Raw genomic sequence first — 57671 nt, forward strand, 5'->3', positions numbered from 1 at the left:
GCTGTTTCTGGCAGGTTATTATTTGAAAAAAGAACATTTTTATTCACTTTTTACAGTGCCAAAGCGGATCTTTGCTCTAGTTGCTTTTATTGCATTGTTTGCAGGATTCTACATGTACCCAGACATGCAGTATCAATGGCTGCTAGGTTCGAAGCCATACGAAGCCATGGGAGCTGCATCGCTATTGGCTATGTTTAAAAGGCTTGGCATTTACATCTTAAGTTTTATCATGGTCATGAGCTTCTTTGCCTTCGTGCCAAGGAAACAGTACTTTTTTACAACCCTCGGAAAACGCACATTGTACGTTTACCTTCTGCACGGATTTTTCGTCAAGCTATTGCGGGAAACGGAGTTCATTTCTTACTTTGATAAGACAGAACGGATCATCCTGCTTGCCGGGGTTTCGCTAATTATTGTCCTTGCCCTTTCAAGTAAGCTGATAACAACATTCACCCAGCCATTAATTGAACTGAATGTAAGCCGGGCGAAGAAGCTGCTCGAAAGATTGTCAGGAGAATACAGGGTACCGCAGGAAAGGAACTAAGTATTCAAAGAAAATCCCCGCCAAGCAGCGGGGATTTTTTCTCCTATAAATCTTCAACCACAATATAGGCAGCCCGTACAGGCCCATGTACACCGACAACCAAATTTAGTTCAATATCAGCCGAATTGCTTGGCCCAGTAATGAAGTTGATGCAGGAAGGCACATCCTTCCCTTCAAGATGCTGTTTTCGAATCCACTCCGCTGCCTGTGTAAATCGCGGCACAATTGAACTCTTTGGGACAAGCGCGATAAAATTCTCAGGAAGAAAAGAGACTGAACGTCCTCTGTCCCGGTTTGTAAAATGAGTAACGGTTCCCGATTCTGCCAGGGTAACTTCACTGATGGTTATTGCAACCTTTGCGCTTTCAGCCAACGAAATGTTTTCATCCCCTTTAGTATGGTCCCAAACACGAACCTCTACATTTTCCGAAGGCCACTCGTTCTCCAGCAATTCTCCAAGTCCCCATTTTCCGTACCGCTCGTCATTCCAGGTCATAACTGGACCGCCGCCATAGCTTTCAACAATCTCCTTAACCTTCTCCGGGAGCTGATCTAGCTTTGTTTCATGCAAGGCAGTATGGATTTTCAGGCATTGGGTTTTCAAAACTTCAAGCAGCTCATCCTGGGATGCCCCTTTATAGATCTCGTGCTGGGGCTGGAATTTGTATGCAGGACGCTCTACACTTGTTGTATTCCGTGGCCTGCCAAGGCTGGAAGCCACTTTATCGAGAAACCTTTTTCGATTGTGAATCGTGCCATGCATTGTTATTTGCCTCCTTTTTCACGGTTCTTGAACCAATCACGGAATCGCTCCTTGCTTGGTGCAGGAAAATCTCGGATATCAGTCCAGGCTTTTAGCGGTCCTGGTCCTTTTGTTATTTTGTCGCCAACCATAAACGGATTCATGGCAGCGGGGGCCATCTTTGTTCCTATTTTATAAAGGCTTGGGGAGGCGGCACCCAGACCATAGGCTTTCATAAGCAGCTTTTCTGAAACCGGAGCTTTGCCTTCATTTTCAACAATAACCTGCCTGTGCTTATGGAGAAGCTGATGGAGCGGAATTTTTACTGGGCATACTTCTGTACATGCCCCGCAAAGTGTTGAGGCATATGGCAATTCCTTATACTCATCATAGCCTCCCAATAACGGGGACAGAACCGCACCGATTGGCCCTGAATAAATCGAGCCGTAAGAATGGCCCCCGACATGGCGGTAAACCGGACATACATTGATGCATGCAGCACAGCGGATACATTGGAGTACGGAGCGGAACTCGCCTGCAAGGATATCCGATCTGCCATTATCAACAATGACCAGATGGAATTCCTCAGGTCCATCCGCTTCCGGCTCCTGGCGAGGCCCGGTAAGAACTGTGATATAGCTTGTCAGTTTCTGTCCGACAGCACTGCGTGTCAGCATACTGACCAGCACTTCCATTTCTTCAAATGTCGGGACAAGCCTCTCCATTCCCATAACCGTAATTTGTGTTTTCGGCAGGGCAGTGACAAGGTCGGCGTTGCCCTCGTTCGTTACCAGAGCGAAGGAACCTGTTTCTGCTACTGCAAAATTGCAGCCAGTTACCCCGATATCGGCGGCCAAGTATTCCTTGCGGAGCATTTCACGTGCATGTGCCGCCAGTTCCTCAGGCTTTGAGGTTTTATCATATCCAAGCTTTTCAGCGAACACATCCCTGATTTGCTCTTTATTTTTATGAAGGGCCGGCACGACGATGTGGGAAGGCGGATCATGGTCATCGACTTGGAGAATATATTCTCCGAGGTCTGTTTCAATGACTTCGCATCCCGCTGCCTCGAGTGCCTGGTTCATCGATATTTCTTCCGAGACCATCGACTTTGCTTTAACGACCTTTTTGGCATTTTTCTTTTTGGCAACTTCGGTAATATACGCACTTGCTTCCTCGGCTGTTTGGGCGAAAAAGACGTGGCCGCCGCGCTTGGCGACATTTTCACTCAGCTGGTTTAGATAGTAATCAAGATTGTCAAGTACATGCTGGCGGATTTCCTCCCCATGGTTACGCCATTCTTCCCAGTCACCAAGTTCGACTGTTACATCCCGCCTTCTCGTTCCCATTCTCTCCTGGGCACCTGCAACAGCACCGCGCATGAATGAATCGTTTATACCGTCCTGGACTCGTTCCTTGAATTGTTCCTGCCCTATTTTAATGGACATAGCGCTTATCTCCCTCCGTCCTAATTCAAAAAAACTCTGGTAACTTACCTGCTATTCAAAACTTCAGCAATATGCATGATTTGTATCGGTTTGCCGAGCCTATCAATCCGGCCGCCTATATTCATCAAGCAGGCAGCATCCGCACCGATTAAGTACTGTGCACCAGTCTCTTCGACGTGCTGGACCTTCTCATCCACCATCTGTTCGGAAATCTGTGCCATCTTGACCGCAAATGTTCCTCCAAAACCACAGCACTGTTCCTTTCCAGGAAGTTCCGTGAATTCAAGGCCTCTGACATGTTTCAAAAGTTTCATAGGAGCTTCGACAACACCGAGGAGTCTGGTCATATGGCAAGAGGTGAGATATGTAACTTTATGTTCGAACCGCGCTCCGACATCTTCAACTTTGAGAACATCGACAATAAATTGTGTAAGCTCATACGTTTTATTAGCCAGAGCTTTGGCTTTAGGGCCATAAGTTGGGTCATCCTTAAACAAGTACGGGTACTCTTTTAACATGGTGGCACATGAGCCTGATGGGGAAACGACTACTTCCGCGCGCTGAAACACATCAATCATTCTCATCATTGCTTCTTTTGATTCTTTTACATATCCGCTGTTATAGGCAGGCTGCCCACAGCAAACTTGTGATTCAGGAAAATCGATTTCACAGCCGAGCCGTTCCAGTAGCTCTACAGTGGCTTTTCCAACATCACTTTGAAAAAGGTCAACCAAACAAGTTGCAAAAAGGGTTACCCTCATTTTTCCTACTCTCCCTTATTTCGTTCATTTTCACTGAAGGTCAACAGGTCATCTGATGACTTATCAATAAATTTAGTAAGTTATTTAAATACTACTATAAAGCTATCAAACTTTGAAAGTGTTTTCATTTGATTTTTGTAAGAAAAACGAGAGCGCTTTTGTGATAGGCAAAAAAGCCTTTTTATTAAAAAAGGCAGAAAAGTTATAGTGATAGTGGAGACGACATATAATATTTTGTTAATATTTCTTCAACATTATCGAGGTGCTCTAGCATAAGCAATCTGGAAAGGTCAGGGTTTTGAGCAGCAATTGCTTTATAAATGGACAAATGTTCATCATATAGCTTTTCGGTGGTCGTTTGTTTGGAATAAAGCCAAACTTTACGTGTCTCTTTCATTGTTTCCCGCATGAGGCTTGAGACCTGCCCCATCAAATTAAGAAGCATTGGGTTGTCTGCAGCTTCTGCTACTGCAAAGTGGAAATGGAGATCGGCCTGTTCCCCAAGCTCTTCATTCCCATGAGCCCTTTCCATTTCCTCAAGTGCCCTCTCCATATTCAATAAGTGCACATGGCTGCGTTTTAAAGCTGCTGCCGACGCAGTTCCGGTCTCGATTATTTTTCGTAATTCAAGTAGATTTTCAATATCTTTTTTGTTCATCAATATTGAAGTCGATAATGGAAAGGAGATATCTTTTGATACAGATTCTCTTACAAAAGTCCCTTCCCCTTGCCTCAATTCAATTAACCCCATCGCTTTAAGTGCAGACAGCGCCTCTCGGACTGCTGACCGCCCTACCTGGAAGTTCGCAGCCAGCTGCTGGACAGAATCCAGTTTGTCCCCTGGCCTTACCTCCCCGCTTCGAATCATTTCATGAAGTGCTTCAGCAACTTCCTCATATATCTTTTTTGGTTTTATTTTTTTGTAGTTCAAATCATTCATCCCCTAAAAAGGTCGTTCTGTTGACTGCCTTTTATTATACAATGATTTTTACGAATGAAAACCCATATTCCTTAATTTTGAAGAAAGCGATTTATCGTAATTGGTTTAACTCTACCATTATGGTAATAAAGCCATAGTTTAGAAAATTTGCGTAAAAATGGTTGTTTTTTAATAGAATGACAAATATAATTTTGGCTAGGGAGTTGAAAGGTCCAGTCGTCAGATGACCGTACCACTCATTGAAAGCGCTTCAATAGAGTTGTAAGGAAGGAGGAAATGTCGCGAGGGACATCACATGTAGGATACTTATGCTATGCTGGGGGGATTACGCTTATGAGTTTTACGCAAAATTTTACTGCAGTCGGGGATAATCTTGCCTTATCGGCACTTGTTGCTGTCATTCCAATTCTCTATTTCTTCTGGGCTTTGGCTATTAAGAGAATGAAAGGCCATATTGCCGGTATAACGACACTATTAGTAGCAATTGTGCTCGCAATCATCGCTTATAAAATGCCTGCCGGTCTAGCTGTTATGTCCGCTACTCAAGGGGCGGTATATGGGGTATTGCCAATCGGCTGGATCATTATTACCTCTGTATTCCTTTACAAACTAACTGTTAAGACTGGCCAATTCAATATAATTAGGAGCTCTGTTCTATCGATTACAGAAGACCGGCGTCTACAGGCGCTTTTGGTGGCATTTTCGTTCGGAGCATTTCTTGAAGGAGCTGCCGGGTTTGGTGCACCTGTTGCGATTTCGGCTGCATTGCTAGTTGGCCTTGGTTTCAATCCTCTCTATGCCGCAGGCCTTTGCTTAATTGCAAACACGGCACCTGTTGCATTTGGAGCGATTGGTATCCCAATTATCGCGGTTGAGGGTCCGACTGGGATTCCTGCAATGGAAATATCCAAAATGGTTGGCCGCCAGCTTCCGTTCCTGTCCGTTTTCATTCCATTTTATCTTGTTATGATTATGGCTGGCTGGAAGCGGACAAAAGAAGTTATGCCTGCTATCCTTGTTTCTGGTATCTCCTTTGCTGTCAATATCTGTCCTCGAATTTCCTTGGACCTGAGCTGCCTGATATCCTGTCATCATTAGTATCGCTATTCGCGCTGGCAATTTTCCTTCGCTTTTGGAAACCAAAGACCATCTTCCGTTTCTCGGCTGAACAGGAACTTGCGGCCACTTCGGCAGCAACGAAAACGGCAGTGGGAAATGAACCAACCTATACAGCTGGACAAATTTTTAAAGCCTGGTCTCCTTTCCTTGTCTTGACTGCGATTATCTCCCTTTGGGGCATTCCAACCATCAAACAGGCACTAACAGGTATTTACGCTGGAGAAAACGTGATTTTAAGAGCAGTCAATTCTATTGGACAAGCCCTTACCTTACATCCGGCAGTTCCGTTCCTGGATGGGAATATCATTGATTCGGCAGGCAATCCAATTGCTGCGCTTTATAAACTAGATATTCTAGGAGCTGCGGGGACAGCAATCCTAATCGCTGCAATTATCTCTAAGTTCATTGTCAAAATTAGCTGGAGCGGTTTCTTAAAAACGTTTGTCGAAACCCTCAATGAATTGAAATTCCCGATTTTGACGATTGCATCTGTCGTTGCGTTTGCCTACGTTACAAACGCTTCCGGTATGAGTACGACTCTCGGTATGTCTCTTGCCAAAACAGGTTCCGTCCTATTCCCGTTCTTCTCGCCGTTCCTCGGCTGGCTCGGGGTATTCATCACCGGTTCCGATACATCAGCGAACCTATTGTTTGGTAACCTGCAAAAAATCACCGCAAACAATATTGGCATGAGCGAAGTCCTCGCGGTTGCAGCGAACTCGTCAGGCGGGGTAACCGGAAAAATGATCTCCCCGCAATCCATAGCAGTCGCCTGTGCAGCTGTCGGGCTGGCCGGCAAGGAATCCGACTTGTTCCGCTTTACAGTGAAGCATAGTCTTTTCCTAGTAACGCTGATTGGAATCATGACATGGCTGCAGCATACATTCTTTGGCTTTATGATTCCTTAAGCCATTTTTGAACAAAAGGAGCGCCTAAATCTTTATTTTCCTTAAAGTTAAAGACTTTGCCATCATTGGCAAGGTTTTTTCGTTCAGTGCTAGCATACAATCCAAATTCTCTGCCGAGGTTCCGGTTCGCAGGACGAAACTTTTTTTCAACAACATAGTTCGTACCTACCTTCCATTTCGTGAGCTTATGCCCCACCCCCTTCCTTTTACAACTTATCACTTGTATACTAAAATATTAGGTAAGAATTATCGTAAGGGAGTAAGCTCATGAAAATCATTTGTTCAACATTGAACGCCAAATATATTCATACCAATCTTGCAATCCGATACCTGAAAGCTTATGCACAGCCGGAGTTTACGGTTGAATTGGCTGAGTATACGATTAAAGACCCGGCGATGAATATTGTTTCAGATTTAATTTCCAGGAAACCGGATGTGATCGGATTCAGCTGTTATATTTGGAACATTGAAGAAACCATTAAAGTTGTTTCCATGATAAAAAAAATCAATCCTGGCATTGCGGTTGTTTTGGGTGGCCCTGAAGTTACCTATGACACAATCGAGTGGCTTGAGCGTATTCCAGAGGTGGATTATATAATCGCGGGCGAGGGAGAACTTGCATTCAAGGAACTGCTTACCCAGCTCCAGGGCCTTGAACCGGATTTCAGCAAGGTTTCTGGTCTTGCTTACCGGCTAAATGGAAAAATAAAACTAAACTTTCAGTCAGGTAAACTTGATTTGAAGCAAATCCCCTCGCCATACTGTTTCCCTGAGGATGCCCCTCAATTAGGCAAAAGGGTTACCTATATCGAAACGAGCCGGGGATGCCCATTCAGCTGTCAGTTCTGCCTCTCTTCAATAGAAGTAGGCGTCCGTTATTTTGATAGAGAAAAAATAAAGGAAGATATCCGCTATTTGATGGCAAATGGAGCAAAAACAATTAAATTTGTCGACAGAACCTTCAATATTAGTAGAAGTTATGCCATGGACATGTTCCGCTTTCTGATAGACGAGCATGTTCCCGGTACTGTGTTCCAGTTTGAAATAACAGCTGACATCATGAGGCCGGAAGTAATTGAATTCCTTAATACGGAGGCTCCTAAAGGCTTGTTCCGCTTCGAGATTGGGGTTCAGTCCACCAATGACTATACCAATGAACTCGTCAAACGAAAGCAGAACTTCGAAAAATTAAAGCGGACTGTAACAATGGTAAAAGAAGGCGGCAAGATTGACCAGCACCTGGATTTAATTGCGGGCTTACCGGAAGAAAATTACCAATCGTTCAGAAAAACATTTAATGACGTGTTTGAAATGAGGCCGGAGGAACTGCAGCTAGGGTTCCTTAAAATGTTGCGGGGAACAGGGCTCCGGATTCGCGCCGATGAGCATTCGTATATTTATATGGACCATGCTCCTTATGAAATTCTCGGAAACAATGTTCTTTCTTTTGAAGATATCATCCGTATCAAACAGGTTGAAGATGTTCTGGAGAAATATTGGAACAGCCACAGGATGGATGCAACAGTTGAATATTTAATTCAGCATGTATTCGATTCAGCTTTTGACTTTTTCCAGGAATTCGGAACATATTGGGATAGGAAAGGCTGGTCGAGGATAGGGCATCAGCTCGAGGACCTGTTCAAAAGGCTTTATTCATTTCTTAAAGACCGGAAAATCGGTGGGCTTGAAATTGTTGAAGGCCTGATGAAATATGATTATCTTTCAAGGCAGAGGTATAGCCCGCGCAAACCTTGGTGGGACAACCGTTATTCCAAAAAAGACTTAAGCAGCAAATATCAGCTTCTTTTACAGGATCCATCAATAGCAGGGATAGGTTTCAAGGACTTGGATTTATCGGAAAAAGAGCTGTACAAGCATACTCTTTTGGAACCCATTCCTTTTGATGTTGACTACTATCAGTCCTCAGGTAAAATTCATGCTGCTGATTCTGTTATGGTTGTTTATTATGACCCGGCCGGAACTGGGCCGCTCATCTCTTCGTTCGCATCATAAGCCGGCAGACGCCGGCTTATTTTTTCTTTTCTTCCTTTTCGTTTTTATCCTCGCGTTCGTTTTTATGCCAGCGCTCAGCAAAAAGTTCGTATAACTTAATCCCATTTACATCGCCAAATTCGATGCCGAACTCTTCATAAAACGCCCTGTCCCGCTGTCGGTGTTCCCTCATCAGCCTCGCCCTTTCCTTCCCTGCTTCGAATTACGGTTAGCACCTTTCATTGGATCTTCTTCATGGGCAAGCTCTGCGGAAAAATCAGATTCCATTGAATTTTTATGAGGGGTCTTACTGTATTTCTCGACGGCATTTCGTTCTGCTTTTCTTTTGGCCATTCTCTTCCCTCCTATAGTCCATATTCAAACCTTAGTTTTTCCACAGACACCCCTTTCATTCATTAAAAACGAACCAAGTAAATGCTGCAGGAATGATAAAGTGAACCTCAATCAGTAGAGGTTATCTTCACCCCCTGGTTGTTAGCCCCGTTCTACTTCGACTACTATCTCCACTTACGCACAGATGATACGGAGTACAAACCCGACTGGTTCAACTAAGCCGAGTAGAGGTCACAGCGGCGAGTTTCACTTTAACTCACGAATGGCTATACGGACAGTTGACCCCAACTGTATATGTAGAATCTTGAGGAGGGTCTTACTTCCCATTATTATCGGATAAAATTTCATCAGCTTCTAACAATAGTAATAAAAAGGAGGAAGGTATATGAAGGATGATAGAAACAAACTGACTCCCCCACAAATTGATGGGACAATGCCTCACCAAGTAAATGCCGCTGATTTCAAAGATACCGGAATTAAAATTCAGTCCCCATTTATAAACAAGCATGGTGTGGTTATAGGAGACAGCTTATACTCCTCACCCAACTCTCCATTGGAAAACTGGTCAGATGATACTGATCCCGAAATAATGGCTGGAGAGGAATGGATCCATCCGACAAATGATATAGGATGGAATACATTAGAAAACCGCGAATTAATTGAAAGCAAACAATTACCACAAGGTGTTTCCTTCATGCATCCTGTAAAAGATACAGGGAAAGGAACTGACTAAGATTTGCCTGAAAGTTATCGCCCGATCACCCAGTATTTCAGGAAAGCTTCTCGGATGGATCAGGCTGCCAAATTTCCGAAGGATTTTTTATTGGATCCTCAGGCAGGTGTAACGCCTGGGGATTCCCCCGAATTTCTTGATAACCTAGCAGTAGAAATGTTCAGCCGCTGGGACACATCCCATTAACCCATACTATTAGCACCAAGCCTATATAGATTAAAAATACTATAGCAGGCCCCCTCCCAGTTCTTTATAATAAGGGTAACACCGGCTTAAGCAGCCCGACTTTTGCCAAACCTAAGAGAACAGGAGGTAAATCCATGATCCTTCCGGAATTGGCTGAAAAAATTGTCAATGAAGTGAAAAAACTAATCGACGAAGATATCATTGTAGTAAATACCGATGGGAATATTATCGCAAGTACAGACCGTTCTAGAATTGGTTCCTTTCATGAAGGGGCAAAGATTGCGGCAATGGAAAAACGAAAGCTTGAAATTTCGAAAGAAGATCAGCAGAAATTAAAAGGTGTTAAGGCCGGGATTAATTTCCCTATATTTTTTCAACACGATGTTATCGGAATTATTGGAATAACCGGCGAACCTTCATCTGTTACACCATTTGGTGAGATTGTCAGAAAAATGACTGAACTTTTAATTAGTGAAAATTATTATTACGAACAATACGAATGGAAATCAAGGGCAATTGAGGCGTTAGTGATGGATTGGCTTCGATTGGCTGATTGGGATAGCTCCTTCCTCGACAGGGCCAGGCTTCTCTCTATTGACATGTCTATTGAAAGAATTGGCACTATTATTGAATTACATCAAATAGGCTCCCCACTTCCCCGGAGTACCTGGGCAGCCATATTAGGCTGGCGCGGCCTGTCCAAATCCGATGTCGCTGCACGCTGGGGAAATGACCGGATTATCCTGTTACTGGATGAGTCAAACTATAAAACGCGCCAGGAAGTTCACTTCAAGCTCACGCAATTTGCCGATTTTATCAAGTCAATAGCTGGAGTTGACGTATATACCGGCATAGGGCCACCCGTAACCCCAAGAGAAATCAGCCATTCCTATACTCATGCAGCAAGGGCTCTTAAAATCGCTTCCCCTTCAAAGCCAATAGTCTTTGATGAAGATTTAACGCTGGAAATGCTGTTGGATGGTCTCAGCTCAACTTTGAAAAAGGAATTTATTTATCGGACACTTGGCACAATTCTTCATGAAAAGGAACTTCTCCTTACAATCAGGGAATTATTTAACCAGAACCATGCCATGAAACAAACAGCAGCCACCTTGCATATCCATATCAATACACTACATTATAGGCTGAAGAAAATCCTCGACTTGACCGGCTTTGACCTCAGGAAAACCCACGATATGATCACAATTTATTTGGCAATCCTTATTTTAGATGAACAAACAAATAATTCTCATAAAAACCATTGATTTTTGTATGTATATACATAGCAGGCGATTGCCTGTTTTTTTATAATGGAAATATGGCCTTATGAAACCGCTTTATTTAATACGATAGGAGGAAAAGCAATGTTGGCACCGACAACAAAACGTGATATTAGTGAGGAAGCTAAGAAAAAATTCATTGCGGTAGTCACAGATGCGAATTTCGACGATAGCCAGACTGGAAGGCTTGTGTATTCTTTCGACGCGATGCCGAACCTTCAGTCGATGCCTGATGCCGTAATTAGTCCCCGAAACACACAGGAAATTTCTGAAATACTAAAAATATGCAATGAGTATAAGATTCCGGTTGTGCCCAGGGGTTCCGGAACCAATCTTTGCGGCGGGACATGCCCTGTTGAAGGCGGAGTCGTCCTTCTGTTTAAACATATGAACAAAATTCTTGAATTCGACGAGCAAAACCTTACTATTACTGTCCAGCCTGGTGTGATTACAAGCCAAATAAACAGCCTGGCAGAAGCGAATGGCCTCTTCTTCCCTCCTGATCCCGGCTCAATGAAGATTTCCACAATCGGCGGGAATATCCTTGAAAATGCCGGTGGTTTGCGCGGACTAAAATATGGAGTTACAAGGGATTATGTCATCGGGATGGAGGCAGTTCTCCCGAATGGTGCTGTCATCCGTACCGGGGGAAAATTAGCCAAGGATGTTGCAGGATATGACTTTACGCGCCTTTTTGTCGGTTCGGAAGGGACACTTGGCATTGTCACAGAAGCAATTTTAAAACTTGTCCCACTCCCTGAAACAAAAAAAACTGCTCTAGCCCTATATAGTGACCTTGAAGATGCTGCTAGATCGGTATCTAAAATCATAGCCAATAAAATCATCCCGACGACACTTGAGTTCCTTGATCAGGCAACCGTCAAGGTTATTGAAGATTATGTAAAAATAGGCCTGCCCACCCATGCAAAAGCTGTCTTACTCATAGAACAAGATGGGCCTCCGGAGGTTGTAGACCGGGATATGAAAAAAATCATCGAAATTTGTGAAGCTGAAAAGGCATTTTCTGTGCAAGTCGCGAAAACAGAACAAGAGGCTGAAGCCCTCAGGACTGCGAGAAGGGTGGCCCTTTCGGCACTAGCAAGGCTGAAACCAACGACTATCTTGGAAGACGCGACTGTTCCCCGTTCCGAAATTGCCAGAATGGTTGGCTATATTAATGAGATAGCCGCCAAGTATAACGTGGAAATCTGTACATTTGGGCATGCCGGAGATGGCAACCTTCACCCTACATGCCCGACCGATGTCCGCAATCATGATGAGATGGAACGGGTTGAAAAAGCTTTCGAAGAAATTTTTGAGCGTGCTGTTGAGCTCGGCGGAACGATAACTGGGGAACATGGCGTTGGTGTTGCAAAAGCACCTTATCTTGAACTGAAACTTGGGAAGGAAGGCGTCGAGGCAATGAAAGCTGTGAAAGCTGCCCTCGACCCGAACAATATTATGAACCCTGGCAAAATTTTTGCAAAAGCGAGCAGGAAACGTGTGGTGGTCTCAAAATGACAACAGTAAAAGAGAGGGAAACGATCCAGGCGCAGTTCAACGAAAGAATGAATGAAGATGAGTTATTGAATTGCATGAGATGCGGATTCTGTCTGCCAAGCTGCCCCACTTATATAGAATCGGGATTTCAGGAATCCCATTCACCGCGCGGGCGAATTGCCTTAATGAAGGCCGTCGTTGACGGATTAATTACCCCAGATGAGGATTTTGAACGTTCGTTGGACCTCTGCCTTGGCTGCAGGGCGTGTGAACCAGTTTGTCCATCCGGTGTAAAGTATGGATCGCTTCTTGAAGATGCACGAGATATTGTTGCCCAGAACAAAAAACATTCCCTCCCGGTAAGGGTTGCCCGAAAAGCGGTTTTTGAAGGGCTTTTTCCTCATCAAAACAGAATGCGTTCTATTGCAGGGCTGATTGGCTTTTACCAGCGTTCCGGCCTCCAGACAGTGGCACGGAAAATTGGTTTTATGAGCCTTCTTCCCGATACACTTGTAACGATGGAAAAAGTGCTTCCTAAAGTGCCGCCGATGAAAAAATTGAAAGACCGTCCCGATTTTGCGCCGGCTATTGGTGAGAAAACGAAAAAAGTTTCTTTCTTCAGCGGTTGCCTGATGGATACGATGTTTATTGAAACAAATAATGCTACAATCAAACTCCTTCAGCTTGCCGGCTGTGAAGTGGTCATCCCCAAAGACCAGGCATGTTGCGGTGCACTCCACGGCCATTATGGTGAAAAGGACCATGCAAAGGAAATGGCGAAAAGAAATATTAAAGCTTTCGAGGATGCCGGAGCCGATTATATTATTACCAATGCTGGGGGCTGCGGAGGGTTTATGATTGATTATAATCATTTACTGCACAATGAACCAGAATGGCATGAGCGGGCCAAGGAGTTTTCCCGGAAGCTGATGGATATATCCGAAATTCTTGTCGAGGTCGGTTTCCATGAAAAAGTAAGACTTGAATTGCCTTATCAGGTGATAACCTATCAGGATTCCTGCCACCTCCGCAATGTCATGAAAACAGCATCCGCACCAAGGACGTTGTTAAAGGCCATACAGGGGGCTGACTATCAGGAAATGCAGGAGGCTGACCGCTGCTGTGGATCGGCGGGTATCTATAATATCATTGAATCAGAAATGTCGATGAAATTGCTCGACTACAAAATGGAAAAAGCAAAAAACACGAGCGCTGCCACAATTGTTACCGCCAATCCTGGCTGCCTTCTTCAGATGAAGCTCGGAATCGAACGGGAAGGCCTAAACAAAACGATGCGCGGTATCCATATAGTTGACCTTCTCCTCGAGGCGGCAGAAAACAAAACAGATCGTTAAACCCGGAGCCGATGTGAATCGGCTCCTCTTCTCATTAAAAAGTATCTTCTTGTATTATCCTTCCTAATCTTCGTAAGAGTTACCATTCATATTTCTTTAACCACTTCAAATACTAGCTATACAGAGACTTGTCTCTGATGCTCAATAAAAGGAGTGGGAAACATGGCACGCAACAGCAACAAATTACTTGTTCCAGGTGTCGAGCAATTCCTTGATCAAGTTAAATATGAAATTGCCCAGGAATTTGGAGTCCAGTTGGGCTCAGATACAGTTTCAAGAGCAAACGGATCCGTTGGTGGAGAAATTACAAAACGCCTCGTCCGGCAAGCACAGGCACAAATGACTGGCCGTTCTGAATAATTCAAGCCGATGGCATCAGTTTGATTGGATTGATCATGCACGTTAACTGAATAAAATGGAAAAAGTCCGGCTAATTGCCGGACTTGCCTTTATTACTGTTTCCGTTCTGATTGCCTTTATTGGTCTTTTTATTTTTGTTCTCTTTGCCTTTGTTCCCATTTTGGTTTGCTTTACCATTATTTTTCTTTTCTTCATTAGCCTTAGGCTTGCCATTATTGCTATGTTGATTATTTTTTCCCGGATGCTCCATTTTTGCCTTTTCAGCCTTCTTTTCTTGTCCCGGCGGTACAGTCTTGTTTTCCTGACCAGGTGAAACATTCCTTTTTTCCTGACCCGGTGGAACAGTCTTATTTTCCTGTCCCGGTGTTTCAGTCCTCTGTACCTGTCCAGGTGGTATAGCTTTAGTTTCCTTTGAAGGGATGGTTCCCGGAACCGCTGGTGTTGCATGTTTTGGACTATTCCCTGTTTTCACCCCAGGCTGCTTTGCACTTTCGGATTCAGTTTTGTATTTGCCAGTTGTCTGGCCAAGTTTCCTTGCCTTTTTCAAGTCTTCCTCAGTAGCCTTTAACAGTTTGACTTTATGATTATCCTGCCGGGCCTCCTTGGAGATTTCCTTGATCGTATCCTCAAGTTTTTTCTCTACTCTTACCTTTTTCTCATCAGTATTTACGGATGAAATAACAACTTCATTGGATTTTGCAAAATATCCATGGCGTTTAATTTCAACCAGGATTTCCTTGGCAACCTTTGCTGCATCCTCTTTTTCCCAGCCTTTTAGTTTTGACGCAATTTTCTTTCCTTCAGCATTATAGGAATTCAATTTTATAACTTCCATATCATCATTGATTCCCAATTCTATGCTTGGATTTACGTCAATGGACATATAGGCATAAACCCTGTTATCGTTTGAAATAGTAATAGCAGTCGACGCCAGCAGCAATACTGCCGCTGCAGCAACAGCCATCCCCCGCCTAATGGACGTTAATTTTTTCAGGACAATTCCCTTTTTTCGAATCCCCAACATTTGCTCATCAAAAGAAATTTCTTCCCCTATTGTATAAACTCTTTTCTGCCTTCGAGCTTTTAGAAATTCACCCTCAGGGGTCAGTAAGGTAAGAAACGATTCATCCATTTCCAATATGATACCTGTCCTCATGACTCGAGCACCCCTTTTATATAATCCTTCATATATACATAATCTCCTGACATAATCAGGGCCATCGCAATAATATATTTTCGGTTCCGTTCAAGTGTCTTGCGGCTAACAGCCACCATTTCCTCAAGCTGCTTGATCGGAAGCCTTTTAGTCGAAAACAAACTTTCTCGGAGGTCTTCCCTGTCAGCAAGGAGCCTCGCAGCTTCTATTGCATTTTTCCTCGCATCCGCATGTTTTGGAGAATGTTCCACGAGATCATGAAAAGAAAGATCGAATTCTTTCAAATGTTTTTGAAACCTAAGAATCTCCTCTCTTCTAAGCTCCTCATCGGATTTTTTTCTATATTCATCAAGAGAAATTTCATTCTCGATAACCTTCCCGGTTGATTCCGAATCATCAGGATTTATCTGAAGCTCCAGGCTGACGGCAGAGTGCTTTGCCTGGCTTCGGATATAATCAATGACCCTCCGTTTAATGAGGACTTCAGCAAAGCTTAACAGCGAACTTCCCCGTTCTGGGGAGTACTTCTGAATTGCCTCGTTAAAAGCTATGAGGCCTATGCTAAACTCATCGTCTGATTGAACAATATACCGTTTGCAAACAACTGAAACAGTTTTTGCAATGAATGGTTTATAGTCTTCAATCAATTCATTGTTCAGCTTCTTGTCACCTTGCTGTATCAATAGTACTGACTCTTCTAGTGTCCGCTTCTTTTTCTTGGATATAAACAATAAGCTTAGCATAACCCTCACCTCTCTAGTCCCCAATTATATCATAGGAAGGTTATGAAATGGTTGGAAAAGTGTAGGTGCGGATATGAGTGACAGCAACTGAAATTTTTCTGCCTCCTTCTTTTCGTTCATTCTTGTCGCCTTTGCGATTTAAGCGATACTGTATTTCAATAAACTTTTCGCTTAGATTATTTCGGTTGTGTGGGTAGGAAATCCGAAAACCAAAAATTTTCCCAACCATGCCATTCGATCAGTTGGCTGGAAATAACAAAGCTTCAAACCGGAATTGGTTTGAAGCTTTACCCCAATTTCTGTTATTGAGAATGTGCATGCTCGTTTTTTTTTGAAAAGGCGAATCCGCCTGCCGCAAGAACGACCAGAATGCTCCAAAACACCAGCTTCCAGACAACTGTTTCGGGAAACTGTTGATCAAGAATGGCCACATCGGGATGTGCAAATGTAAAAACAGAGAGTTTGACCCCAACCCATCCTACTATTAGAAACGCCGCGGTCTCCAGACTCGGCCGCTCCTTTAATAGTTTAATAAACCAGGAGGCTGCAAACCTCATCATGACAATGCCAATCATCCCGCCGAGGAGCATTACCAAGAACTGAACTCCATCCAAACCGCCAACTTTGAACCAGCCAGCAGGAGTAATCGTCACTGCCAAGGCTACAGCCGCTAAAATTGAATCAACGGCAAAAGCGAGGTCGGCAAGTTCAACCTTTGCAACCGTTCCCCAAAAAGAGGCGCTGTCCCGCTTCGGAATTGGCCGGACCAGCTTTTTTGGGGCATGATGCTGGTGCAAATGTTTTACAGACATATAGAGTAAATATAGAGCGCCTGCCGCTTGAATCTGCCATACATCAGAAAGGAAGGAAATCAAAAACAATGCACTGAACCGGAAAATGAAAGCCCCAAGCAATCCATAAAATAATGCCTTTTTTTGCTGATGAACAGGAAGCTGTTTAACCAGAACAGCCAGCACAACCGCATTATCGGCTGCCAAAATACCTTCAAGCCCAACTAGTACAAGCAAGACCCAGCCATACTCCAGCACCATGGAAGCATCCATCTTCTCTCCTCCTAATTTGGATTTCTCTCCAGGCAGTCAGGATGAGAGGATATATGCAAAAAAGACCCCTGCCTGTTGGCAAAGGTCTTGCTAGACATGTAAATGCCAACAAAGCCGGCGGACAAGGCCCGCGACATGACGACTTTGTTTTAGGTTTCCCTAACAGCTACTCCCCTTTGATAAGGACGTATACAGTTATCTACAGTCTATTTGTACGGTTCATAATTCGTTCGGTTTCATCGAGTTTTTTGTATTAATTGTGAAAGAAATAGTGTGTAGCTTACTGCTGGTTAATAGTGGGGTAAACAATCCTTTTTAGCACATACCCGATCAGCAAACCTGGAATTAAAAAGAGCATTGGAGTAAAAACAGGACCTGGTGTTATGTCTGCAACTGTCACCCTAGATGAAATCATTAGCCCGACTGTAACAAAGTAAGCACCAAAAACAAAGGGCAGGAATGACCCTTTCTCATCTTCGGTCATTGCTGTCCTATAAGCGTCCCATAGTGCAAACATATATAAGCACGGGTAAAACATGAGCCAGCCATAATCAATCGTATCAAAGGCTGCAGGGATATTCCCCATAAAGCTATGCATTATCGCTTCATTGAAGTGCCCATTTACATTTATGATAATTTCAAGCAATATGAACAGTATTCCTTTAATCAGGCTTCCCGACAATATCTGGCTGAAGCCAGGAAGAGCTATATTCCAAACTATGGCTTCCAGTTTGTTTAACTTTTTCATATTACGACCCGCTTTATGGCTTAATCCTGTTGCTATCCCTTTTAGCATATCCAATTAATTGCCAGTTAACGCAAGTAAGATTATACGATTTTTAGCTGATAGTCTGGATTTTGTTTGTTCTTACTATAAAATTCAGCCATTGCAGCGATACCATTCTTAAAATCAGGGCAGGAAATGCCTGACCCAAGCAAGTCTTCACCAGCCTGTGAGCAGTCGAACCGGCCTTTCCACGTAAAATACTCCAGCGCTTCCTTTTCTACACCAAGCAGCCTGCGTACAGCCGGAACCATTAAACTTGCCTTTGCCAAGCCAAGAGGCAGGGTTCCGGTTGGTTTTTTCCCAAGTAACTCCTTCATCACCATCTCATAAATCTCGGAAACTGTATAAGGAGAAGGATCGGTCAGATGATATGTTTTTCCTTCCCCTTTGTCAAGGAAGGCCAAAAACGCGGTTGCAGCAATTATATAATCAACTGGAACAAGATTGATTTCGGCATCACTGTTCCCTAAGCGCGGGATAAACGGGAGAAAACGAAGCCGGTCCAAGAAATTCATAATAAAATATGGGCCGTCAAATTTAATGGTTTCGCCGGTCTTTGAATGCCCTTTTACGATGCCTGGACGGATAATCGTAGTCGGAACATCCCTTTTTAGTTGTTCTACTAGTACCTCCGCCTCATATTTTGTTTCTTCATAATGATTTTTAAATTCAGAAGGATGGATTAGTTCAGTTTCCAACAATGTTCCTTCCCGCCTGCCAGCAACATATGCTGTACTGAAGTATGTATATCGTTTAATATGCTGTAGTACTTTCACCCACTCATTTACATTCCGCGTTCCTTCGACATTCACACGCCAGGCTATTTCCCTCGGTACGGCTAAATCGTAAACAGCGGCCAGATGGAAAACATGCGTTACAGCGCTTTTAAGAACTTCAACATCTTTATCCTGAATACCAAGCCCTGCTTTCGTGATATCTCCTTCTATAATCTGAAATTGCCATTCGTTCCGGCCGGTTTCCCTTGCTATCCGAGTGAGTTCCTCCTGTGCTTTTTCTTTCATATGGGGCAGGACAAGCATATACACAATCCCTGCCATCGGCCTTCTTTGAAGAATTTCCCTAATTAACTGGTTGCAAATAAATCCTGGAAAACCAGTAAAAAAATAGTTCTCACCCAAAATGTTCATCTCCTTTTCTCCTATCCTAGATTTACTCTAAAAGAAAAAATAGGAGGGTGTCAAACTGGATGCTGAATATTCCGATATTTATCTAAATAGCTTTCACAAGCAATTTTGGCTTATGACATAGTGCTTTTCTGCCTAAAAGAAATCCTCTTAAACAAAATAAAAACCGGCGGTTCTTCCGCCGGTTTACATATTCTTGTCTATTGGTGCATATCCATCGGATTATAAAGCTTTACCTCCGGATTTTTATCCTGGAACCATCGCAAAGCGAACTCGTTTTCGAATAGGAATGCATACTTGCCAAATCGATCCTTTACAAGCAGGCTTCGGGAATTTGAAAGTTTTTCATCAACAGTATCGCCTTCAACCCAGCGCGCCACCTTGGACCCTTGCCGTTCCATTATCACGTCTGAATTGTATTCATTTTTCATTCTATGTTCAAAAACTTCAAATTGAAGCTGTCCAACGGCACCAAGCAGGTAATCTTCTGTAGCAACCGTTTTAAAAAGCTGGATTGCCCCTTCCTGAACCAGCTGCTCAATCCCTTTATAGAACGACTTTTGTTTCATAACATTTTTTGCAGAAACCCTTACGAATAATTCAGGTGTAAACAGCGGCAGGCGCTCGAATTGGAATTGCTGCTTGCCTGAGGTGATTGTATCGCCGATTTGATACGTTCCGGTATCATAAAGGCCAATGATATCTCCACTAACAGCTTCATCCACTGTATTCCGCTCCTCAGCCATGAATGATGTCGACTGGGAAAGCTTTATTTGCTTTCCAATGCGCGGGACATTCACGCTCATCCCCCGCTCAAACTTGCCCGAGCATACACGGACGAAGGCGATTCGATCGCGGTGGGCTGGATTCATATTCGCTTGGATTTTAAAAATAAAGCCCGAGAAATTTTCTGAAAGCGGGTCAATTTCTCCAGCAGATGAGTTACGCGGCTTTGGCGGCGGCGCAAACTCCAAATAAGATTCAAGGAAAGTCTGCACCCCAAAATTGGTTAAGGCGCTTCCGAAGAATACTGGAGTTAAATTACCTGATGCAATTCGTTCTGTGGAGAATTCATTGCCAGCTTCATTTAACAACAGAACTTCTTCAAGTGTCTGATCATATAAGCCAGTATCTTTTATAGGATGGCTCCCTGCAATTTCTCCATCGTCATTAAGAGAAATAAATCTTTGTTCCTCACCAACCCTAAATTGCTCAATTCGGTTATGGTGCCGGTCATAAATGCCAAGGAACTCTTTCCCCATCCCTATCGGCCAATTCATTGGATATGATTCAATCCCAAGAACCTCTTCAAGCTCGGCCAATAGCTCCAGCGGTGATTTACCCTGCCGGTCCAGCTTATTGATAAAAGTAAAAATCGGAATGCCGCGCATCCGGCAAACCTTGAACAGCTTCAAGGTTTGTTCCTCGATTCCCTTTGCTGAGTCAATGATCATGACTGCGCTATCGACAGCCATCAGGGTCCTGTAGGTGTCTTCACTGAAATCCTGGTGTCCTGGGGTATCAAGGATATTCACCCGGAAACCGTCATAATCAAACTGCATAACACTTGACGTAACAGAGATACCACGCTGCTTCTCGATTTCCATCCAGTCACTTGTTGCAAACTTGCCAGTCTTTTTTGCTTTGACAGTCCCTGCATCCCGAATCGCTCCGCCGAAAAGGAGCAACTTCTCTGTCAGTGTCGTTTTTCCCGCATCAGGGTGGGATATAATTGCAAAAGTCCTTCGTGACAGGACTTCTTCTTTAAAATTCGTACTCATCATTACTTCCTCACTTCTAACATTAAATGGTTAATCCAATACCTTCAATCATATCCCGTATAGGAAAATTGCGCAAGGTATCCTTTTCTGGCAATCTTATAAATTTTCGTTAGTGTTAATGATAAAACTCTTACCAACAATAATATTTGTCCAGAATGTGTCCAGCCAATTAATTTTATTTCAAAAAAAATCACTAGGTATTTTTTTTGAAAACCGCACACCAAAAGTCCCAGAAAACGGACTGCTCACCACCTTTTCCGGGTAGGATGGCTCAGGAATTCACAAGTTGTTCACTCCTTTTCACGTCTTTTTCCTGCAATTCCCATCAAAGGTAATTCGCTATTCCTATTTATTACAATTAATATTTTCATATAATAGAGTTAGACAGTAAAGGAGATGAGCATAGTGGATATGAGTAAAAAGGCGTTTAATAAAATCATTCCCCTGATTACTGCAGTTTTACTAGTAGCCGCGGGATTTATATGGTATATACAGTCAACCACAAAAGAAACTGAGGTTCCTTTTTCTTCTTTGGAAAGCAAGATTGCAGCAGAAAATGGTGGGAAAGTCAGCCTTGAGGAACGGTCAAATGGAAGCTTAACACTAACAACAAGCGAGGGGAAATTTGTGACAAAAGTGCCTCCTAACAGCGAGATGGCAAACGATCTTGTTTCTAAGTACAACGTGGATTATTCATACACCTCCAGCAGTAAATATGGCAAATGGATTATGGGCGGTGTGATTCTTTCCCTGGCTGCAGCGGCATTTGCAGTCCAGAAGAAAAACGGAAATGGCCTTGGTGTTACAAACACGATGAAAAGCAGCCTGTCCAAAGCTCGTCCTCTACCTGAAATTTCATTGAAGGATGTCGGCGGCCTTGGTGAAGAGATGAAAGAAGAAATTCTCCAAACTCTTTCTATTATAAAAGACCCTGAGCGCTCCTCCAAACTTGGAATTAAGCCACCTAAAGGAATCCTCCTTTATGGCCCTCCAGGAACAGGAAAAACGTTACTGGCCCAGGCAATGGCAAAGGAACTTGGCGCCTCTTTCTTTTCAACAAGCGGCTCTGCATTCAATGAATTATTCGTAGGAGTCGGTGCTTCAAGGGTGAGGAATCTTTTCCAAAATGCACGCAAGCAAACACCTGCAGTCATTTTCATTGATGAGGTTGATGCACTTGCAGGCAAGCGTAAAGCACTTGGAGGAGAAGAATCAGAAAAAACGTTGACAGAGCTCCTTGTCCAGCTCGATGGCGGCCATTCAAATGATGGCATCCTGTTCATTTCAGCAACCAATAGAAAAGATATGCTTGACGATGCCTTCCTCCGTCCGGGCCGGATTGACTTCTCATTCCAGGTTCCACTTCCTGATACAAAAGGACGCAGGGAAATCATTGATATCCATACAAAAGGCAAAGTAATGGCAGACGAGGTTTTCTCTTCTCTTGATGAATTGGCAGAAAGCACGTCCGGCTTCTCCGGAGCTGATTTGAGCATGCTGTTTGAAACTGCAAGCCGGCATGCAATCCGGAACGGACAGGACATGATTACGAAGGAAAACCTTGATTATGCACTTGACCGGACCATCCTTGGCAGCACTTCCCGCGAATTGCAGGATGCTGAGACAAAACGGCGGGTAGCGATCCACGAAGCGGGCCATGCTATTGTTGCAGCTGTAACAAAACCAGGCTCTGTCAGGAAAGCAACAATTATTCCAAGGGGCGAAGCGCTGGGCTATGTTGCTCCGATTCCAAAAGAACTGCATTTGTCCACAACAAGTGACCTGCTCGACCGGATTGCGATGATCCTCGCTGGGGGTGTTGCAGAGCGCATGTATCTTGGGGAGCACAGCATTGGAGTGTCGGGTGATGTACAGCAGGCAAAGAATATCATTGAACAAATGGTTGAAATGGGTATGCTGCAGGACGGCTTTACACTAACATTCGTTAAAACCGAGAAAGAAGCGAAGATGCAGGAGCTTTTCAATAAAGGGTTGGAAATGGCACAAACCATTATCAGCGCTCATCATGAAGCATACGAAAACCTGGTTGAAGCCTTGTTGAAAAAAGAAACTCTTGAAGGCTCCGAAGTGGAAGAAATTATTGCAGCTGAAAGCAATGCAGCGATACTAGCTTAATTTTATACTAGAAAATTACCATTCATGCTAAGCCGGATCCCAGTTGGGACCGGCTTTTTGTTTGAGGTTTATGTCTGTATGAGTTTAAATTGTCAAAGAGAGTGGAAAATTACTAAAAGGAGCACTTAATACGAAGGAGGGGAAATCGACATGGAACATAAAATTGAAAGCGAACAGAAAAAATATGAAGGACGAGCCCAGAAATACATCGATAATCCAAAGGAAACCGAATCCCTTTTAAAAAAGGCGTTCGGAAAGGCAGAAAGCCATAAAAGCACTTTAGGTGATACTTGGCATAAACTGCAGCTCCTGTTCGAGATGGTCCGTTCCTGGGCTAAAGGGGAATATAAAAATGTTTCAAGAGGTACTATCCTGGCGGTAATCGGGGCAATCATTTATTTTGTCTCCCCTATCGACCTGGTACCGGATGTTATCGTAGGACTGGGAATCATTGATGATGCAGCTGTCATTGCGCTCACATGGAAGAGGCTGACGAAGGAAATCGAGGAGTTTAATAGCTGGAAGAATACAATAGAGGCTACTGGAATCGAACCTTCCGATTATGAAAAACCACTCGCCTGATTTATTAGGTGGCTTTGCAATTCTGAGTTATTTTTGGCCAGGCATGGTTTAGTATCATGTCTGGTTTTTCTTTGAGTTGGGGAAATTTGTTTAAGAATCGCTTGGAGTACATTTTAGGGTTGGGGACTTGGGCAATGTCCATGAATTTACATGGGTAGGATGGTTAGCGAGCCATAGCGCACACCACATCAAAAAAACCCTCGGCCTGCACTCGGCCAAGGGTTTTTATTTAACGGACCTATCACCTAAATTGAAAAATGATGGTCTCCAATTTCATCGATCACTGTTCTGGTACGGATCCAGGTGTCAGTTGCGATTTCTGGATTGTAGAAGAACAAGGCTTCTGTAACTTTATCTTCTGGCGTAAGAGCTTCATCTACCGCCTTTCTCGCTTCCTGCCCAGCCGGTTTATTTATTTCTCCATTTGCAACAGGGTCAAATTGGCGTTTTTGATAAATAACCTCTTTAACTGTATCAGGAAACTGGTGATCTTCAATACGGTTCAACACGACTTCAGCAACCGCTACTTTACCTTTGAAAGGTTCTCCCTTTGCCTCAGCATGAACCAGCCTGGCAAGGAGCTCCTTTTCTTCGTCCGTCAATTTTGGTTCTTCCTGTGTTGGCTTCGGAAGATCCTTTTTACTAACATTTGTCTTTCTCTCTACTGCCGGTATATTTATGTTGCTATCTTGTACTTTAGTTGATTTGGCTGAAAGTGAACCAGGGATGGCAAGCATGAGCAACATGGCCGGCATAAGAAGCAATAATACAGATCTCTGCATTATCATTTCCTCAACTCCCTTCTTTTCAGTTCTTAAACTAGGCTAACATGAGTATCCAAAGGATGCTACCCCAAAAACCTTCCATGGAATTAGCGGCAGTAACTGGCAATCCATCCACCAAAATGAAAGGAAACCCGGCATCCACCGGGTTTCACAAACATTATCCCTTAGTCCCTGAAGAAATATTTGAGCCTTCAATAAAATAGCGCTGGAAGAAAAAGAAAATCAGTACAACGGGCAGGAGGACCGTTACAGACATGGCCATTAAATAGTGCCACTGTGTCTGGACTGTACCCTTAAATGTCTGGAGCCCTATTTGCAAAGTATAAAGCCGTTCATCATTAATATAAAGCAAAGGTCCCAGCAAGTCATTCCACGCTCCATTGAAGTTAAAGATGGCAACTGTCATAAGAGCCGGTTTAGTCAATGGGACCATGATATGCCACCAGATCTGAATATGATTGGCCCCGTCCAGTATGGCTGCTTCAATAAGTGAGTTTGGAATGGTCATCATGAACTGCCGAAGCAGGAAAATAAAAAATGCGCTCCCGAGGAAAGCTGGCACGATAAGAGGCAAATACGTATTCAGCCAGCCCAGCTTTGAAAAAAGAATATACTGTGGCACCATCGTGACAAATCCCGGAATCAGCATGGTCGATAAGACAATAACGAACAGTGCATTCCGCCCTTTAAAGCGGATTTTGGCAAACGCATAGGCAACCAGTGAATTGACCACTACAGCACCGATAGTCCCGATTACGGCAATAAACAACGTGTTCATCGCCCATCGGGTAAAGGGAGCTGTCTTCCAGGCCTCCAAATAATTACTAAAATGAAATTCTTTCGGAATAAAAGTTGGCGGATATTGGGCAATTTCAGCCGGTGACTTCAATGAAGTTGAAATCATCCACCAGAGTGGTGAAAGCAAGATTAAACTGCCCGCAATCAACACAATGGTAATTGCCCAGGATTTAACTTTCTCTTTGAACTTTCTTGTCTCATAAAATTTAGGGGCAGTGTATTCGCTCATTTATTATCTCCCCCTTCATAATGAACCCAACGCTTTCCAACCTTCAGATTCAAAACCGTTAAAATCATGACAATAATGAACAATATCCATGCCATTGCCGATGCGTATCCCATATCAAATATCCTGAATGCATTATTCCACATATGCAAGTTATAAAATAACAGGGAGTTTGCAGGTGCTCCGCTTCCATTTTCGGTCATAACATATGCTTCCTGGAATATTTGAAATGCTCCTATTGTACTTGTAATGACATCGAAAAAGATAATCGGAGAAATCATTGGAAGAGTGATATGGAAGAATTTTTGGAAGCCAGTTGCTCCTTCAATATCGGCCGCCTCATACATCTCCTGGGAAACTCCCTGCAGGCTTGCAAGGTACAGCAGCATTCCCCCGCCGACACTCCACAACTTCATTAAGATTAGTGCAGGCTTTGTCCATTCGGGATCAAACAACCAGGCGGGTCCTTCTATTCCAAACCAGCTCAAGAATGTATTGACCAGACCGGTCGATGGACTTAAAAGCTGCATCCAAAGAAAATAGACAGCGACACCCGAAAGGATCGCAGGAAGATAATAAATAGTCCGGAAAACTTTCATCCCAAATATTTTCTGATTCAGCAGGAGTGCTATCAAAATTGCTCCAACTGTCGTTAACGGAACAGAAAAAATAACATAATAAGATGTATTCCACAGCGATGTCCAAAACAGGTCATCAATCGTAAACATCCGCTTAAAATTGTCCAACCCTATAAAATTCATTTTAGACGTTATATTATAATCAGTAAAGCTTGCTGCCAACGAGAACAAAAGCGGCCCCAATGTCAAGCATAGAAAGCCAACAATCCATGGACTGATAAACAAATAGCCCCAAATATTGTCCCTGACTTCCCTTGTAAGCTTTTGTTTGGGGATTTTGCCTTTTGACGCTGGCTTTTCCGTACTTATTTTTTCTGTCGAAATCCCATGGGGTCCTGACTTCTCTTCTGGCAGAGCTATTTCTGCAGACTGAGTTGGCTCCATATTTGATCCCCCTTTTTCTCTATATAAAAGAGAGATGGATGCTGATACCATCCTTCTCTCTTTCAATCATGGCTATTTTTTCATTTTCTTCACGTCTGCTTCCGCTTTTTTCAACGCTTCCTCCGGGGTTAGCTTGCCGGTAAAGACATTGTCAATATGCGGATTAATTCTATTCTGATAGTCAGGATACTCAAGAGGTACAGGGAACATCTGTGTTGTTTCAAGATTTTTAACTGTTGCCTCATAGACCTCTTTACCTTTTCCCTCAAGTGATTCGGCTACAGCTTCAGCTGCTTCAATATTGGCAATGTTATCGAAGTTTTTCTCACCCCAATACTGCTGTGCCTGTTTGCCAGTCAAATACTTAATAAATTCAGCTGCTTCCTCAGGATTATCGGATCCTTTTGGTATTTCAACTACAAACCCGCCTCCATCTGCCCAGTTCTGGCTATTCTCGTCATAGGCAGGAATTGGAGCCACACCGAATTCCATGTCTTTGCCGTAATCACGGATTTGTGTATAGAAGGTCCCGACCTCGACCATCATCGCAACTTTTCCGGAAATGAATGGATTTGCTTGCTCACTTCCAAATTCGGCCTTGAATGCCTGTACATTTTTTTCGCCATAATGGTCCTGCCATTCCTTCAGCCATTCAAGCGCTTCAACCTTCTTAGGTGTATTGATGGCCAACTCGCCATTGTCTATGAATGGTTTTCCATCATCGGCACTAACCATCCATGAATTCGCGCCAATGTTCCCCCAAAGCGGATAGAAGCCAAAACGTTCAAATTTATTGCCTTTCTTTACATCAAGCTTTTTCGCATATTCTTCAAGTTCAGCCCATGTCCTTGGCGGTTTATTAGGGTCAAGGCCTGCCTCTTTAAATAATGTTTTATTGTAAAATAGAAGACGGGTATCTGTAGTGAACGGAACTGCGTATGGCTTTCCATCATGTTCAACAGTTTCCCAAAGATGCGGATAAAATTGATCCTTAAATGAATCATCCAAGTATTTGCTCAAGTCTTCCGCCTGGTTGTTTACGGCACGCTGCGCAACCGAGTTAATATCATTTACGATAACATCTGCAGGATTACCCGCTGCAACTGATGCCAGGTTTTTTGTCCAAATATCGCCCCAAGGCAGGAATGTATGCTTGACTTCAATTTTGTCCTGAGACTCGTTGAAATCCTTGACAATCTTTTCGATAAGAGGCCTTCGGGTTTCGGAACCCCAGAATGTCCAGAAGTCAATAACAACCTTTCCGTCCTTGGAACCTGCTGAAGTCTTTTCCTCACCACTGCAGCCAGCTAGTACCCCTACTAGCAGAAGAACACTTAAAAACCAATAAACTCCCTTTCTCATGGTTACCCTCCATTATTTCTTTTATATTTTCCATGCACCCCATCTATTTACCCAGGTTCTCAAGTTGGAAACCTATTTTTCGCGGATTTCTGACAAATTTTTATTTTTTTTGACGAGAACCTGTTGCCAAGGTAACAAAAATGGAGAAGAAGCTAGGAAAAACTGTATATCTACTCTATAAAGAACATAGGAGTTTCAGAGGAAGAGAAATACCGGAAGAAACCACTTTTCTTTTTAAATCAGGTATCTGGAAGCTGACGGAATAAGGGTTTATTTTACAAATCAAAGGCCGGCTCCCTCAGTGAGAGAACCGGCACATGAACTCATATTTAATTATCTAAAACAAGCTGCCCCTACAATAATGAGCAAAATGAACAGGACAACAATCAGGGCAAATCCGCCGTGACCATATCCCCCGCCATAGCCATAGCCGCCTCCATATCCATAACCGTATGGCATGTGAGAACCTCCTTACCTATTAATAGTAACCGTAGCCCCAGGAAGCCCCGATGATAATCAAAAGAATGAATAGAACTACAAGTAGGGCAAATCCTCCGCCGTAAACGCCACCAGCACCTGACATCTAACATTACCTCCTTTAGTTAAGTCCATATATCCTATTCAAAGACCCGAAAAAGTGCAATCGAATGAAACTTAATTTTAATAAATAGGCTCCTGCCTATTTGCTGGGCGAATGGAACAGTATTTAACCTCTAAAAACCAGTACAAAACAAAAAGGCCTGCAAGCAGGCCTTTTACAACTTAAAGTTCATTTTTATCACATTCACTTTTATCAGGGTGTTAAAGACAATAACAATTGCCGGCCCTGCGAACAATCCGATAAATCCAAGAAGCTGGAACCCAATATAAAGGCTTATTAATGATGCCAGCGGAGATATGCCAAGATTGGTCGCATATACCTTTGGCTCTACAATCCTTCTGACTACAGTAATGACAACGAATAAAATAATCAGGCCAATCCCAAGGAATGAGTTATCCTGTATGAATGAGAGGACTGCCCAAGGGACCAAAAATGAGCCTGTCCCTAGAATCGGAAGAATATCAACAATAACAATTAATAAAGAAAGAAGGGCCGCGTACTTGACGTCCAATATAAGGAGACCAATGAACGCGAGCGCATAGGTAATCAGGCTGAGGAAAATTTGTGCCTTAATGAAACCCACTCCGGCCTTCGTTAGTTGATTTAGAACAATTGAAACTTTTTTCTTCGTTTCTTCCCTCAGATGACGCTTGATTGCTGCTTTGATAGAAGGGAGTTCCAGACTGAACAGAAAAAGTGCCACTAGGTATATAAGAAATTCAATCAAAAAACCCGGTATCGCTGTCAGAAAACCGATCAGAATCTGGACGAAGCCCTGGACAAATCGGTCCAGTGCAGTTACGGATTCTTCAATTGTTTTTTCCACAGATGAAATGACATCTGGCGGAAGTGTCTGGGAATACTGTTGCCACCGTTTAATGAGCGGTTTAATGCCGGATGCATACAAATCCTTTACAAAGGTAGGCGTGCTCTCGGAGAGCTTAATAACCTGCTGAAAAATAATCAGGAACAAATTATAGCCAAGTACAACAATGGCAAGCAGAAAGGATAGGAAGGATGCAATGACGGCCTTTACCCTGCTTAATTTTAGCTTTCGCTGAAAATAGCTGACCAGTCCCTCAAGCAAGACTGCAGTAATAAGTGCAAAGATAAACGGCAGACTATATGGTATAAAAAGGATAAATAACAAAATCACGATGATGGGTGCTATAAATTTTTTCCACATACTATTCTCTCCTAAAGGCAATGAAGCACATAATTGCGTATTATCTCATTATAACGTTTAAATGATGGCAAAGAGAAGCATTTGTCGAAAAAATAACCAATATTGTAATCTTTTTTTGCAACCTTTAAAAATATCCATGAAAGTATGCGTCTCCATGCAAAAAAACCTTCTGCCAGAGTTAAAAAGGGATTGCCGCGGAGAGCAATCCCTTTTTTATAGTGAAATATAAAAAAGTTTAAAGCCTTCTGAGAGTAATCATCGAGAAACAGACGATTTTTGCATGTCGCGAGGCGCCTTTTACCTGCAAGGCGCGTGCGCTTTTATCTCAAATAATCCTTTTTGCAAGTGTGTTTGACTTGCTGCTTACTTGCGACAGAAATTCGGTAACCGCTGAATACTTTTCGTAAAGAAAGATCAATGTATCGCCTTCCTTTGACCGGTTCCACGCATCATGATACGATTGCAGTTCATCAAGCACAACAAAGAACTGCTTTCTGGACATTCCTTTTTCCTTGAGGGCCGCTTCAAGCATCATAGTGGCCGTTTCCATCGGAGCCCGTCCTCTTAGGTCTGCATCCTCCCTAAAGATAATTCGGTCTGCATTTCTTACAGCAATCCTGGCCATTTCACGAATTTCATGGTCTTGGCGGTCTCCTGGGGAAGAAATAACCGCTGTAGTAGTACCTCCCTTAAAGTGTCTTGCTGTATCGAAGAACGCAAGCATACCGGCAATATTATGGGCATAGTCAATAATGATCGTTCTGCCGCCAAGCTGGAATGTATTGAATCTACCTCTTGATTGCTCATGGTCCGGCTTGAATGTTAATGCCTTCTCTTTCAATCTTTCAATCGATACACCCTGAGAGTAGGCAGCAGCGAATGCCTGAAGCAGATTGGAGATATTGTATCTTGCTTTGCCATTAATCGTTACAGGTATATCACTGACTGGCAAGAGCCTTGTTTTCACCCCATCCTCGACACATTCGATCCATTCGTCTTCGTTTAAATACCATACGGTCCAGCCATTTTCAATTGCTTGGTGAATGTGTTGGTTCATATGGGACAAACTTGTGTAAATAATATTGCCCCGTGTATAGGCTGCCATTTGAACTACCTCTGAATCATCGGCATTCAGAATACAGTAGCCGCCTTCCATGACGACTTCAGGTATAAGCCTTTTTAGCTTTACAAGTTGGCCGAATTCCTCAATTCCGTCCAGGCCGAGATGATCCTCACTCACGTTTGTAACAATTCCTACATCACATTGTCTGAAGGCTAATCCTTCACGTAAAATCCCGCCCCTCGCCGTCTCAAGAACGGCGGCATCCACTTCATGGCTGTGGAGGATTTTCCGGGCGCTAATTGGACCGCTGCAATCCCCTTCATCGATTGTCTGATCTCCAATGTAAACTCCGTCCGAATTGGTCATGCCTACTGTATAACCATCACGTTCCAGAAAATGTTTTACAAGCCTCGTTGTCGTTGTCTTGCCATTGGTACCGGTAATCGAAATGATTGGGATGGAAGATTCCTCGCGCGTCTTGTATAAATAATCTACAATCGCTTTGCCAACATTGCGAGGTGTTCCTTTTGAAGGATAGTGGTGCATCCGTATTCCGGGAGCGGCATTTACCTCAACTATCGTTGTTTCGTTCCGGCCCAGTTTTTTCTTGATATCCGGGGAAATGACATCGATCCCGGCCACATCAAGCCCAATTGCCTTTGCAGCAGCAATAGCCATCCGCCTGATAGTGGGATGAACTTCATCAGTTACATCTATTGCCTGGCCGCCAGTCGATAGATTGGCATTCCCGACAACTTGTATCACCCGGCCTGGCTCTGGTACTGAATCCAGGGTCAGATTCGATTTCTCGAGATAACAGGCAACAATCGAATTGAGAGGTATTTTTGACATCGGTTTTTCATGCCCATCCCCTCTAAGCGGATTGTTGTTTTCCTCTTCAATCAAGTCTTTTATTGAATCCCTTCCGTTGCCAATAACAAAAGGCGCGATTCTCATGCTTGCTGCGACAAGCTGATCATCTACAACAAGCAGCCTAAAGTCATTCCCCTCGTAATACCGTTCAACAATATAGTTTGGTTCAGGGTGTTCAAGACAGTTAAGAATCGAGAATAATTCCTCCCGGTTCTTTATATTTGTAAAGACCCCTCGCCCTTGCCTTCCATTTAAGGGTTTAATGACAACAGGAAAACCAATCCGTTCGGCAGCGTCGAATATTTCTTCGAGCGAACTAGCTGTTTCGCCTTTTGGAACCGGCAGACCAGCACCTGCAAGAAGTGATTTCGTTATTTGCTTATCACAGGAGTTCTCAACAGCAATATGGGATGTCTGGCTCGTAATTGTTGCTTGAACAAATTTTTGTTTTCGTCCTGTACCAAGCCTTACTAAGCTTTCAGAGCCGACCCGCTCAACGGGGATCCCTCGTTCAAAAGCAGCATTGTAAATCGCTTCAGTGCTGGGGCCAAGCTTATGTTCATAATACAGATGTTCAATCTTATCTATATACGGCTTTATCTCGACTTCTGCTTCCCCATTGAGGATCCGTTCGACCAGTTCCATTGCTGCAAGAAAGGCATAGTAGCCGGATTTGGGCTCCCTATAGTCGTATGTAACATAATAGATGCCCTTTTTACTGCCAGTAAGGGTCTTTCCCCTGCGGACTTTAATTCCAGCCAAGAACTGAAGCTCAATTGCAATATGTTCAAGGATATGGCCCATCCAGGTCCCTTCATTGAGCCTTTCCACAAAGCCCCCTTCGTAGCCACGCGAACAGGTATGATCTTTAAGTGAAGGTATTGACTTTAACAAAGCTTCATTAAACCCCGGAAGAGTGTTGGAAGGACTGAACTCGAGTTCTTCCAGGTCCAGCTCGATCCATATTGTCGGTTTATAATTGAAGTAATTTGGGCCTTTCAAATACCGCACTCGTTTGATTCTCATGATTTACTCCCCTTTAAACAAAAGTTTTCTATTTTTGAGGTCAAATCTATAGCCATGTGTAAGGGTATGAAGTTTGAAATTAGAAAGGGTCAGCTCTTCGCTTCCATCTTCGTTTGTAGTCACTTCCACGAAAGAGTTATCCTTCCCATCGAGAATGAGTACCTGGTGTTCACCAATCACTTCAAATAGGTCCCCTTCAACCAATATTGCGGTATTTTCATCTATGCCAATTCCCATTAGGTCAGGATTGCCCGCAATTGCCCCGAGGAGCCTGTCAAACCGGGACCGCTGAGAAAAATGCTGATCAATCAGCATATCTCTCATAAACCCGAACCCTATATCCATCTCAACCTGAAGGATTTCATCCGAGTCTTTTGTTAAGGCACTGACGATCATATGCTTTCCCATTATTGATGCCCCGGCACTTGTTCCTCCAATGGGCATTCCGTTTTTCCATTTTTCAAAAAGAAGCCCATGCAGTTTTGTACCGCTAATCATTTGGGTAAGGCGGCTTTGGTCTCCTCCCGTTATAAAGAGAGAAGAAATTCCCTCTACATCCTTCAATATTTGCTCATTTTCAGCTTTTTCGCGGGAATCAACATCAATGGTTATCGAATCTGTGATGCCAAGATTCCTGAAAACCTTTTTGTATTCCCCTCCAACCTCCTCGGGAATTTTCGTAGCGGTTGTAAGAATCCCAACCTTGCCTTCCCGCTTGAGCGAAAGTTCGGTGAACTTTCTTAAAATGGTAACGCCCTGATATTTCTCCTCCGCGCCTCCAATAATCAACAATGGCCCATAGCTCACAAGAATCACCTGTATCCATGAATTTTAATTTCGCCAAATATAACTAACCTTTTATACCCAATTTTGAAAAAATAAAACTATTGTTCGTAAAAGGATATGTATGAAATGAAAGAATATGGCTGTACTGAAAAATAATCTTTTTCGGACAGGCATATTACCAGCCCAACAGTCAAGGAGTAAACGTTTTAACTAATCCTTAAAGGGTATATCTAAACAAGAGGTGATCATCTATGGCAAATGAAGGAAACCATCGCAATGGCTTGCAAAAGGGCAGCCGCGATAATCCCGAACAATATCCTACAAACAATGAAAGCCTTTTTGACAAGTTTGAGAGTCAGCAAAACGTAGACCCCCTTCCGATTGAAGATTTAGCTATTGAGCAGCGGGAAGAGAAAGACGGCGATCATACGAAGGATCAATCGTCCAGTGAAAACAAATACAAAACGGGGTTATAAGAAAAGCACAAGCGCCTTCGTGACAGGCAAAATGCGCCTGTCTCTGCGATAATTATTCCTAGGAGCTTTCCTTAATGCCCAGCGCCGTATGGCCTGTAGTCTCTCCAACTGAGATAAAGGAAACACGAAGAGCCAAATTCGATTCGATGTTGACTTATCGTAGGGCGGAGAGCGAAGGACACTAGGCGCTATGCGCTGGAGCTAGACAGTTTAAAAAGGATGTTTTTTATACTCCAAAAAGACTGCCCGTAAAAAAGTTTTTTCCAAAAACGATAAGAAGTACATGCATCAAAGGAGGATCTTCATGGACAACAATAAAAAAGACCAAAACAACAATTCTGTCGAACAAAATAAAAAAATGGAAAAAGGAAAGGATATTTCCGCACAGCGTGATCCTGAGAAACCAAACCATACTTCTTTAAAAGAACAATAGAACAATTTAAAAAAGATTGCCTGGGCAGCCAGGCAATCTTTTTTACCTTATTTTAAGTTTTGAAGGAAGCTATTGACCACAATTGAACTGCCGAGCTCGAAGTTGACAACTAGCATAAGAAGCTTAACCAATGAGATATTTTCTTTTGCCACTATCAGCTCTCCTTATTGACAGATCCTTTCTTCCTGCCTCTTAATAAGCGGATATCTGCAGTAATACTAAATGCAAACCCGATTAACACACCGCAAATAACAAACAATCTGCCATTGAAAACTTCTGAATGAATGATATTGGCCAATGCTTCCCAAAAGCCGTATTGGAACAAAATCATATCGAAAATCGCCGTCAGCCCAGTAACGAAGACCATTGTCAAAATAAAGGAAATTGTTATCAACTGCTTCTCCTCCTAAGAAAAAGAACCTTCCCTACTAGAGTGTCTATAATTTCTTTTTTTATCCAAATGACAAAAGTGCTTCAGTAACTATCAGCCTGGCACTTTCAGCTGGTTTAATAGTTGGGTTCACCTTGAAGAATGACGACACATAAACTATTGTGACTGGTAAAGGAGGGGAAAAAATGGATCAGAGGCAAATCTTTGGAGGCCCGCTTGGCGGTTATGGCAACTACCCAGGCCATGGCTATGGAGGTTATGGTGGCGGCTTTGGCGGTTACGGAGGCTTTGGAGGCTACGGCGGAGGTTATCCAGGCTACGGTGGTTACCATGGTTATGGCGGCTATGGGTATCCTGGATACCATCATGGATATCATCACGGTCATCATCACGGTCATCATCATGGCCATCACTATGGACACCATCATGGCCATCATCATGGTTATCGAAAGGAATAGGGAGTTGTTTCAAAGCCTGGTCTATACGCCAGGCTTTTTCTATTTTCCCCTTGCCTAACCCTTCAAAAAGTTTTATTGGTCTTCAATCTAATAGCGCGCGTTTATCTGAAAAATCAACAGTTACAGAAAGGTTCTTTAAAAAATGCCTTTTAAACGTTTATTTTTTATGACAGAAGGAACAGATAAAGAGAGGCAGCGGTGATAAAGTGAAACTTCAATAAGTGAGGGGTTCTTCATCACCCCTGATTGTTAGTCCCGTTCTACTGCCGCTATTTTGCCAAAGAACCCCGGAACTGTGACCCCGATTAGTTCAGCGGTTCGCTAACCGCTAAATGGGACAGCCGCAAGTTTTACTGAATCTCATTAATCAGCATTCAGGGACTGTTAACCCCCACCTGCGCTTCCTCGATCTGAGGCGTTGCTCTTACAGCAGGTTTTTGCGGGATAATGGAAAGGAGACGTGAATCATGCACCTAGAAAACTTTGAAAACCAGAAAATCCAGATTAAGCTGCGCAACTTTCCGGAAGAGATGACGGGAGATGTGACGGGTATCTATAAACCGGAGGAATGGTACCTGGCAAAGCTTGTAAAAAGTGAAAACTCGGGAATCTGGGTTGAAAACCCATGCTATAAACGGACTTTAATTAGGGACGATGAAGGAACAGCCATACCCGAAGAAGAACAAATTGAAGAAACCTGTGTCACCCATTTACTTATCCGTTGGGAATATATAAGCTCGATAATCACCTTCCCGGAAGAAAAGAAAACCGGTGTAGATAAAAGGGCACAATTGATTGGCTTTAGGCCGGATTTTCAGTAGCAAAATGGGCCCCGAATGAAAATCGGGGCCCCCCTAATGTAAGTTTCCTAATGAGTGATGTAACTGGATGGGATCGGCTTAGTAAAATACGTCAAATTTAAGGAAGCTTCCTACCTCTAGCCGAAACGTATAAGGAATACCACTCTTCCCTCGTCATTTTTTCTGCTTGGAGGGCTGCGTCCCTGCAATTACGAATTCTTTCCGGATTGGTAGTCCCTATAACCGGCTGGATTTTAGCTGGATGGCGCATCAGCCAGCCAAGGACAATCGCCTCCCTTGTTGTTTCCTTTTCAGCAGCCATTTTGGCAACCAATTCGGCTGTGGAAAGTTCTGGTTCAGCGGCTGAAACCTCATTCCGCGTAAAAATACCTCTTGCCAGAGGGGACCAGGCCTGCAGCTGAATTTCCTTTCGCATACAATGCTCAATCACCCCTTCTGAAAAATGGCTTTCCAGCCCTTCAGCCTGGTTAACATATACACCCTGCTCAAGCCAATCGAGTTTACCCAGGCTCATTTCAAGCTGGTTGACAACGAGAGGAACCCCACTATAATCCCTAATCAGCTTCATCTGCCCGACACTCATATTTGAAACTCCAAAGCTTCGGACCTTACCTGATTCCTCTAAATCCCTTAATGCCTCACCAACTTCATCTGGCTCCATCAGCGGGTCTGGCCGGTGCAAAAGCAGAATGTCCAAATAATCAATTCCAAGCCTAGTAAGGATTCCATCAACTGATGCAAGAATATGTTTTTTAGAAAAATCATAGCGGCCTGGGCCTGTCTCATCTTCAAAGCGAATCCCGCATTTACTCTGGATAACAAGTTTCTCCCTTAATCGAGGCTTTGTTTTAAGAATTTTCCCAAATACCGTTTCAGCCTTTCCTCTCGTGTAGATATCAGCATGGTCCACCATACTGATTCCTGCTTCCAATGCCGCTTCCACAGCTTTTTCAGCCTTTAGCATATGTTCATCGGAAATTGGGCTGTTATCCCAGCCCCCGCCAAAGCCCATGCAACCCAGCACTAGCCTGCTATCCGTTATTCCTCGTTTTTCTAATGGCATTACGCGCATGTCGTATCAACTTCCTTTCTCATCTTAACTTTTACGCCTGAGCTGTGAGCGGGTGTTTAAATACCTTTGGCAGGAAAGTGCCTTTTCGTACGAACAGCACTTCGCTGGAGTCAAATTTTTCGATATCCCACGAAACCCCATCGCCGTCAGGAGTGAAGTGAAGGACAGCCCTCCTAGTTTCCGGACCCGAAATTTTAGAAAGAGCCCGTTTTAAGTCCATCTCTTTTTGAAAAATAAGGTCGTAAACATGCATCTCTCTAGCTTTTTCTTCAAAAATGGCAATCAACTGTTCCTCTTCTAGATAATAAATTTTTTCAGAAAATGCATTCAAACAATAAAACATCAAAAGCTCTTCAGTACCTAAAGCGGAAAATACAGAGGAAACGGGTGATCGTTCCGATGCTAACCTATAAAGAAGCGCCCGTTCCTCTTCATTATCTATATTTAGTTTCCGCATTTTAGGAAGCGGTCCTTTTCGTTCGGTTAATTTTATTGAAAACATATGTTCAGAGACTGGCATAAAACCGAATTTGGGATAAAAATCCAGAACTGTACGGTTAGCAAACAAGTAAATCAAGTCATATTGTCCATGAACATCCTCGAGCACCAATTCCATCAACTGTCTGGCCAGGCCCTCTCCCCGATAATCCGGATGGGTCATCACTGTCCCAATTTGCAGTGCGTTTTTCTTTTGGCCATCAATAAGGAGGCCAAGTTGGTTGGCGGAAACATTCGCTATCACTTTTTCGTTATTGATAAAAGAATACGGTATGTAATTTGAGGTTAAATACCCCTTATCCATCCAGTTGCGAAATGAAATCCCAAATACGTTGCCAGCAAGCTGAATAAAGCTATCCCTTAATTGGGGATTATCCAAATACCCCTTTGCAACTGTATACCCCACTATTTGCCCCCTTTCATTCGTGTCGTCTATCATTTTACTCTTAAGCAACCTTAAAACCAACTATATTAACTAAAATCAAGGCCGGTTAATACCTCGCTTTTGTCATAATTTTTTCAAAATTTCCCATTCTAAATACTGTTCATGATGTATAATTATCATGGGTGATTTGCGGTGATAGATCGAACATTATTTATTTTTGCTGGATTACTTGCGACAATTTATATATATTCAACCATCTCAACTGGCATGTGGAATCTTCTGCCTGCCATGTTCCTCCTTTTCCTCCTCTGCAGCATCCTCCATTTGCGGCTTAAGGAAAAGTACCGGGCTGATGCTACCCGCTCACGGGAGGAATTCATTGAAAAACAACATCGCCTTGAAACTATTTTCAGTCATTCCGCACTTGGGATATTTTTGGCTGACAAGGATGGAAGGCTTACTTTCTCAAATCCAAAATTACAGGAAATGATTGGCTATAGCGAGCAGGAACTCCAAAACCTCTCATTTCTTGAATTTACAAATAAGGAAGACCGGCTTAGCGCTGTGGAATTTTTCCGAATGCAGCTGGAAGTTAAACTTCCTTATACAAGGGAAAAACGGTTCCTAAGAAAAGACGGCTCCATTTTTATCGGAAAACTGACTGTATCATTCGCCCTTGACTCTTTTGGTGATGTTTCCTATGTTATCGCCAATGTTGAGGATATAACAAAAGAAAAACTTTTGCAGCAGGATTTGGAGGAGAGCAAAAAAAGGTATCGTGACCTGGTAGCCTATTCACCCGAGCCTATTGTTGTCCATCGCAATGGCCAAATCATTTTTGTAAACAAAAAAGCATCTGAACTGCTGGGAATGCCAATCAAAGATATTTTAAATCGGCCAATCTATGATTTTATCAATCAGGATGACCACAAAAAAACGAAAGAAGTGCTCACGGAACTGCAGGAAACATGGGGAGAAACAGAAATCCGCAATTTCAATATTTCAACACCCGAGGGCAGACGCATTACCATCGAGATGACCCACAAAGCAATTGAGTATGAGGGAAAGCCATCAATCCTTGCCATCTTCCGCGATGTGACTGCAAAAAGAAAACTTGAAAAAAGCCTCTGGAAAGCCAATGAACGATACAGATTCATTATAGAAAATTCCAGAGACTTGATTGCCTTTCTAACCCCTGAAGGAAATTACGATTTTGCCTCGGCTGCCTGCAGGGAAACCCTCGGGTTTGAACCAGAAGAGCTGCTCGGGCACAACGCTTTCAGCTATATGCACGAAGATGATAAGGATAAAATAGAACAACTGGCATTAAGTTTAAATCAAGAAAAAGAGGATTATTTTTCCCTGCTCTATAGGCATCAGCTCAAGCAAGGCGGATATATTTGGCTCGAAACGATTGCCAAAATACTTCGAAACGACAAAGGCGAAGTCGAATCGATCCTTGCAGTATCAAGGGATGCGACCAAGCGGATGGAAAAAGAAGCGAGCCTCGAATCTGCCAACGATTTTCTAAAAATGCTTTCGTCTCTTGATGGGCTGACAGGCATACCAAACCGGCGTTACCTTGAGGAAACCCTTGAAAAGGAATGGGAACGAAACAAACTTCATGAGACTCCGCTGTCAGCCATCATGCTTGATATCGATTGCTTCAAACAGTATAACGATACATACGGACACTTGGCCGGTGATGATGCCTTAAAGGAGGTCGCATCAACGATTCGTGATACAGTAAAGCGCCCCCGCGATTTAGCTGCTCGCTACGGAGGCGAGGAATTTATCATTCTGCTTCCGGAAACCGATTCAGCCGGTGCAATGTTGATAATGGATACGGTCAGAAAGAATATCCAAAGCCTGCAAATCCCCCACAGAACTTCTGAAGTGGATGAAGTTGTAACTGTCAGTGCCGGATATGCCACATTCATTCCGGATTATCAACTTTCACCCAAGGATTTGCTAAGAGAAGCGGATATTGCCCTTTATAAGTCCAAACGGGCGGCAAAAAATACAGCCTTGCCGGCAAAAGATAATGTATCTCTCTTTTAACTGTCTGAAAACAGCCTGGTTTAATAACTCGAAAAGGGACGCCCGAATCTGGGCCTCCCTTTTTAGGTTTTAGGATAACTCTTTTAAAAGATTATTTTCGTTTACCTCCACTAAGGAAAGCTCCTGCATTAATCGTCGCAGGGACAAGCGTTTTTTGCTTGTCACGAAGGCGCTTACGCTTTTGCTCTTAAAAAGGCTTTATGCAAATCGGCTTTTCCATTGGACGGAATGCCTTTGTTATAACTTTCAGAAAAGCTGGGTCAGAGATTTTCAGCTTACCATATTGATATAGCCGTGCTCCGTCTGCAGCACCAACTAGCAAAGATGACAGGTCGGAAATGTCAATTTCAATATCAAACTCAGCTTCAGCGAAATCAGCTTTGGAAATGTAGCCATTGTCCAGGCGAAGTGTATATATCCCTGGTTCACTAGAGTCAAAACTATTGTGGACCTTCAATGAGAAGCAGGAAGTCACTCCATTAAAGTCGCGTCCTGACAGGTCTCGGACCGCGGCATCAAAATCAAGGATTCTATACATAATCCCCACTCCCGCTCTGTTCGACTCGTGATAGACACTAGGAATCAAATTGCCGCTTCCATTTCGGGGATCCCCCAATAAAAATTCCAATCCATCGTCCTGGGTATTGAGTATCACCCTTTCAATCTGGTCCGCCTGAGTGTGAAGAAATGCAGACAAACATTCAAGAGCTTCCGGAGTTTCATAGATCATTTCCTTAATGACTATATTATTACGAAGGAAATTCCCGCTTGACGCTGGTTCGAATCCAAAAATCATATATCCCCTTATATCCTGACCATCCACTACTCCGACAACGCGATTGTCATTGTTTTTAAAAATAGCTTCTGCATCCCAATTGTTTTTCAAAATCATACCGTGTGTCTTCTCTGCATAACGATTGTGGCAGTCTTTGATTTTACCCGCTTCGACCTGAGTGAGCCAGGCAAGCCCCTCCTTCCTTCCGTTTGGAAAGCTGTCCGGAGCTATTTTATACTGGTTCATTTTTGGTCCGTATCCAAACCCCATTTTTTTATAAAAATCAGGCCGAAATGGATATAACAGTGCGAAAGATACCCCTTTTTCACGGAAATGGCCAAGGAAAAAATGAACCAGCTCCTTTGCTGCCTTTTCTTTCTTATGTACTAGATCGACCGCAACAGAGCCGATTCCTCCGGCACGGACCATTTTTCCAAATACATTCATTTCGAATGTATTAAGTCTCATTCCTCCCAGGAGCTTTTCGTTTCTAAAGAGGCCATAGTACTCCGTATTGCCGGATTCCTCCTGGTTTTTGAAATACGAATCGGCAAGTTTTTGTTTGTATTCTTCGGTATTTTCGCGATTGGCGGGATAAGCCTGAATAGTTATCGTTGCAAAGTCCAAGAAGTCGTGCCTTTCAAGTTTTCTAATTTCCATACGCCTTCACTCTCCTAGTCCATTTTTTTATTCATCATGACTTGATGAACAAATGGAGTAAATCCGATATCTTTTAAAACTTCATGTGTAAGCTTGCTTTTTTCAATATGAAGGTTAAGGATGACCCTTCTAATATCATCCTCAAATGAACCAAAAATATAGTTTACAAGAGTCTGCATGATAACATAGCTATCAGCTCTCGTTTCGTCTGTCTCACATTGGTAGACCGTGGTTCCGATGTGCCTGCCTTCTTCATTGAACGTTTTTTTAAAGTAGGCATAGCCTGCATCCTGGCCATTTTCGTCGGCAAGGATTACAGCTTCGGCGTCCCGGCCGCTCTGCCAGTGAGTCTGCCACGGATTCCCGCATTTATAAAATGGCAGGAGCCCTACCTGGATTGGATATGCTTTCCGTAGTATATATGTTTGGTTTTGTTCAATAGGATTTTCATTCAATGGGCCAGTCAGCTCGAGGTATTCCAGGTTGTCGACAATTTCATAACCAACGTTTTCGTATAGGGCAATCGCCTTATCATTTCCAGCAATCGCTTCCAGCATTGCAAGCTCGACGCCTTCCTCTCTGTAAATCTTTAGCGTTGCCTCGATCAGCGCCCGGCCTACCCCCTGCTTCCGGAATTTCATTGCAACCGCAGTCCCGCCGTTCCAGGCTGTCTTTATCCCTTTTATAGTCCGTATTCCGTTTACAATAAGTCCCGCTGGCTCGCCGCCCACAAAAGCAACTACACTTAGCGATGCCATAAGATCCTCCATTGGAAACCGTCTTAAAAACGTTTCATGGCTCATGTTCAAATTGACAAAATACCCCTCAAACCCTCGGTTCCATGCTGTCAGGACTTCTTCATATGTACATTCCGTCAGCCTTTTTATCTGCACCATTCTCTCTCCCCCGCCCCTTGCGAAAATTTTTCCAACCTATTTCAGTTTAAATTGCAATGGCGGTTTGGTCAAAATTGGTTATTGGGTTTATAGTGAAATTCAGTGAGCAGTTCCTTTGACCAACTGGAAGAAAATTAACTACAATAATAATGTTTAAGCAAGTACATAAATAGGAGGCTGCAGCATGTTTGATATTGTCATAATTGGAGCAGGCCCTGCCGGTGCAAGCGCCGCGCTTTTCGCTGCTAAAGCAGGAAAGAAAACAGTTGTCATAGACAGTGACAAAGGAATGACGAAACGTGCATGGCTTGAAAACCATTACGGTGTCAGTGAAATTTCCGGGCCGGATTTGATTGAAACCGGAAAGTCACAGGCGAAAAAGTTTGGAGCGGAATTCGTTGAAGATGCTGCTGCAAGCGTTGAAAAAATTGAAGGCGGATTCAAAGTTACTACTGAAAACCATGGAAGCTTCGAAGGTACTCATGTTATTTTTGCAACGGGTGTATCTGTTGACCTTGCAGAAAAACTTGGCGCTGCGACCAAGCCAGGTACAGAGCCAAGAATCAAGACTGTACTTGATGTTGATGGAAGCGGCAAGACAAACGTAGAAGGCGCGTGGGCTGCGGGAACTGTTGCAGGCGTTAGCGTCCATACGATTATTACTGCCGGTGACGGCGCCAAGGTTGCGATCAATGTCATCAGTGAACTAAACGGTGAACGCTATGTTGACCACGATGTCCTGAAACCAAAAGAATAACTGAACTAGTACGGCCATGCACTTGCATGGCCGTTTTGTTTTTAAATAAATAGCGGGATGGGAATACTAAACCCAACATTTGGATGGGTGGAGAAGGTATGGAAGAACGCATAATAATCATTATCCTGTTTATAGCCGGGGTCACGGGTATTTTATTGATTAGCCGAAATAATTGGAAAAGGTATTTTTTCCTGTATTTAATAAGTGCAATATCGGGACTGCTTATTTGTTATGCATTTGTTGCAATCCGTTTATATTCGTTTCCGGACATACCCTTTCACGATGGTTTGGCAATGCCGGTCGGAATAATTGTTACCGTCTTTCCCTTTCTTGTTTTGTTCGGGGTTTTTTATTCCCCGGAAAAATGGATATGGAAAATTCCTTTTTACTGGACGATTGTCCACCTGGGAATAGCCGGAGAAGTATTTTTAAAACAAACATCTCTTTTCCGATTTAGTACGGAATGGGATTTATGGGATTCCTACACACTTTGGTGGCTGTACCTAATTCTTTTTGACTTGCTCGGTGGTAAAATCATTCCGCGTGAAAATCGCTTACCCATCCCAGACGACGCATTTCGCTATGGAAAATGGGGATGGATTGTTTCCCATGTTATCTTGATTTCCACCATATTCCTCGCCGGGGTTTATACAGGAGCGGCCTTATTCAGATAACCTTTTAATAAGTCACCTATTTCATGCAAAAATAAGTAATATGAATAGCTGGAGCGGCTATAAAAACCGAACATTCATGAAGTATATATAATGTTTAAAAATTGTTCAATATTTCACATAATTACTTGTGAAATATTGAACATGTTAAGCTATACTATATACAAAAGGAGTGATTCGGATGGAAAATAAAGAAAAAATTGTTATTTTAGGTGGAGGGTATGCCGGCCTTTTAACAGCCGTCACTCTTCAGAAGAAAGTCCATAGAAAGCGGGCCGACATAACCCTGGTAAACAAGAATGACTACCACTATTTAACGACAAAAGTTCACGAATCCGGTGCGGGCTCAATCCCGGCAGAATCGATTGTCTTTCCGATTAAAGACTTGATTGACACGGAACGAGTAAATTTTATTAAAGATGAAGTAGTCAGCATCAACCTTGCTGACAAAACGGTTGAATTAAAAACTGGCCGGCTTTCTTATGATTACCTTGTCATCACAATAGGCGGTGTTCCGAAAACATTCGGACTGCCAGGAGTGAAGGAACATGCCTTTTTCCTATTCGATTGGGAAGGAACCAACAATCTACGGGAGCATATTGAAGAACAATTTGAACAATATACAATTGACCAAGATGAAAAACGGCTTACTTTTTTGATTGGCGGAGCTGGATTTTCAGGTATGGAATTTATCTTCGAAATGGAAGAAAGGATTCCAGAACTGTGCAGAGAATACGGAGTCGACCCGGATATCGTCAAAGTAATCTGTGTTGAAGCCAACGATGACCTCTTAAAGGGATATGAGGCTTCAATGGTCAATGACGTCAAAAAAACATCCACTAAGATGAGATCCGAATTCAGGACGGCCATCACAGTCGCATCCTGTGAGGAAGATAAAGTCATTTTCACAAATGGGGATGTCATTGAAACGAATACCTTCATATGGGCAGGCGGTGTTAAAGGCCATCCTATTCTAGAAAGCCTAGGCTTTGATACTCTCCCTGATGGACGGGTGAAAGTTAATGAATTTTGCGAAGTTCCAGGCCGCCGTGATGTTTACGTCCTCGGCGATGCATCTGTCAGTTTTGCTTCGGATGGAAAGCCTTATGCCCCTACTGCGCAAATCGCCCTGCAACAAGGTCAATATTGCGGCTGCAACATCGCCTGTAAAATATATGGGATGAGCGCAAAGCCATTTAAGTATATCCATCGTGGCACCGTAATGAGCATGGGACATAAAAATGCAACTGGGATTGTGTATGGCAAACCTATCCACGGCAGATTTGCCCACTTCATGAAATGGGTCATTGAAAAACGGTATTTCTTCATGCTTGGCGGTCCCCGCCTGCTGATAAAGGAAATCAGGAAATAAGCTAGTTTAAGATAGACAGCTCGCTTCAAAGGCGGGCTGTTTCCTTTTACAATTAACGTTTTTATCCCCTCTCCTTTCATACCTCCTACCCCCATTCTCTTTTCCATCGCGGCAGTTTTGGTACAAACGTATTCCTTTTTAATGAATCCTAGGAACGATATAATTGTAATACTATTTAAATAGAAAGTTAGAAACCGGAGGTACAACATGGCGAGAATATTAGTTATTGAGGACGAAGAAAAAATTGCCCGGGTTCTGGAGCTCGAGCTTGAGTTCGAAGGGTATTCCGTGACGAAGGCAACAGATGGGATTGAGGGGCTCGAGGCTTACCGGACCGGCGAATGGGATTTAATTCTCCTCGATGTCATGCTGCCTGGTATGAGCGGGATTGATCTGTTAAGAAGAATTCGTTCCAGTGACAAGGAGACGAGGATTATCATGTTGACCGCAAAGGGTTCAATCGAGGATAAAGTGACCGGCCTCGACCTTGGTGCAAATGACTATATAACCAAGCCGTTTCAAATTGAGGAGCTGCTTGCGCGGATCCGCGCTGCTTTGAGGCTTAAACCTGCTGCGTCATTGCCAGAGGAAAATGAAGATGTCCTTACCTTTCTTGATCTTAAGCTCAACAAAAAAACGCGTGAAGTTTTCCGAAATACTATCTCGATTGAATTAACACCCCGCGAATATGATTTGTTAGTTTACTTGCTTATGAACCGGAAGCAGGTACTGACGAGAGATCAAATCCTTGAAACTGTCTGGGGCTATGATTTTGCCGGAGATACAAATGTTGTTGATGTTTATATCCGTTATCTTCGCAAAAAGATTGATTTGCCTGACTTACCATCCCTAATTCATACAGTCCGTGGCGTCGGATATGTCCTTAGGGAGGCAAAATGAAACTCAGTGCGAAAATCAACTTATTAACATCTGCGCAGTTTGCCATTTTGATTATAGTTATTAATAGTTTGATTTACATAACGTTCAGCAGCTTATCCTACTCAAACGCTTTGAATAATACAATGGCTGAACTTAAAAAGACTGCAGCTAATATAAACAGTTTAATGGGAGAAGTACCCGAAGCAGACCTTCTTAGAGCCTATATGCCCGTTAATGGTATGATTCAGATTGTGGAGCAAGATAACAAGGGCAGATCTGTTACCTCCCCTTCCGAACTAAAATTGGCTGATAGGAAACCAACCTATTTTTCTAGTGAAGAAAGCAGCCGGATTAAGTATGGCGGTAAGCTTTACACGTTTCAATCCACACCCATTATATTGCCAGATGGTAATGTTGCAAATCTTCAGCTTACGTCGAGCCTAGAGTCTGTTACAGAAATCTTGCGGATGCTCCGCCTTGTCCTAATAGTCGCCACCCTTTTTGCACTTATCCCGGTCGTTGCCTCCAGTGCATTCCTTGGCAGGCTTATTACCAGACCAGTTGCAACTATGACGAGGACAATGACCGATATTAGGCAAAGCGGCGAATTTAAGCGGCTAACACTTGAAGGAAAATCAAAGGATGAACTATATGAAATGAGTGAAACCTTTAACCATATGATGGACCTACTTGAGGAAAACTACGAGAAACAGCAGCAGTTTGCTTCCAATGCGTCGCATGAATTAAAAACTCCACTAACGATAATAGAAAGTTACTCTAGTCTCCTCAAAAGGCGGGGATTGAAAGAACCAAAGCTGTTCGAGGAATCGATTGAAGCCATCCATTCAGAGGCTATCCGGATGAGGGAAATGACTGAACAGCTGTTACTGCTCGCCCGGCATAGCGGTGAGTGGGACTTAAAAATCAAAAAAACAAATTTCTCCTCGCTGGTCATTTCAACAGCCAAAGCATTCGAGAACGCCTATGGCCGCGAGCTTGTGCTTGAACATGACGGGAGCCCTATAATGGTTGCAACGGATGAACAAAAACTGAAGCAGCTCCTATTCATACTCCTTGACAACGCCCGAAAATACAGTGATCAGCCTATCACGCTTTCGTTTGGTACAAAAGGGAAGCTGGCTTTCATCCATGTTATCGACAAAGGTATAGGAATCCCGAAAGAGGAATTATCTAAGGTGTTCGACCGTTTTTATCGTGTCGATAAGGCGAGAAGCCGAAAGATCGGCGGTTCTGGCTTAGGCCTCTCCCTTGCAAAGGACATTGCCGGCGCATTGGGTATTGAGATACAGCTACAAAGTATATACGGTCAGGGGACAACCGCTTCCCTTCATTTTAAAAGCTCTAATTCTCAGTAAATTTTAATGTTCATATGTAAAAATTAGCGTATAAAGTGAAACTTCAATCAGTGAGCTGGTTCTTCATCCCCCACTGATTCTTAGTCCCGTTCTACTGCCGCCAATCCGCTGAAGAACGCGGCGACTAAGCGGCACTATGAACCCGATTGGTTCAACTAAGCCGTTGAAGTTCATTGCGGCAAGTTTCACTGTATCTCACCAATCGGGCACATGCGGTTGTTATCCTCCACCTGCGCTTCATCGATTCTCCAGCCTTAGGCGAGGGTCTTACAGCCCGTTAATGCGGGATAAAAATTAGGCTAATAAAGGCGGTGAAATGACTCATGAAGAAAAAATGGCTGGCCGGCATTGTTGGTATCCTAATTATTATTATTGCTGGATTTGCAATATGGCAGCTTTTAAAACCTGGTAATACTTCTGCCACTGAACTCAACAAACAGGAAGCGAAAACCTTAATAGAAGATCAATTCGGAGGGAAGGTAACAGTTTTACAAGAAAAAAAGAAGGTTTTTCATGCAAAAATGGAAAAGCTGGATAATATTTATGAGGTTGAGGTTGATTCCGAAACAGGAGACATCATCAAACTGGAAAAGGTTAGGGCAACAAATACAGAGGAACCATCTGGTTTAACCGAGAATGAAATAAAAGAAATAGCACTTGCCAATGCTGCAGGTACCCTTTCATCTCTGTCCAAAACACAGTCCAATGGGAAAACAGTATACAAAGCAGTCGTGAAAGACAACGAACAAACAACGAATCTCACTATAGATGCTGTAGATGGCAATATCCTTTCAAAAACCAATGATCCTGTAAATCCTTCGAAACAACTCACTGAAACTGAAGCGGCTAAAATTGCAGCCAAACAGGTTAAGGGTGAACTAGATGATATCAGCCTCCAGTCCTCCAATGGGCTAACATTTTACTTATGTGAAATTAAAACCGCCGATGGCCGCGAAGCAACCGTTCAAGTAAATGCCATAACAGGAGATGTGATGACTGTTACGTGGGATGATTACGACGATGATGACGACGGCAACGATAACAATGATGATGACGATGAATAAAGTGAAACTTCCATCACGGGGTTTTTAGCCCGTAAAATTCTAATCAAATTTTAATTTATCTTTCCTCCTTCTCTCATCTTCACTGGATATAGTGAAGATGAAAGATGATAAGGAGGAGATAACTTGAAGAACAAATTGTTGGTGGCAGGTTTAGTGGCAGGGGTAATCATTGGGGGAACGTTCGCAGTTGGGGCAAATGAAAAGGATCCTGTTGCACGCCAGGATGATTCAAAAGTAGCAGTAATTGAAACGGAAGTTGAATCAAAGCACGGCAAGACATTTCTGAAAACGGACGCAGCAATTGGAAATTCGGAATCAGGAGACAAACAAATAACTGTTGAACAAGCAACAGAAATTGCAAAACGTGTAGCGACCGGTAAGATTGTCGACATAGAAACGGAATACGAACACGGCCGTCTTGAATACCAGATTGAAATTAAAGATGGCAGCAAAGAAACGGAAGTCCGCATTGATGCTTTCACTGGCAAAGTCAACAGGGTAAAACTTGATGTTGATGACAGCGTTGATAGAGACGATGATGACAACATCGAGAAGCATAAGGATGATGACAGCAAAATTAGAGAAGACGATGATCGTGGCGATGATGACGACGACAGGTAATTATAATTGAAAAAACGGAAGTAGGATCCAGTCGGATTCTACTTTTTTTATAGCTTTTACTATAGTTCTGCATACCTTTGCAACTTAAAGATGTTGAAGCTGACAGGGCAATTCTATGGTTATTTTAATCAATAAAAAAACTAGCAAATATAAAATTCTAATCATTTTCTAATCTTTCTCTCCCAATTCTCTCATTTGCGGAGGATATAGTAAAACTAACAAGAAAACAAGGAGGAAAAATAAAATGAAAAACAAATTAATCGCTGCAGGGTTGGTAGCAGGAATCATTGTCGGGGGAACTTTTGCAGTAGGGGCAACTGGAAACGATGATGCTTCTTCTAAAAATCCAGCTACACCTGCAAATGTTGAAACGAAATCAACGAGCAATGGCAATCAAATCACACTTGAGGAAGCTTCTGACATCGCTAAACGCGAAGCAACCGGAGTGATTGAGGAAGTGGAGAAAGATACTGAAAATGGCCGCCTGGTATATGAATTCGAATTTGAGGATGGCGCCATTGAAACAGAAGTTCATGTCGACGCTGTCTCCGGCGAAGTGACTAAGGTAGAACATGATAGAGATGACGATGATCGTGATGATGACCGCGATGATCAGGATGATGACAACGATGATGATCATGACGATGAGCGCCGTTAACTAATCTTTAGATAGAAAAGCAGAATCCAGACTGAGGATTCTGCTTTTACCATTATAACTGAAGTGATATATATTTGATCTCCAAGAATTCGTCGATTCCATGGTGGCTTCCTTCCCTGCCAAGCCCGCTTTCCTTCATGCCTCCGAACGGAGCCTGGGCTGTAGAAGGGAGCGCATCATTAACACCGACAATCCCATACTCAAGGTTTTCCGAAAAATAAAAAGCCTTTTTAAGGGAATGTGTATAGACGTAAGCGGCAAGACCATATGGTGTATTATTCGCCCGGCGGACCACTTCCTCATCATCCTTGAACGTGCTCACTGGTGCGACAGGCCCGAAAGTTTCTTCCTGCATGCAAATCATTTGATCTGTAACACCTGAAAGAATCAGCGGCTGCATGAAGTAGCCCTCCCTTTCCTCCACCTCAGGTCCAGGGATTATGGTTGCTCCCTTCGTTACTGCATCGTCGATATGCCTTTGAACTTTTTCCACCGCCCTAGAATCAATCAAAGGTCCAATGTCCACTGTACCATTGAGGCCATTCCCTACCTTCATTTTCCTGAAAGCTGATGCAAACGCATCAAGGAACTCCTTTTCCCTGCGTTCGTGGACATAAATCCGGTTTGCACATATGCATGTTTGTCCGGCATTTCGGAATTTGGACTGGATTACGCCTTCAACAGCCGCCTGAATGTCCGCGTCCTCCGCGACGATGAATGGGGCAAGCCCGCCAAGCTCGAGCGATATTTTTTTAACTGTATCTGCTGCTTTTCTCATCAACAGCTTACCAACCGGAGTTGAACCGGTGAAGGTTATTTTTTTGACACGAGGATCTTCAAGCCACACGTCTGAAACTGCCGCCGCATCGGTTGTAGTTACAATATTGATGACACCTGGCGGAATTCCTGCTTCCTCCGCACATTCCGCTAATAGGAGCGCAGTGAGCGGTGTTGCAGGCGCCGGCTTGATGACGGCCGTACAGCCTGCGGCAAGTGCAGGAGCGACTTTCCTGGTAATCATGGCAGCAGGGAAATTCCAGGGTGTTATGGCAGCAACCACACCGACCGGCTGTTTCTGGACCAGGATACGCTTCGAGCCAGATGAAGCAGGAATGGTTTCACCATAAATCCGCTTTGCCTCCTCCGCATACCACTTCACAAAGGAATTCGCATAGCTTATTTCGCCTCGCGCTTCAGGCAGTGGCTTCCCTTGTTCAGTTGTCATCATCATTGCCAGTTCTTCTTTCCTTCTCTCTATTACCTCAAACCATTTCTCAAGTAAGGAAGCACGTTCATAAGCGGTCTTTTTTGACCAAAGAAGAAAAGCTTCCTGTGCCGCATCAACAGCAAGACTTGCCTGTTCAGGCCCGCCATTTGGAACATACCCTACCGTTTCGAGTGTCGCAGGGTTTTCCACTTTAAATGTCTCTTCCAAATAAAATCGTTTGCCGTTTATGTACATTCCTTTTCTAAGTTCGGATTCTGTCATTTCAACTCCTCCTTTTGGAAAAAGTATATCACTCTGTACCGATTTTTCCTTAAAAGCTGCTTTTGGTCAAAATACTCCCAAAGCCTTGGCGCTTTAGTACTTTTACAGTATTTAATCACCTATTAAACTTGTTTATGATAAAATGTAAGCCTTTACAAATTAGAAGGAGGTACAAAGATGCGTTTACGGCATTTTCTTCTTGGTTTACCGTTTATTTTAGCTATTAATCTACTGATTGCACCGCTACTTACCCAGGCATCTTATAAAACTGTTCCCCCTAAGATATCCTTTCCGCTCAAGCAGTGGGAAGCGGCACCCTATGACCGGCCTGAGCAATATGCCAGCTACACTACCCAAAAGGATATATTTATAAAAATGCGGGATGGAGTCATTTTGGCTGCCGACGTTCACCTGCCCGATGGCCAAGGTCCCTTCCCCGTCATCCTGACCCAAACACCATACAATAAAAACATGAGTGGCAGTGAGAACCTAAACGAGTACTTTATTAAGCGCGGCTATGCCCATATGGTTGTTGATGTCCGCGGTACCGGATCTTCGCAGGGTGTCTGGGATTCCTTTGGTGAATCAGAGCAGCTTGACGGCAAAGAACTAGTTGAGTGGGCCGCATCCCAGCCGTGGAGCAATGGCAAGGTAGGCTTATACGGGTCTTCCTATCGGGCAATTAATCAGCTGCTGACAGCTGCCCACCAGCCTGAAGGACTGAAAGCAATCTTTCCGATTGTCCCGATGGGAGACATGTACCGCGACATCCTTATGTCAGGGGGCACCGTCAATACTGGCTTTATCCCCCTTTGGCTTGGCCTTGTTACCGGCAGCGGTTTAATGCCGCCAACCTACACCCTCTCCGATCCTATCATGGCAGCCACGGTTCTGTTGGGGCATGCCGGGCAGACAACTGGGTTTCCGACGAGTACACTTGCATCTGTCCTGACCGGAGGTGAATTTGCCTATGATGGCCCTCAAGCAAGTCTTCGTTCACCACTTGCCGCTGCTGACCGAATCAAAGTACCGGCATTCTTTGCAGGCGGGCTGCATGATTTATTTCAGAGGGGGACCCCGTTATTATATGAGAGATTAAAGGCGAACGGAGTTCCAACCAAACTATTAATGGGCAACTGGACACATGGAAACTATGGCAGCGGACTGCCGGCAGATAATGTACCAACACTTGAGCAGCTGGCATTGCGGTGGTTTGACCAGTATCTGAAAGGAATCAATACAAACATAAATAAAATACCGGATGTTACCCAATATGTGATTGGCGAAGATAAGTTTGTAGTCCAGCCAGGATGGCCCCATCAAGAGACAACAGCACAGCGATATTATCTTAGGGCAGGCGGCCTTTTAACGAAAGAAACAGCATCCTCGCTTGAAATGCCGAAATCAATGCTTCAACAGCCATTGAATGGAATCTGTTCCGGAAGCACAAATCAATGGATGGCCGGGATACCGGATCCAATTCCATGCACAAAGGATAACCGGTTGACCGAATTGACTGAGCTGACCTACACGACCGCACCAGTGAGTGCCGATTTGCGTGTCTCCGGTCCGATAGCAGCCAAGATTTTTGCAAAAACAACAGCCAAGGAGCTTGTTCTTTCAGTCCGTGTGACAGATGTTGCACCGGATGGGTCTTCCCGTGAAATAACTGCGGGCTGGCTTGCTGCCTCACACCGCGCTGTTGATGAAAGCAAGAGCCGTTTCCTTGACGGGCAGCTAATCCAGCCGTGGCACCCTTTCACAAAAGAGGCTTCACTAAAAGTAACTCCAAATGAAGTTATGGAACTGGATGTTGAAATCTTCCCTTCCAATTTTGTTATCAAAGAAGGCCACAGACTGCGCGTCGCAATCGGTCCAAGCGACTTCCCCCACTCGATGTCGCCAGCGCCGCAGCTCTTAAATCAGCTTGGCGGGATTGCAACAATCATGAATACAAAACAGTATCCTTCTTCGATTGTGCTGCCGGTTGTCCAAAGATGATAAAAAAATAATCATCACTAGCCTTTTCAGCAAATCGCAGGAAAAAGCTGTCCGAGAAGGTCGCTAAAAATTGACTCTATTTGGACAGCTTTAATTTTTTTATGTGATGACTTTCCAACGCTTCCTGTTGTAAAGTCTCCTCTGACTTAAAATTGTGAGTGCCTTCACAATTTGATCGCCGTTATGAATGACATCTTGATGCTCCAACAGACCTGAGTTGTCATTCATTGGCTTTATGAATGACATCTTGGCGTCACAACAACACCGAGTTGTCATTCATCTGGTCTTACAAAGCCGTTTAAAAAGCCATGTCAACGACCGGTAACACCTTTTCTAGCTAGAGAACTAGGGGACCCAATAGATATTTACAGAAAACTAGTGGTATAAAACACTGGCTTATAGTTTATTCAAGATAGTCGGAGCTGCCAATTTAATGAATTCCTCTGGAGGAAGTTCGCTATTTCTTTTCCACTCGACTGAAGCCCCATAAAGCCCCCAGCTTAACATGGCCGCTGTCAACTTTAATTCCGATGCTGATTTCGCAGAATGTTTTTTTGCGAGCATATTGTACAAAATGATTTCAATTTGCTCGCGAATAATTCGCGCAATCGTATCCTGATAACCGACATGACAGCGGTTTGACAATGTCATTTGGAAATTGGTGATCGCCAGAAACATACTGACAAGTGCGTCCTCATCCAGTTCCTTTTCATTGAAATCCTGGCCACTCAATTTAACCAGCAATACCTCTGACAGCACTTTTTCAAGCAGGTCATATTTATCCTCAAAATGATAATAAAACGTCGCCCGGTTGATCATTGCTTCAGTTGTAATATCCTTTATCGTAATATCCTTGAAATCCTTTTTCCCGGACAACTCGATAAATGAATCCATAATTAGTTTTCGGGTACGAAGAATCCTCGGGTCAGTTTTTACTTCATCCACTTTTGTCACCTACTTTTTCAACAATTTACCGAATCTGTTGGATAAACGACATACTTGAAAAATTAATGGTTTTGATGTTGTTAATTATCGCCTAGAATCAAGATGAAGGCAAAAAACTAGCTTACAAGCTGGTAATATTCAAAAACAAAAATCGAAAGTGAGGAATTAGTTGTGGAGAAAAAAAAGAATATGGTTTGTGATATGGAAACTGGAATTTGTGGGCCAGCTGACGATAACGGCATTGAAATGGTTGAATTTAACCAGCCCCAGAAGAAAATCAATCTTTACTATGTAACCGACCCGATTTGCTCACACTGCTGGGCATTGGAACCAGTGTTGCGCCGTTTTGTTGAACAGTATGGGGATTTTTTCAATGTCCAAACGGTTATGGGTGGCTTGCTTGAAAAATGGGGTGATGGACCGATTGATCCCGCAAATGGCATTTTTAAGCCTGCCGATGTTGCCGGACACTGGAGAGAAGTGGGCGAATATTCCCGGATGCCAATTGACGGTTCACTTATGATCGACAATCCGGTGCAATCATCCTTTCCTCCATCCAGAGTTTTTAAAGTTATTCAGCGCGAGCACGGCAATGAACTGGCAACTGAATACTTAAGACGAGCACGCGAGGCGCTATTCGCCTTTAACGAAAATATCTCCGATGATTCAGTCCTGGCAGAAATCGTCACTAGCCTCGGCCTCAATGGCCAAGCCATTGTGGAAGAAGCCCATCAGCCGGCGGGGCATCAGCTTTTAAATGAAGACTTCGCACTTGCAAGAAGCCTTGGTGTCAGAGGGTTCCCATCAATTATAATGGTTAACGAGGAAAACAAAGGTGCTAAACTAGTCGGCGCACGTCCGTTCCAGTACTACGTTGACGGTTTGAAACGGACACTTGGCACAGAAGATCTCCAGCCGAAACCTCAGCCTAATCTTCCAGCTCTCCTGAAAAAAGAAAAGCTGTTGTTTTCAAAGGAAATTGAAGTGATGTACGATATAGATAAATCTGAGCTTGCTGCGTTTGTAGAAAAAGAACTGTCACCAGGCAGTTATCAGGCAGAAGAAATCCTTAACGAAAAGTATTTTACAGTGAAATAAGCACGAAAAGAACTCGTCCGGCGTTGGACGAGTTCTTTTTACATAGACAGAATCTCCCTAATATCTTCCTCGGTAAGGGTTGTCTGGCCCTTTTCCCCATTATCAATTAGTTCCTCAACTAGATGGCGTTTTTTCTCCTGCAGCTCATTCATTTTTTCCTCAATGGTCCCTCTTGTTACAAGCTTAATAACCTGAACTGTATTTTGCTGGCCCATCCGGTGAGCCCTGTCGGCAGCCTGTTCCTCGACTGCCGGGTTCCACCATAGGTCATAAAGAATAACCGTGTCTGCTCCGGCAAGATTCAGTCCTGTCCCGCCCGCTTTTAGGCTGATGAGGAAAAAGTCACGCTCTCCTTCATTAAATCGATTGCAAACATCTACCCGTTCTTCAGAAGGTGTTTGGCCATCAAGATAAAAGAAGGGCAACCCTTGAATAATAAACTCCCTTCGGATCAGCTCAAGCATTTTTGTGAACTGGGAGAATATCAGGACGCGCCTTCCTGATTGCCTGCACTCGTCAACTAGTTCTATAAGTTGATCAAATTTCGCTGAACGCCCTTGATAATTCTCAACAAACAACCCGGGATGGCAGCATATTTGACGCAGCCTGGTCAGTCCAGCAAGGATTTTAATCCTGTTCTTCCGGATCGTTTCTTTGTCAAGATGCTTCAGCGTCTTTAGGCGAAGCTTTGACAGATAGGCCGCATACAGTTTTTTCTGGTCTGGGAGCAGCTCGATCGATTCGACTGTCTCAATTTTTTCCGGCAGCTCGGAAAGGACGTCTTCCTTAAGCCTGCGCAGCATAAAGGGTTGAATTCTCCTTGCAATCTGTTTCCTTGTTAAATGGCTGTATTCTTTTAGACCCCTAAACAATTCGGGGAACACGATGTGGAAAATAGCCCAAAGTTCTTCAATTGAATTTTCAATCGGTGTCCCGGTTAACGCAAATTTGTGGTTTGCGGTTATTTTTTTCACTGCCCGGAAGGTCTGGGTGGTTGGATTTTTAAACGCCTGCGCCTCATCAAAAAAGACACTGTGAAAAGGACTGGTCTCATACCAATGCAAATCTTTTCTTAGCAATGTATAAGTCGTGATGATAACATCCACTTCACCAAGGCTGGCCCCAAGTTTTTCCCTTTGTGATTTGTTTCCATCGATGACGATTGCATTGATATCCGGAGCGAACGTTAGAAACTCATGCAGCCAGTTATAGGTGACCGCGGCAGGGCAAACAATAAGAGCTGGCATCTTGTTCATTCTGATTTCAGGAAGCACAGATAAGATAAACGCAATGCTTTGCAGCGTTTTTCCGAGCCCCATATCATCGGCTAGGATACCTCCGAAACCGTATTCGGCAAGCCTTTTCATCCATTGAAAGCCTTTTGCCTGGTAATCCCGAAGAATTGGCTCGAGCGAAGGGGGCAGCGGATAGTTTATTTCGCTGCCGGCCATATCCAGGAAGGACCGGAATGATTCTTCAAATTGAAAAACACTTTCATCGTCCGCTCGATCCAGCATTCGCAAACCTTCAAGGAGCGGAAGATTCAAACCAGCTTCCAGGTCTAGCGGCTGTACTGGGCCTGCTGCCAGGAAACGTTGTATTTCTTCGAATTCACGGGTCTCGAGAGAAAGCAGCGCTCCATCCTTTAAACGATAATATTTGCGTTTTACTTCAAGGGCAGCGAGAACATTTTTAATTTCCTGTTCGGATATACCGGTAAGTTCAAATTTAAATTCAAGCCAGTTGGTTCGCTCCTTCTTGATTTTTACGTTTATCCTTGGCTGCAAATTTTCCCTGAAAATCCTGTTTCTAACCGAAGTTGTCGCATATACCTGGGTAAGCTTTTGCAGCCTTGGCAGCATGTGATACAAGAATTCATACTCAAGTTCCTCGTTGTGCAAAAAATAGCCGCCTTCCGTTTTTGCAAACGAGCTTTCCTCCATCATTTCAAGAATTTCATGTTCTTTTACCCGGTTCCGGATAACTCCTGGACTTGAATCCATCCCCTTGCTATCAAGAGGATCAATGATATGCTGGCCATAATGAAACTCCAGGCCGGCAAGCAGGCGGTTCTTTACCCGGTCAAGATACAGCTTGGCAACCAGGGGCTGCCGCTCATAAGCAGACAATGCTTCCTGTACTTGGATAGTGCCAAAGTTTCTCAAGGCGGGAATGATTTTTTCCTGAAAATAAACCGTCTGGTCTGCTGGTACAGGAATCCGCTTTGACACGGACGACTCCACTAATTCCTTAAGTTCTCCAAGCGTGGCTGCCTCTTCCCGGGTTAGCTGGACAAGTCTCCCTTCAGCAAGAACGACATGATAGGGCTCCATAAATAGGAGTTTGTCCATACCTTCAATCGTAAGTACATGGACCCCTTCCCCCGTTTCGGATAAATCAATGCTTAAAGGCAGCGGCCCTTTAGCAATATGAAAGCCATTCCGCTCGTTTCCGTTATAAATGAGTTTAA

54 protein-coding genes, 1 pseudogene and 1 riboswitch (2 of these 56 cut by a window edge) are annotated in these 57671 nt (G+C 43.5%); of the genes and pseudogenes, 25 read left to right on the forward strand and 30 right to left on the reverse strand.

The genetic code is table 11. The features are described from left to right. Positions 1 to 544 carry the 3' portion of an acyltransferase family protein gene (locus tag A8F94_RS13525; RefSeq protein ID WP_066201267.1) on the forward strand. Its footprint begins 491 nt before the window's first position, so only the last 544 of its 1035 coding nucleotides appear in the window; the start codon falls outside the window, past its left edge; its stop codon occupies positions 542 to 544. A 43-nt stretch (positions 545 to 587) separates the two neighbouring features. Here A8F94_RS13525 and A8F94_RS13530 read toward each other — a convergent pair whose 3' ends face one another. From A8F94_RS13530 to A8F94_RS13545, 4 genes are all read right to left on the reverse strand, one after another. Continuing rightward, positions 588 to 1307 (reverse strand): LutC/YkgG family protein, encoded by a 720-nt coding sequence (locus tag A8F94_RS13530; RefSeq protein ID WP_066201270.1) that lies wholly within the window; start codon positions 1305 to 1307, stop codon positions 588 to 590. A 2-nt stretch (positions 1308 to 1309) separates the two neighbouring features. Continuing rightward, on the reverse strand, positions 1310 to 2734 hold the full coding sequence (locus A8F94_RS13535) for a LutB/LldF family L-lactate oxidation iron-sulfur protein (protein WP_066201273.1): 1425 nt from the start codon (positions 2732 to 2734) through the stop codon (positions 1310 to 1312). A 44-nt stretch (positions 2735 to 2778) separates the two neighbouring features. Continuing rightward, positions 2779 to 3495: a (Fe-S)-binding protein gene (locus A8F94_RS13540; protein ID WP_066201275.1), complete on the reverse strand. Its 717-nt coding sequence runs from the start codon at positions 3493 to 3495 to the stop codon at positions 2779 to 2781. Between the two features lie 202 nt (positions 3496 to 3697). After that, entirely contained in the window at positions 3698 to 4426 is a 729-nt protein-coding gene (locus tag A8F94_RS13545; RefSeq protein WP_066201278.1) for a FadR/GntR family transcriptional regulator, read from the reverse strand. 342 nt (positions 4427 to 4768) lie between these two features. Here A8F94_RS13545 and A8F94_RS13550 point away from each other — a divergent pair. Further along, positions 4769 to 6462: pseudogene (locus A8F94_RS13550) on the forward strand (L-lactate permease). Here A8F94_RS13550 and A8F94_RS13555 read toward each other — a convergent pair. Beyond that, the gene (locus tag A8F94_RS13555) at positions 6449 to 6658 is read right to left on the reverse strand and encodes a hypothetical protein (protein ID WP_066201281.1); all 210 of its coding nucleotides are present in this window, start codon (positions 6656 to 6658) and stop codon (positions 6449 to 6451) included. The pseudogene A8F94_RS13550 and the gene A8F94_RS13555 sit on opposite strands and share 14 nt — an antisense overlap. Positions 6659 to 6729: 71 nt before the next feature. On the opposite strand from A8F94_RS13555, the gene A8F94_RS13560 reads away from it, so the two are divergent. Further along, positions 6730 to 8475 (forward strand): B12-binding domain-containing radical SAM protein, encoded by a 1746-nt coding sequence (locus A8F94_RS13560; RefSeq protein WP_066201284.1) that lies wholly within the window; start codon positions 6730 to 6732, stop codon positions 8473 to 8475. A 16-nt stretch (positions 8476 to 8491) separates the two neighbouring features. On the opposite strand, the gene A8F94_RS25760 is transcribed toward A8F94_RS13560, so the two are convergent. Together A8F94_RS25760 and A8F94_RS25765 are read right to left on the reverse strand one after the other, a co-directional pair. Continuing rightward, a complete protein-coding gene (locus A8F94_RS25760) occupies positions 8492 to 8647 on the reverse strand; it encodes a hypothetical protein (RefSeq protein ID WP_175384420.1) in 156 nt (51 codons plus the stop codon). Beyond that, on the reverse strand, positions 8647 to 8808 hold the full coding sequence (locus A8F94_RS25765; protein WP_175384421.1) for a hypothetical protein: 162 nt from the start codon (positions 8806 to 8808) through the stop codon (positions 8647 to 8649). The genes A8F94_RS25760 and A8F94_RS25765 overlap by 1 nt, the downstream gene beginning before the upstream one ends. A gap of 385 nt (positions 8809 to 9193) precedes the next feature. On the opposite strand from A8F94_RS25765, the gene A8F94_RS13565 reads away from it, so the two are divergent. The 5 genes from A8F94_RS13565 to A8F94_RS13585 all read left to right on the forward strand — a co-directional run bounded on the left by A8F94_RS13565 (position 9194) and on the right by A8F94_RS13585 (position 14222). Next, positions 9194 to 9541, forward strand: coding sequence for a DUF3905 domain-containing protein (locus A8F94_RS13565; protein WP_066201289.1), 348 nt, complete (start codon positions 9194 to 9196; stop codon positions 9539 to 9541). 320 nt (positions 9542 to 9861) lie between these two features. After that, positions 9862 to 10992: a CdaR family transcriptional regulator gene (locus tag A8F94_RS13570; protein WP_066201295.1), complete on the forward strand. Its 1131-nt coding sequence runs from the start codon at positions 9862 to 9864 to the stop codon at positions 10990 to 10992. Positions 10993 to 11091: 99 nt separating this feature from the next. Further along, on the forward strand, positions 11092 to 12528 hold the full coding sequence (glcD, locus tag A8F94_RS13575; protein ID WP_066201298.1) for a glycolate oxidase subunit GlcD: 1437 nt from the start codon (positions 11092 to 11094) through the stop codon (positions 12526 to 12528). After that, complete coding sequence (locus A8F94_RS13580; protein ID WP_066201299.1) at positions 12525 to 13862, forward strand: (Fe-S)-binding protein; 1338 nt, start codon at positions 12525 to 12527, stop codon at positions 13860 to 13862. Before glcD ends, A8F94_RS13580 begins: the two co-directional genes overlap by 4 nt. Before the next feature lie 162 nt (positions 13863 to 14024). Next, positions 14025 to 14222, forward strand: a complete 198-nt coding sequence (locus A8F94_RS13585) for an alpha/beta-type small acid-soluble spore protein (protein ID WP_066201302.1) — start codon at positions 14025 to 14027, stop codon at positions 14220 to 14222. Positions 14223 to 14292: 70 nt separating this feature from the next. On the opposite strand, the gene A8F94_RS13590 is transcribed toward A8F94_RS13585, so the two are convergent. The 6 genes from A8F94_RS13590 to A8F94_RS13615 form a co-directional block, all read right to left on the reverse strand. Beyond that, a complete protein-coding gene (locus A8F94_RS13590) occupies positions 14293 to 15378 on the reverse strand; it encodes an anti-sigma factor domain-containing protein (protein WP_066201305.1) in 1086 nt (361 codons plus the stop codon). Further along, positions 15375 to 16130 (reverse strand): RNA polymerase sigma factor SigI, encoded by a 756-nt coding sequence (sigI, locus tag A8F94_RS13595; protein WP_254660856.1) that lies wholly within the window; start codon positions 16128 to 16130, stop codon positions 15375 to 15377. The genes A8F94_RS13590 and sigI overlap by 4 nt, the downstream gene beginning before the upstream one ends. A 293-nt stretch (positions 16131 to 16423) precedes the next feature. Further along, complete coding sequence (locus tag A8F94_RS13600; RefSeq protein ID WP_066201312.1) at positions 16424 to 17185, reverse strand: TerC family protein; 762 nt, start codon at positions 17183 to 17185, stop codon at positions 16424 to 16426. Between the two features lie 30 nt (positions 17186 to 17215). Beyond that, positions 17216 to 17374, reverse strand: a riboswitch (yybP-ykoY riboswitch). 91 nt (positions 17375 to 17465) lie between these two features. Then, positions 17466 to 17933, reverse strand: coding sequence for a hypothetical protein (locus tag A8F94_RS13605; protein WP_066201315.1), 468 nt, complete (start codon positions 17931 to 17933; stop codon positions 17466 to 17468). An 80-nt stretch (positions 17934 to 18013) separates the two neighbouring features. Continuing rightward, complete coding sequence (locus A8F94_RS13610; protein ID WP_066201317.1) at positions 18014 to 19120, reverse strand: SDR family oxidoreductase; 1107 nt, start codon at positions 19118 to 19120, stop codon at positions 18014 to 18016. 197 nt (positions 19121 to 19317) lie between these two features. Then, positions 19318 to 20898 (reverse strand): peptide chain release factor 3, encoded by a 1581-nt coding sequence (locus A8F94_RS13615; protein WP_066201322.1) that lies wholly within the window; start codon positions 20896 to 20898, stop codon positions 19318 to 19320. Positions 20899 to 21309: 411 nt separating this feature from the next. Here A8F94_RS13615 and A8F94_RS13620 point away from each other — a divergent pair, with 411 nt between their 5' ends. Together A8F94_RS13620 and A8F94_RS13625 are read left to right on the forward strand one after the other, a co-directional pair. Beyond that, a complete protein-coding gene (locus tag A8F94_RS13620) occupies positions 21310 to 23034 on the forward strand; it encodes an AAA family ATPase (RefSeq protein ID WP_066202421.1) in 1725 nt (574 codons plus the stop codon). 150 nt (positions 23035 to 23184) lie between these two features. After that, positions 23185 to 23616: a YkvA family protein gene (locus A8F94_RS13625; RefSeq protein WP_066201324.1), complete on the forward strand. Its 432-nt coding sequence runs from the start codon at positions 23185 to 23187 to the stop codon at positions 23614 to 23616. Between the two features lie 245 nt (positions 23617 to 23861). Here A8F94_RS13625 and A8F94_RS13630 read toward each other — a convergent pair whose 3' ends face one another. The 9 genes from A8F94_RS13630 to A8F94_RS13660 form a co-directional block, all read right to left on the reverse strand. Then, entirely contained in the window at positions 23862 to 24404 is a 543-nt protein-coding gene (locus tag A8F94_RS13630) for a cell wall hydrolase (protein ID WP_066201326.1), read from the reverse strand. A 154-nt stretch (positions 24405 to 24558) separates the two neighbouring features. Continuing rightward, positions 24559 to 25428, reverse strand: coding sequence for a carbohydrate ABC transporter permease (locus A8F94_RS13635; protein ID WP_066201329.1), 870 nt, complete (start codon positions 25426 to 25428; stop codon positions 24559 to 24561). Continuing rightward, positions 25425 to 26447, reverse strand: a complete 1023-nt coding sequence (locus A8F94_RS13640; protein ID WP_077247707.1) for a carbohydrate ABC transporter permease — start codon at positions 26445 to 26447, stop codon at positions 25425 to 25427. Before A8F94_RS13640 ends, A8F94_RS13635 begins: the two co-directional genes overlap by 4 nt. 72 nt (positions 26448 to 26519) lie before the next feature. Then, positions 26520 to 27809, reverse strand: a complete 1290-nt coding sequence (locus tag A8F94_RS13645) for an ABC transporter substrate-binding protein (RefSeq protein ID WP_066201332.1) — start codon at positions 27807 to 27809, stop codon at positions 26520 to 26522. Between the two features lie 333 nt (positions 27810 to 28142). Beyond that, positions 28143 to 28268 carry a YjcZ family sporulation protein gene (locus A8F94_RS25040; RefSeq protein ID WP_077247708.1) on the reverse strand — a complete coding sequence of 42 codons (126 nt, stop codon included), beginning with the start codon at positions 28266 to 28268 and terminating at the stop codon, positions 28143 to 28145. A gap of 19 nt (positions 28269 to 28287) precedes the next feature. Continuing rightward, complete coding sequence (locus A8F94_RS25045; RefSeq protein ID WP_077247709.1) at positions 28288 to 28392, reverse strand: YjcZ family sporulation protein; 105 nt, start codon at positions 28390 to 28392, stop codon at positions 28288 to 28290. Between the two features lie 172 nt (positions 28393 to 28564). After that, positions 28565 to 29596, reverse strand: coding sequence for a sporulation integral membrane protein YtvI (gene ytvI, locus A8F94_RS13650; RefSeq protein ID WP_066201335.1), 1032 nt, complete (start codon positions 29594 to 29596; stop codon positions 28565 to 28567). A gap of 325 nt (positions 29597 to 29921) precedes the next feature. Next, the gene (gene cphA / locus A8F94_RS13655) at positions 29922 to 32558 is read right to left on the reverse strand and encodes a cyanophycin synthetase (protein ID WP_066201339.1); all 2637 of its coding nucleotides are present in this window, start codon (positions 32556 to 32558) and stop codon (positions 29922 to 29924) included. 3 nt (positions 32559 to 32561) lie between these two features. Then, on the reverse strand, positions 32562 to 33365 hold the full coding sequence (locus A8F94_RS13660) for a cyanophycinase (protein WP_066201341.1): 804 nt from the start codon (positions 33363 to 33365) through the stop codon (positions 32562 to 32564). A gap of 230 nt (positions 33366 to 33595) precedes the next feature. On the opposite strand from A8F94_RS13660, the gene A8F94_RS13665 reads away from it, so the two are divergent. Then, a complete protein-coding gene (locus A8F94_RS13665) occupies positions 33596 to 33820 on the forward strand; it encodes a hypothetical protein (protein WP_066201351.1) in 225 nt (74 codons plus the stop codon). A 304-nt stretch (positions 33821 to 34124) separates the two neighbouring features. Beyond that, entirely contained in the window at positions 34125 to 34253 is a 129-nt protein-coding gene (locus A8F94_RS25415) for a 3-methyladenine DNA glycosylase (RefSeq protein WP_139070092.1), read from the forward strand. A gap of 154 nt (positions 34254 to 34407) precedes the next feature. Here the strand turns inward: A8F94_RS25415 and A8F94_RS13670 are convergent, their stop codons facing one another. Beyond that, positions 34408 to 34647, reverse strand: a complete 240-nt coding sequence (locus A8F94_RS13670; RefSeq protein ID WP_066201353.1) for a hypothetical protein — start codon at positions 34645 to 34647, stop codon at positions 34408 to 34410. Between the two features lie 182 nt (positions 34648 to 34829). Between A8F94_RS13670 and A8F94_RS13675 the strand changes: the two genes are divergently transcribed. Together A8F94_RS13675 and A8F94_RS13680 are read left to right on the forward strand one after the other, a co-directional pair. After that, on the forward strand, positions 34830 to 35102 hold the full coding sequence (locus A8F94_RS13675; RefSeq protein ID WP_077247710.1) for a hypothetical protein: 273 nt from the start codon (positions 34830 to 34832) through the stop codon (positions 35100 to 35102). A gap of 467 nt (positions 35103 to 35569) precedes the next feature. Continuing rightward, the gene (locus tag A8F94_RS13680; protein WP_066201363.1) at positions 35570 to 35923 is read left to right on the forward strand and encodes a hypothetical protein; all 354 of its coding nucleotides are present in this window, start codon (positions 35570 to 35572) and stop codon (positions 35921 to 35923) included. 97 nt (positions 35924 to 36020) lie between these two features. Here A8F94_RS13680 and A8F94_RS13685 read toward each other — a convergent pair whose 3' ends face one another. Together A8F94_RS13685 and A8F94_RS13690 are read right to left on the reverse strand one after the other, a co-directional pair. Further along, positions 36021 to 36995, reverse strand: coding sequence for an aldo/keto reductase (locus A8F94_RS13685; protein WP_066201366.1), 975 nt, complete (start codon positions 36993 to 36995; stop codon positions 36021 to 36023). 31 nt (positions 36996 to 37026) lie between these two features. Beyond that, positions 37027 to 37899 (reverse strand): GNAT family N-acetyltransferase, encoded by an 873-nt coding sequence (locus A8F94_RS13690; protein ID WP_175384422.1) that lies wholly within the window; start codon positions 37897 to 37899, stop codon positions 37027 to 37029. Between the two features lie 171 nt (positions 37900 to 38070). Between A8F94_RS13690 and A8F94_RS13695 the strand changes: the two genes are divergently transcribed. After that, on the forward strand, positions 38071 to 39939 hold the full coding sequence (locus A8F94_RS13695) for a GGDEF domain-containing protein (RefSeq protein ID WP_066201374.1): 1869 nt from the start codon (positions 38071 to 38073) through the stop codon (positions 39937 to 39939). Between the two features lie 187 nt (positions 39940 to 40126). On the opposite strand, the gene A8F94_RS13700 is transcribed toward A8F94_RS13695, so the two are convergent. Both A8F94_RS13700 and A8F94_RS13705 read right to left on the reverse strand, forming a co-directional pair. Further along, positions 40127 to 41374, reverse strand: a complete 1248-nt coding sequence (locus A8F94_RS13700; protein WP_066201382.1) for a GNAT family N-acetyltransferase — start codon at positions 41372 to 41374, stop codon at positions 40127 to 40129. Between the two features lie 14 nt (positions 41375 to 41388). After that, entirely contained in the window at positions 41389 to 42270 is an 882-nt protein-coding gene (locus tag A8F94_RS13705; RefSeq protein WP_066201385.1) for a GNAT family N-acetyltransferase, read from the reverse strand. Between the two features lie 184 nt (positions 42271 to 42454). Here A8F94_RS13705 and A8F94_RS13710 point away from each other — a divergent pair, with 184 nt between their 5' ends. From A8F94_RS13710 to A8F94_RS13745, 8 genes are all read left to right on the forward strand, one after another. Next, positions 42455 to 43027: an FAD-dependent oxidoreductase gene (locus A8F94_RS13710; protein WP_066201388.1), complete on the forward strand. Its 573-nt coding sequence runs from the start codon at positions 42455 to 42457 to the stop codon at positions 43025 to 43027. Between the two features lie 98 nt (positions 43028 to 43125). After that, entirely contained in the window at positions 43126 to 43701 is a 576-nt protein-coding gene (locus A8F94_RS13715; RefSeq protein WP_066201391.1) for a CBO0543 family protein, read from the forward strand. A gap of 178 nt (positions 43702 to 43879) precedes the next feature. Then, positions 43880 to 45070 (forward strand): NAD(P)/FAD-dependent oxidoreductase, encoded by a 1191-nt coding sequence (locus A8F94_RS13720; protein WP_066201394.1) that lies wholly within the window; start codon positions 43880 to 43882, stop codon positions 45068 to 45070. Between the two features lie 207 nt (positions 45071 to 45277). Beyond that, positions 45278 to 45970: a response regulator transcription factor gene (locus A8F94_RS13725; RefSeq protein WP_066201398.1), complete on the forward strand. Its 693-nt coding sequence runs from the start codon at positions 45278 to 45280 to the stop codon at positions 45968 to 45970. Then, entirely contained in the window at positions 45967 to 47325 is a 1359-nt protein-coding gene (locus A8F94_RS13730; RefSeq protein ID WP_066201404.1) for a sensor histidine kinase, read from the forward strand. Before A8F94_RS13725 ends, A8F94_RS13730 begins: the two co-directional genes overlap by 4 nt. Before the next feature lie 323 nt (positions 47326 to 47648). Beyond that, a complete protein-coding gene (locus tag A8F94_RS13735; protein ID WP_066201406.1) occupies positions 47649 to 48389 on the forward strand; it encodes a PepSY domain-containing protein in 741 nt (246 codons plus the stop codon). 123 nt (positions 48390 to 48512) lie between these two features. Then, entirely contained in the window at positions 48513 to 49010 is a 498-nt protein-coding gene (locus A8F94_RS13740; RefSeq protein WP_066201411.1) for a PepSY domain-containing protein, read from the forward strand. 244 nt (positions 49011 to 49254) lie between these two features. Continuing rightward, positions 49255 to 49668, forward strand: a complete 414-nt coding sequence (locus A8F94_RS13745; protein ID WP_066201413.1) for a PepSY domain-containing protein — start codon at positions 49255 to 49257, stop codon at positions 49666 to 49668. Between the two features lie 52 nt (positions 49669 to 49720). On the opposite strand, the gene A8F94_RS13750 is transcribed toward A8F94_RS13745, so the two are convergent. Continuing rightward, positions 49721 to 51157, reverse strand: coding sequence for an NAD-dependent succinate-semialdehyde dehydrogenase (locus A8F94_RS13750; RefSeq protein WP_066201416.1), 1437 nt, complete (start codon positions 51155 to 51157; stop codon positions 49721 to 49723). Between the two features lie 177 nt (positions 51158 to 51334). On the opposite strand from A8F94_RS13750, the gene A8F94_RS13755 reads away from it, so the two are divergent. After that, complete coding sequence (locus A8F94_RS13755; RefSeq protein WP_066201419.1) at positions 51335 to 53158, forward strand: CocE/NonD family hydrolase; 1824 nt, start codon at positions 51335 to 51337, stop codon at positions 53156 to 53158. A gap of 396 nt (positions 53159 to 53554) precedes the next feature. Here the strand turns inward: A8F94_RS13755 and A8F94_RS13760 are convergent, their stop codons facing one another. Beyond that, positions 53555 to 54103, reverse strand: coding sequence for a TetR/AcrR family transcriptional regulator (locus A8F94_RS13760; protein WP_139070093.1), 549 nt, complete (start codon positions 54101 to 54103; stop codon positions 53555 to 53557). Between the two features lie 189 nt (positions 54104 to 54292). On the opposite strand from A8F94_RS13760, the gene A8F94_RS13765 reads away from it, so the two are divergent. Beyond that, positions 54293 to 55201, forward strand: coding sequence for a DsbA family protein (locus A8F94_RS13765; RefSeq protein ID WP_066201421.1), 909 nt, complete (start codon positions 54293 to 54295; stop codon positions 55199 to 55201). 38 nt (positions 55202 to 55239) lie between these two features. Here A8F94_RS13765 and A8F94_RS13770 read toward each other — a convergent pair whose 3' ends face one another. Continuing rightward, positions 55240 to 57671, reverse strand: partial view of a DEAD/DEAH box helicase gene (locus A8F94_RS13770; protein ID WP_066201423.1) — the 3' portion only. Its footprint extends 724 nt past the window's final position; 2432 of the gene's 3156 nt are visible here — the last part of the coding sequence; the start codon falls outside the window, past its right edge — the gene reads right to left on this strand; it ends in the stop codon at positions 55240 to 55242.

Origin of the sequence: Bacillus sp. FJAT-27225, assembly GCF_001685025.1 — a bacterium.
Taxonomy (GTDB): domain Bacteria; phylum Bacillota; class Bacilli; order Bacillales; family Cytobacillaceae; genus Bacillus_D.

Bases quoted from the DNA above. Each gene is read 5' to 3' on its own strand.
- A8F94_RS13530 (WP_066201270.1), bottom strand. From the start codon at position 1,307: ATGCATGGCACGATTCACAATCGAAAAAGGTTTCTCGATAAAGTGGCT.
- A8F94_RS13535 (WP_066201273.1), bottom strand. From the start codon at position 2,734: ATGTCCATTAAAATAGGGCAGGAACAATTCAAGGAACGAGTCCAGGAC.
- A8F94_RS13540 (WP_066201275.1), bottom strand. From the start codon at position 3,495: ATGAGGGTAACCCTTTTTGCAACTTGTTTGGTTGACCTTTTTCAAAGT.
- A8F94_RS13560 (WP_066201284.1), top strand. From the start codon at position 6,730: ATGAAAATCATTTGTTCAACATTGAACGCCAAATATATTCATACCAAT.
- A8F94_RS25760 (WP_175384420.1), bottom strand. From the start codon at position 8,647: ATGAGGGAACACCGACAGCGGGACAGGGCGTTTTATGAAGAGTTCGGC.
- A8F94_RS25765 (WP_175384421.1), bottom strand. From the start codon at position 8,808: ATGGCCAAAAGAAAAGCAGAACGAAATGCCGTCGAGAAATACAGTAAG.
- A8F94_RS13565 (WP_066201289.1), top strand. From the start codon at position 9,194: ATGAAGGATGATAGAAACAAACTGACTCCCCCACAAATTGATGGGACA.
- A8F94_RS13570 (WP_066201295.1), top strand. From the start codon at position 9,862: ATGATCCTTCCGGAATTGGCTGAAAAAATTGTCAATGAAGTGAAAAAA.
- glcD (WP_066201298.1), top strand. From the start codon at position 11,092: ATGTTGGCACCGACAACAAAACGTGATATTAGTGAGGAAGCTAAGAAA.
- A8F94_RS13580 (WP_066201299.1), top strand. From the start codon at position 12,525: ATGACAACAGTAAAAGAGAGGGAAACGATCCAGGCGCAGTTCAACGAA.
- A8F94_RS13585 (WP_066201302.1), top strand. From the start codon at position 14,025: ATGGCACGCAACAGCAACAAATTACTTGTTCCAGGTGTCGAGCAATTC.
- A8F94_RS13590 (WP_066201305.1), bottom strand. From the start codon at position 15,378: ATGAGGACAGGTATCATATTGGAAATGGATGAATCGTTTCTTACCTTA.
- A8F94_RS13600 (WP_066201312.1), bottom strand. From the start codon at position 17,185: ATGGATGCTTCCATGGTGCTGGAGTATGGCTGGGTCTTGCTTGTACTA.
- A8F94_RS13605 (WP_066201315.1), bottom strand. From the start codon at position 17,933: ATGAAAAAGTTAAACAAACTGGAAGCCATAGTTTGGAATATAGCTCTT.
- A8F94_RS13610 (WP_066201317.1), bottom strand. From the start codon at position 19,120: ATGAACATTTTGGGTGAGAACTATTTTTTTACTGGTTTTCCAGGATTT.
- A8F94_RS13615 (WP_066201322.1), bottom strand. From the start codon at position 20,898: ATGAGTACGAATTTTAAAGAAGAAGTCCTGTCACGAAGGACTTTTGCA.
- A8F94_RS13620 (WP_066202421.1), top strand. From the start codon at position 21,310: ATGAGTAAAAAGGCGTTTAATAAAATCATTCCCCTGATTACTGCAGTT.
- A8F94_RS13625 (WP_066201324.1), top strand. From the start codon at position 23,185: ATGGAACATAAAATTGAAAGCGAACAGAAAAAATATGAAGGACGAGCC.
- A8F94_RS13630 (WP_066201326.1), bottom strand. From the start codon at position 24,404: ATGATAATGCAGAGATCTGTATTATTGCTTCTTATGCCGGCCATGTTG.
- A8F94_RS13635 (WP_066201329.1), bottom strand. From the start codon at position 25,428: ATGAGCGAATACACTGCCCCTAAATTTTATGAGACAAGAAAGTTCAAA.
- A8F94_RS13640 (WP_077247707.1), bottom strand. From the start codon at position 26,447: ATGGAGCCAACTCAGTCTGCAGAAATAGCTCTGCCAGAAGAGAAGTCA.
- A8F94_RS13645 (WP_066201332.1), bottom strand. From the start codon at position 27,809: ATGAGAAAGGGAGTTTATTGGTTTTTAAGTGTTCTTCTGCTAGTAGGG.
- A8F94_RS25040 (WP_077247708.1), bottom strand. From the start codon at position 28,268: ATGCCATACGGTTATGGATATGGAGGCGGCTATGGCTATGGCGGGGGA.
- A8F94_RS25045 (WP_077247709.1), bottom strand. From the start codon at position 28,392: ATGTCAGGTGCTGGTGGCGTTTACGGCGGAGGATTTGCCCTACTTGTA.
- ytvI (WP_066201335.1), bottom strand. From the start codon at position 29,596: ATGTGGAAAAAATTTATAGCACCCATCATCGTGATTTTGTTATTTATC.
- cphA (WP_066201339.1), bottom strand. From the start codon at position 32,558: ATGAGAATCAAACGAGTGCGGTATTTGAAAGGCCCAAATTACTTCAAT.
- A8F94_RS13665 (WP_066201351.1), top strand. From the start codon at position 33,596: ATGGCAAATGAAGGAAACCATCGCAATGGCTTGCAAAAGGGCAGCCGC.
- A8F94_RS25415 (WP_139070092.1), top strand. From the start codon at position 34,125: ATGGACAACAATAAAAAAGACCAAAACAACAATTCTGTCGAACAAAAT.
- A8F94_RS13675 (WP_077247710.1), top strand. From the start codon at position 34,830: ATGGATCAGAGGCAAATCTTTGGAGGCCCGCTTGGCGGTTATGGCAAC.
- A8F94_RS13680 (WP_066201363.1), top strand. From the start codon at position 35,570: ATGCACCTAGAAAACTTTGAAAACCAGAAAATCCAGATTAAGCTGCGC.
- A8F94_RS13685 (WP_066201366.1), bottom strand. From the start codon at position 36,995: ATGCGCGTAATGCCATTAGAAAAACGAGGAATAACGGATAGCAGGCTA.
- A8F94_RS13700 (WP_066201382.1), bottom strand. From the start codon at position 41,374: ATGGAAATTAGAAAACTTGAAAGGCACGACTTCTTGGACTTTGCAACG.
- A8F94_RS13705 (WP_066201385.1), bottom strand. From the start codon at position 42,270: ATGGTGCAGATAAAAAGGCTGACGGAATGTACATATGAAGAAGTCCTG.
- A8F94_RS13710 (WP_066201388.1), top strand. From the start codon at position 42,455: ATGTTTGATATTGTCATAATTGGAGCAGGCCCTGCCGGTGCAAGCGCC.
- A8F94_RS13715 (WP_066201391.1), top strand. From the start codon at position 43,126: ATGGAAGAACGCATAATAATCATTATCCTGTTTATAGCCGGGGTCACG.
- A8F94_RS13720 (WP_066201394.1), top strand. From the start codon at position 43,880: ATGGAAAATAAAGAAAAAATTGTTATTTTAGGTGGAGGGTATGCCGGC.
- A8F94_RS13725 (WP_066201398.1), top strand. From the start codon at position 45,278: ATGGCGAGAATATTAGTTATTGAGGACGAAGAAAAAATTGCCCGGGTT.
- A8F94_RS13730 (WP_066201404.1), top strand. From the start codon at position 45,967: ATGAAACTCAGTGCGAAAATCAACTTATTAACATCTGCGCAGTTTGCC.
- A8F94_RS13735 (WP_066201406.1), top strand. From the start codon at position 47,649: ATGAAGAAAAAATGGCTGGCCGGCATTGTTGGTATCCTAATTATTATT.
- A8F94_RS13745 (WP_066201413.1), top strand. From the start codon at position 49,255: ATGAAAAACAAATTAATCGCTGCAGGGTTGGTAGCAGGAATCATTGTC.
- A8F94_RS13750 (WP_066201416.1), bottom strand. From the start codon at position 51,157: ATGACAGAATCCGAACTTAGAAAAGGAATGTACATAAACGGCAAACGA.
- A8F94_RS13755 (WP_066201419.1), top strand. From the start codon at position 51,335: ATGCGTTTACGGCATTTTCTTCTTGGTTTACCGTTTATTTTAGCTATT.
- A8F94_RS13765 (WP_066201421.1), top strand. From the start codon at position 54,293: ATGGTTTGTGATATGGAAACTGGAATTTGTGGGCCAGCTGACGATAAC.